The sequence below is a fragment of the Priestia megaterium genome (assembly GCF_009497655.1).
GTDB lineage: Bacteria > Bacillota > Bacilli > Bacillales > Bacillaceae_H > Priestia > Priestia zanthoxyli.
The window spans coordinates 2,201,717-2,259,387 of record NZ_CP023317.1 but is presented as its reverse complement, the minus strand read 5'-3'; the positions used below and the strand labels follow the sequence as shown (position 1 = coordinate 2,259,387).

54 protein-coding genes (2 of these 54 running past the window's edge) are annotated in these 57,671 nt (G+C 38.1%); 13 read left to right on the top strand and 41 right to left on the bottom strand.

Going from position 1 to position 57,671, the window contains the following annotated elements; all coding sequences use genetic code 11:
- Window positions 1-932 carry the 5' portion of a ring-cleaving dioxygenase gene (locus CEQ83_RS11320; protein WP_028413383.1) on the bottom strand. It extends 46 nt beyond the left edge of the window, so only the first 932 of its 978 coding nucleotides appear in the window; its start codon is at window positions 930-932; the stop codon falls past the left edge of the window.
- Between the two features lie 794 nt (window positions 933-1,726).
- Here CEQ83_RS11320 and CEQ83_RS11310 point away from each other — a divergent pair.
- On the top strand, window positions 1,727-2,260 hold the full coding sequence (locus CEQ83_RS11310) for a PIN domain-containing protein (protein ID WP_047750993.1): 534 nt from the start codon (window positions 1,727-1,729) through the stop codon (window positions 2,258-2,260).
- Between the two features lie 368 nt (window positions 2,261-2,628).
- On the opposite strand, the gene CEQ83_RS11300 is transcribed toward CEQ83_RS11310, so the two are convergent.
- From CEQ83_RS11300 to CEQ83_RS11280, 5 genes are all read right to left on the bottom strand, one after another.
- Window positions 2,629-3,522, bottom strand: coding sequence for a helix-turn-helix domain-containing protein (locus tag CEQ83_RS11300; RefSeq protein ID WP_028413387.1), 894 nt, complete (start codon window positions 3,520-3,522; stop codon window positions 2,629-2,631).
- Window positions 3,523-4,125: 603 nt separating this feature from the next.
- Window positions 4,126-4,347, bottom strand: coding sequence for a hypothetical protein (locus CEQ83_RS11295; protein WP_155017244.1), 222 nt, complete (start codon window positions 4,345-4,347; stop codon window positions 4,126-4,128).
- 40 nt (window positions 4,348-4,387) lie between these two features.
- The gene (locus tag CEQ83_RS11290) at window positions 4,388-4,540 is read right to left on the bottom strand and encodes a hypothetical protein (RefSeq protein ID WP_155017243.1); all 153 of its coding nucleotides are present in this window, start codon (window positions 4,538-4,540) and stop codon (window positions 4,388-4,390) included.
- 690 nt (window positions 4,541-5,230) lie between these two features.
- On the bottom strand, window positions 5,231-5,467 hold the full coding sequence (locus CEQ83_RS11285) for a hypothetical protein (protein WP_223546589.1): 237 nt from the start codon (window positions 5,465-5,467) through the stop codon (window positions 5,231-5,233).
- 681 nt (window positions 5,468-6,148) lie between these two features.
- Window positions 6,149-7,081 (bottom strand): alpha/beta hydrolase, encoded by a 933-nt coding sequence (locus CEQ83_RS11280; protein WP_098112591.1) that lies wholly within the window; start codon window positions 7,079-7,081, stop codon window positions 6,149-6,151.
- Between the two features lie 200 nt (window positions 7,082-7,281).
- Between CEQ83_RS11280 and CEQ83_RS11275 the strand changes: the two genes are divergently transcribed.
- Complete coding sequence (locus CEQ83_RS11275) at window positions 7,282-7,557, top strand: hypothetical protein (protein ID WP_034266052.1); 276 nt, start codon at window positions 7,282-7,284, stop codon at window positions 7,555-7,557.
- Window positions 7,558-7,590: 33 nt separating this feature from the next.
- Here the strand turns inward: CEQ83_RS11275 and CEQ83_RS11270 are convergent, their stop codons facing one another.
- From CEQ83_RS11270 to CEQ83_RS11260, 3 genes are all read right to left on the bottom strand, one after another.
- Window positions 7,591-8,439, bottom strand: coding sequence for a YihY/virulence factor BrkB family protein (locus CEQ83_RS11270; RefSeq protein ID WP_028413391.1), 849 nt, complete (start codon window positions 8,437-8,439; stop codon window positions 7,591-7,593).
- Window positions 8,440-8,628: 189 nt separating this feature from the next.
- Window positions 8,629-8,832: an alpha/beta-type small acid-soluble spore protein gene (locus CEQ83_RS11265; protein ID WP_013056997.1), complete on the bottom strand. Its 204-nt coding sequence runs from the start codon at window positions 8,830-8,832 to the stop codon at window positions 8,629-8,631.
- Window positions 8,833-8,959: 127 nt separating this feature from the next.
- Window positions 8,960-9,820, bottom strand: a complete 861-nt coding sequence (locus CEQ83_RS11260; RefSeq protein ID WP_155017242.1) for a dimethylarginine dimethylaminohydrolase family protein — start codon at window positions 9,818-9,820, stop codon at window positions 8,960-8,962.
- Between the two features lie 207 nt (window positions 9,821-10,027).
- Between CEQ83_RS11260 and CEQ83_RS11255 the strand changes: the two genes are divergently transcribed.
- Window positions 10,028-12,199 carry an MMPL family transporter gene (locus CEQ83_RS11255; protein ID WP_155017241.1) on the top strand — a complete coding sequence of 724 codons (2,172 nt, stop codon included), beginning with the start codon at window positions 10,028-10,030 and terminating at the stop codon, window positions 12,197-12,199.
- 45 nt (window positions 12,200-12,244) lie between these two features.
- On the opposite strand, the gene CEQ83_RS11250 is transcribed toward CEQ83_RS11255, so the two are convergent.
- Both CEQ83_RS11250 and CEQ83_RS11245 read right to left on the bottom strand, forming a co-directional pair.
- Entirely contained in the window at window positions 12,245-12,544 is a 300-nt protein-coding gene (locus CEQ83_RS11250; RefSeq protein WP_014460159.1) for a YxcD family protein, read from the bottom strand.
- Window positions 12,532-12,987 carry a hypothetical protein gene (locus tag CEQ83_RS11245; RefSeq protein ID WP_033578944.1) on the bottom strand — a complete coding sequence of 152 codons (456 nt, stop codon included), beginning with the start codon at window positions 12,985-12,987 and terminating at the stop codon, window positions 12,532-12,534. Before CEQ83_RS11245 ends, CEQ83_RS11250 begins: the two co-directional genes overlap by 13 nt.
- A 553-nt stretch (window positions 12,988-13,540) precedes the next feature.
- On the opposite strand from CEQ83_RS11245, the gene CEQ83_RS11240 reads away from it, so the two are divergent.
- On the top strand, window positions 13,541-14,146 hold the full coding sequence (locus CEQ83_RS11240) for an RraA family protein (RefSeq protein ID WP_155017240.1): 606 nt from the start codon (window positions 13,541-13,543) through the stop codon (window positions 14,144-14,146).
- Between the two features lie 22 nt (window positions 14,147-14,168).
- Here CEQ83_RS11240 and CEQ83_RS11235 read toward each other — a convergent pair whose 3' ends face one another.
- From CEQ83_RS11235 to proC, 5 genes are all read right to left on the bottom strand, one after another.
- Complete coding sequence (locus tag CEQ83_RS11235) at window positions 14,169-14,531, bottom strand: VOC family protein (RefSeq protein ID WP_013056991.1); 363 nt, start codon at window positions 14,529-14,531, stop codon at window positions 14,169-14,171.
- Window positions 14,532-14,569: 38 nt separating this feature from the next.
- A complete protein-coding gene (locus tag CEQ83_RS11230; protein WP_013056990.1) occupies window positions 14,570-14,767 on the bottom strand; it encodes a cold-shock protein in 198 nt (65 codons plus the stop codon).
- A gap of 358 nt (window positions 14,768-15,125) precedes the next feature.
- Window positions 15,126-16,388, bottom strand: coding sequence for a glutamate-5-semialdehyde dehydrogenase (locus CEQ83_RS11225; protein WP_028413397.1), 1,263 nt, complete (start codon window positions 16,386-16,388; stop codon window positions 15,126-15,128).
- A gap of 114 nt (window positions 16,389-16,502) precedes the next feature.
- Entirely contained in the window at window positions 16,503-17,609 is a 1,107-nt protein-coding gene (proB, locus tag CEQ83_RS11220) for a glutamate 5-kinase (protein WP_028413398.1), read from the bottom strand.
- An 87-nt stretch (window positions 17,610-17,696) separates the two neighbouring features.
- On the bottom strand, window positions 17,697-18,539 hold the full coding sequence (gene proC, locus CEQ83_RS11215) for a pyrroline-5-carboxylate reductase (protein ID WP_028413399.1): 843 nt from the start codon (window positions 18,537-18,539) through the stop codon (window positions 17,697-17,699).
- Between the two features lie 451 nt (window positions 18,540-18,990).
- On the opposite strand from proC, the gene CEQ83_RS11210 reads away from it, so the two are divergent.
- Window positions 18,991-22,551 (top strand): CheR family methyltransferase, encoded by a 3,561-nt coding sequence (locus CEQ83_RS11210; protein ID WP_155017239.1) that lies wholly within the window; start codon window positions 18,991-18,993, stop codon window positions 22,549-22,551.
- Here CEQ83_RS11210 and CEQ83_RS11205 read toward each other — a convergent pair.
- Genes CEQ83_RS11205 through CEQ83_RS11195 form a run of 3 tightly spaced genes read right to left on the bottom strand, consistent with a single transcriptional unit; the run spans window position 22,548 to window position 26,400 of the window.
- Window positions 22,548-23,168, bottom strand: coding sequence for a hypothetical protein (locus tag CEQ83_RS11205; RefSeq protein ID WP_033578942.1), 621 nt, complete (start codon window positions 23,166-23,168; stop codon window positions 22,548-22,550). The two genes, CEQ83_RS11210 and CEQ83_RS11205, sit on opposite strands and share 4 nt — an antisense overlap.
- Window positions 23,165-23,842, bottom strand: a complete 678-nt coding sequence (locus CEQ83_RS11200; RefSeq protein ID WP_255256867.1) for a cobalamin B12-binding domain-containing protein — start codon at window positions 23,840-23,842, stop codon at window positions 23,165-23,167. The genes CEQ83_RS11205 and CEQ83_RS11200 overlap by 4 nt, the downstream gene beginning before the upstream one ends.
- A 23-nt stretch (window positions 23,843-23,865) precedes the next feature.
- The gene (locus CEQ83_RS11195) at window positions 23,866-26,400 is read right to left on the bottom strand and encodes an AAA domain-containing protein (RefSeq protein WP_155017238.1); all 2,535 of its coding nucleotides are present in this window, start codon (window positions 26,398-26,400) and stop codon (window positions 23,866-23,868) included.
- A gap of 301 nt (window positions 26,401-26,701) precedes the next feature.
- On the opposite strand from CEQ83_RS11195, the gene CEQ83_RS11190 reads away from it, so the two are divergent.
- Window positions 26,702-27,739: a LysM peptidoglycan-binding and 3D domain-containing protein gene (locus tag CEQ83_RS11190; protein WP_028413404.1), complete on the top strand. Its 1,038-nt coding sequence runs from the start codon at window positions 26,702-26,704 to the stop codon at window positions 27,737-27,739.
- 20 nt (window positions 27,740-27,759) lie between these two features.
- Here the strand turns inward: CEQ83_RS11190 and CEQ83_RS11185 are convergent, their stop codons facing one another.
- From CEQ83_RS11185 to CEQ83_RS11170, 4 genes are all read right to left on the bottom strand, one after another.
- Window positions 27,760-28,236, bottom strand: a complete 477-nt coding sequence (locus CEQ83_RS11185) for a GNAT family N-acetyltransferase (protein WP_155017237.1) — start codon at window positions 28,234-28,236, stop codon at window positions 27,760-27,762.
- Window positions 28,237-28,238: 2 nt separating this feature from the next.
- The gene (locus CEQ83_RS11180) at window positions 28,239-28,445 is read right to left on the bottom strand and encodes a zinc ribbon domain-containing protein (protein WP_016764047.1); all 207 of its coding nucleotides are present in this window, start codon (window positions 28,443-28,445) and stop codon (window positions 28,239-28,241) included.
- Between the two features lie 165 nt (window positions 28,446-28,610).
- Window positions 28,611-29,432 (bottom strand): MBL fold metallo-hydrolase, encoded by an 822-nt coding sequence (locus CEQ83_RS11175; protein WP_028413406.1) that lies wholly within the window; start codon window positions 29,430-29,432, stop codon window positions 28,611-28,613.
- A gap of 290 nt (window positions 29,433-29,722) precedes the next feature.
- The gene (locus CEQ83_RS11170) at window positions 29,723-29,932 is read right to left on the bottom strand and encodes a cold-inducible protein YdjO-related protein (RefSeq protein WP_014460174.1); all 210 of its coding nucleotides are present in this window, start codon (window positions 29,930-29,932) and stop codon (window positions 29,723-29,725) included.
- Between the two features lie 144 nt (window positions 29,933-30,076).
- Here CEQ83_RS11170 and CEQ83_RS11165 point away from each other — a divergent pair, with 144 nt between their 5' ends.
- Window positions 30,077-30,526: a MarR family winged helix-turn-helix transcriptional regulator gene (locus CEQ83_RS11165; protein WP_014460175.1), complete on the top strand. Its 450-nt coding sequence runs from the start codon at window positions 30,077-30,079 to the stop codon at window positions 30,524-30,526.
- A gap of 63 nt (window positions 30,527-30,589) precedes the next feature.
- Here the strand turns inward: CEQ83_RS11165 and CEQ83_RS11160 are convergent, their stop codons facing one another.
- Window positions 30,590-31,009, bottom strand: coding sequence for an organic hydroperoxide resistance protein (locus CEQ83_RS11160; protein ID WP_016764045.1), 420 nt, complete (start codon window positions 31,007-31,009; stop codon window positions 30,590-30,592).
- Window positions 31,010-31,165: 156 nt separating this feature from the next.
- On the bottom strand, window positions 31,166-32,374 hold the full coding sequence (locus CEQ83_RS11155) for a DNA polymerase IV (RefSeq protein ID WP_154972908.1): 1,209 nt from the start codon (window positions 32,372-32,374) through the stop codon (window positions 31,166-31,168).
- A gap of 164 nt (window positions 32,375-32,538) precedes the next feature.
- Between CEQ83_RS11155 and CEQ83_RS11150 the strand changes: the two genes are divergently transcribed.
- Window positions 32,539-33,117 (top strand): DedA family protein, encoded by a 579-nt coding sequence (locus CEQ83_RS11150; RefSeq protein WP_028413408.1) that lies wholly within the window; start codon window positions 32,539-32,541, stop codon window positions 33,115-33,117.
- Window positions 33,118-33,165: 48 nt separating this feature from the next.
- On the opposite strand, the gene CEQ83_RS11145 is transcribed toward CEQ83_RS11150, so the two are convergent.
- Genes CEQ83_RS11145 through CEQ83_RS11130 form a run of 4 tightly spaced genes read right to left on the bottom strand, consistent with a single transcriptional unit; the run spans window position 33,166 to window position 36,927 of the window.
- Window positions 33,166-33,645, bottom strand: a complete 480-nt coding sequence (locus tag CEQ83_RS11145) for an RNA polymerase sigma factor (RefSeq protein ID WP_028413409.1) — start codon at window positions 33,643-33,645, stop codon at window positions 33,166-33,168.
- Window positions 33,646-33,661: 16 nt separating this feature from the next.
- A complete protein-coding gene (locus tag CEQ83_RS11140; protein ID WP_154972907.1) occupies window positions 33,662-35,671 on the bottom strand; it encodes a DUF6449 domain-containing protein in 2,010 nt (669 codons plus the stop codon).
- Window positions 35,646-36,545 carry an ABC transporter ATP-binding protein gene (locus CEQ83_RS11135; RefSeq protein ID WP_154972906.1) on the bottom strand — a complete coding sequence of 300 codons (900 nt, stop codon included), beginning with the start codon at window positions 36,543-36,545 and terminating at the stop codon, window positions 35,646-35,648. Before CEQ83_RS11135 ends, CEQ83_RS11140 begins: the two co-directional genes overlap by 26 nt.
- A complete protein-coding gene (locus tag CEQ83_RS11130) occupies window positions 36,538-36,927 on the bottom strand; it encodes a GntR family transcriptional regulator (protein ID WP_013083081.1) in 390 nt (129 codons plus the stop codon). Before CEQ83_RS11130 ends, CEQ83_RS11135 begins: the two co-directional genes overlap by 8 nt.
- A gap of 344 nt (window positions 36,928-37,271) precedes the next feature.
- Between CEQ83_RS11130 and CEQ83_RS11125 the strand changes: the two genes are divergently transcribed.
- Entirely contained in the window at window positions 37,272-38,144 is an 873-nt protein-coding gene (locus CEQ83_RS11125) for a selenium metabolism-associated LysR family transcriptional regulator (protein ID WP_047751008.1), read from the top strand.
- Between the two features lie 35 nt (window positions 38,145-38,179).
- Here the strand turns inward: CEQ83_RS11125 and CEQ83_RS27050 are convergent, their stop codons facing one another.
- The 4 genes from CEQ83_RS27050 to CEQ83_RS11110 form a co-directional block, all read right to left on the bottom strand.
- On the bottom strand, window positions 38,180-38,386 hold the full coding sequence (locus CEQ83_RS27050) for a hypothetical protein (protein WP_194273216.1): 207 nt from the start codon (window positions 38,384-38,386) through the stop codon (window positions 38,180-38,182).
- Between the two features lie 121 nt (window positions 38,387-38,507).
- Window positions 38,508-39,707: an MFS transporter gene (locus CEQ83_RS11120; RefSeq protein ID WP_155017236.1), complete on the bottom strand. Its 1,200-nt coding sequence runs from the start codon at window positions 39,705-39,707 to the stop codon at window positions 38,508-38,510.
- 218 nt (window positions 39,708-39,925) lie between these two features.
- Complete coding sequence (locus tag CEQ83_RS11115) at window positions 39,926-40,303, bottom strand: PH domain-containing protein (protein ID WP_028413413.1); 378 nt, start codon at window positions 40,301-40,303, stop codon at window positions 39,926-39,928.
- Window positions 40,304-40,367: 64 nt separating this feature from the next.
- The gene (locus CEQ83_RS11110) at window positions 40,368-42,515 is read right to left on the bottom strand and encodes a YhgE/Pip domain-containing protein (RefSeq protein WP_155017235.1); all 2,148 of its coding nucleotides are present in this window, start codon (window positions 42,513-42,515) and stop codon (window positions 40,368-40,370) included.
- A gap of 110 nt (window positions 42,516-42,625) precedes the next feature.
- Between CEQ83_RS11110 and CEQ83_RS11105 the strand changes: the two genes are divergently transcribed.
- Window positions 42,626-43,801, top strand: a complete 1,176-nt coding sequence (locus CEQ83_RS11105) for an alanyl-tRNA editing protein (protein WP_028413415.1) — start codon at window positions 42,626-42,628, stop codon at window positions 43,799-43,801.
- A 41-nt stretch (window positions 43,802-43,842) separates the two neighbouring features.
- Here CEQ83_RS11105 and CEQ83_RS11100 read toward each other — a convergent pair whose 3' ends face one another.
- The 8 genes from CEQ83_RS11100 to recQ form a co-directional block, all read right to left on the bottom strand.
- Window positions 43,843-44,763 carry a 1,4-dihydroxy-2-naphthoate polyprenyltransferase gene (locus tag CEQ83_RS11100; protein ID WP_025752322.1) on the bottom strand — a complete coding sequence of 307 codons (921 nt, stop codon included), beginning with the start codon at window positions 44,761-44,763 and terminating at the stop codon, window positions 43,843-43,845.
- A 234-nt stretch (window positions 44,764-44,997) separates the two neighbouring features.
- Window positions 44,998-45,237 carry a hypothetical protein gene (locus CEQ83_RS11095; RefSeq protein WP_098112580.1) on the bottom strand — a complete coding sequence of 80 codons (240 nt, stop codon included), beginning with the start codon at window positions 45,235-45,237 and terminating at the stop codon, window positions 44,998-45,000.
- Between the two features lie 145 nt (window positions 45,238-45,382).
- The gene (locus CEQ83_RS11090; protein WP_028413417.1) at window positions 45,383-47,995 is read right to left on the bottom strand and encodes a helicase-related protein; all 2,613 of its coding nucleotides are present in this window, start codon (window positions 47,993-47,995) and stop codon (window positions 45,383-45,385) included.
- A 210-nt stretch (window positions 47,996-48,205) separates the two neighbouring features.
- Window positions 48,206-49,567, bottom strand: a complete 1,362-nt coding sequence (locus CEQ83_RS11085) for a purine-cytosine permease family protein (protein ID WP_098112578.1) — start codon at window positions 49,565-49,567, stop codon at window positions 48,206-48,208.
- Between the two features lie 20 nt (window positions 49,568-49,587).
- Window positions 49,588-51,036: an aldehyde dehydrogenase family protein gene (locus tag CEQ83_RS11080; protein WP_098112577.1), complete on the bottom strand. Its 1,449-nt coding sequence runs from the start codon at window positions 51,034-51,036 to the stop codon at window positions 49,588-49,590.
- An 82-nt stretch (window positions 51,037-51,118) separates the two neighbouring features.
- The gene (gene speB / locus CEQ83_RS11075; RefSeq protein WP_098112576.1) at window positions 51,119-52,105 is read right to left on the bottom strand and encodes an agmatinase; all 987 of its coding nucleotides are present in this window, start codon (window positions 52,103-52,105) and stop codon (window positions 51,119-51,121) included.
- Window positions 52,106-52,322: 217 nt separating this feature from the next.
- Window positions 52,323-53,699, bottom strand: coding sequence for a sigma-54 interaction domain-containing protein (locus CEQ83_RS11070; RefSeq protein WP_155017234.1), 1,377 nt, complete (start codon window positions 53,697-53,699; stop codon window positions 52,323-52,325).
- 114 nt (window positions 53,700-53,813) lie between these two features.
- The gene (gene recQ / locus CEQ83_RS11065; protein ID WP_028413422.1) at window positions 53,814-55,949 is read right to left on the bottom strand and encodes a DNA helicase RecQ; all 2,136 of its coding nucleotides are present in this window, start codon (window positions 55,947-55,949) and stop codon (window positions 53,814-53,816) included.
- Window positions 55,950-56,219: 270 nt separating this feature from the next.
- On the opposite strand from recQ, the gene CEQ83_RS11060 reads away from it, so the two are divergent.
- The 3 genes from CEQ83_RS11060 to CEQ83_RS11050 form a co-directional block, all read left to right on the top strand.
- A complete protein-coding gene (locus CEQ83_RS11060) occupies window positions 56,220-56,639 on the top strand; it encodes a hypothetical protein (RefSeq protein ID WP_028413423.1) in 420 nt (139 codons plus the stop codon).
- Between the two features lie 335 nt (window positions 56,640-56,974).
- A complete protein-coding gene (locus CEQ83_RS11055; RefSeq protein WP_013056955.1) occupies window positions 56,975-57,301 on the top strand; it encodes a YflT domain-containing protein in 327 nt (108 codons plus the stop codon).
- A 120-nt stretch (window positions 57,302-57,421) separates the two neighbouring features.
- Window positions 57,422-57,671, top strand: the 5' portion of a protein-coding gene (locus CEQ83_RS11050; protein WP_028413424.1) for a hypothetical protein. 8 nt of this gene lie beyond the right edge of the window; only the first 250 of its 258 coding nucleotides appear in the window; its start codon is at window positions 57,422-57,424; its stop codon lies beyond the right edge, outside the window.

Sequence of the window (57,671 nt, the reverse complement as noted above, 5' to 3'; positions counted from 1 at the left end):
CGCACGAGCTTCTCAATTTCTGCACGTTTTGGCTCTAAAAATGGAGGAAGTGATAATTTTTCTCCGAGCGTTTCGTAAGGTTCATCTCCCATAAATCCTGGTCCATCTGTCGCAAATTCAAATAAAATTTGCGGAGCCACTCTTGCATACAACGATTCAAAGAAGTGACGATTCACATAACCAGACGTATGGAAACCGAAGCTTGGCATTCGGTTAATCCATTCTTCAAGAGCCTGTCGATTTTCTACGCGAAAAGCAACGTGATGAACCGTTCCAAAACCTTGCTGAGCCTGCGGAAGTTTTTCGTTGTGTTCGACTACTACTTGCGCACCGTTTCCCCCTTCTCCTACTTCAAATAGATGGAGATTTCCTTCTTGAGCAATCTCTTTAAATAAAAGGACTTTTTCCATCATTTCTTTAAAGTAATTAAACTCGGCGATACGAATAAAGATAGGACCGAGTCCCGTAATAGCGTATTGAAGAGGTACAGGACCTTTTTGCCAAGGAGTGCCTGATTCAACTCCTTGATTTCCTTCATCGGAAATTAACTGATACTGCTGATCATCAAAATCAACAAACGAAAGCGTCTTTTTCCCAAATAGCTCTTGAATCCCCGTATGCTTCACTTCTAAGCGATCAAAGCGCTTTACCCAATAGTCTAAAGCCTCATCATTTGGAACGCGGAAAGATGTTTTTGAAATTTCATTTGTTCCGTGAGAACCTTTTGGAATTCCTGGAAAATCAAAAAAAGTCATGTCCGTTCCGGCACTGCCTTTATCATCTGCGAAAAACAAATGATACGTTTGAATATCATCTTGATTGACCGTTTTTTTTACTAAGCGCATGCCTAACACATAGGTGAAAAATTCATAATTCTTTTCTGCGCTGCTCGTAATAGCCGTTACGTGGTGTATTCCTTTTAAGTGGTTCATTCTACATTCCTCCGGATAAATCGTATAGTTTATCATTCGTTATTTATCTTTAATTTAAATATCTTTAATTAAAGATAATATACCATGATTAATTTTCCTTTGTCAATAAAGTATGGATGATCTCGGAAGGAAATATGTAGGTTTTTACATTTTAGCAAAATCTCATAAATGAGGACGGACCAAATCGGTAATAAAACACCGTATTGTTGCCTAGTTCCTTCTCTAACCTATACTAATTTATTTCTCTTACACGATATCATGTTTTTAAACCTTTGTCCGGTATTGGCTGAGATCATCACCCAACAGGCAAACATCAATTAATTCAATAACTCCCGGCAGCTAACTTTTTTAATCTTTTTATATAAAAGGAATAGTAAGAAAAAACTTCATCACATATACTATATAAATTTATATAAAAGGCAGGGATATCATGAAAGCACAGCGCTTGGTAGATGACAAAAAAGGAACGTACAGCAAGGAAGTTCAGAAGCACTTCAAAATAAAAATAAATGGAAAAATTTACACAAAACCCTCACCGCAACCACCTTCCTCACCCCCTGTGAATAAAAAAAATCTTAAATATAAACCTCAAAATAAAGTTCTACGCACGTATGATAAAAAAGATCAAGTGGTAAACGGCACACAAGAAAGGCTCATAAAATCTGCCAAAACTAGATTAACTAAATACGAAAAGCTTCTATTAAGCAATCAGCTTTCAGAATCCGCGGCTCTTTACTCACCTTTTGGGTTAGAAGAGCTCGTGCGAATGGCTAGTAGAGAGGAGTGAACGATTTGTGTTGGGTGAAAAAGTAATCATTGATACAAACATTTGGGCTTCACATGCGCTTAATTATCCAGAAGTTGTGGAATATATTAATGAACTTATTTCAAATAATACGGAATTTTTAATGCCTACCGTTGTACAAATGGAACTTCTGTCGCATTGGGAAGTAGAAACAAATCCTCAAGTCAAAGCAGTAAAAAATCATTATATTTACGATATGACCGATAAGATTGTAGACGTTACAAGTGAAATTGCACAGCTAGCAGCTCAAATTCGCAGAAAAGCCAAAATAGAATCAAATAAAAAAATTAAAGGCCCGGATGCGATGATTGCCGCATCTGCTTTTATACATAATGCAAAACTAATTTCCAACAATAATAAAGATTTTGCTTGGATTACATTTAATTTCAGCTACCGAGGTCAACCATTATCTTATGTAAATCCTATTAAAGACACGATTGCTTACGCTTCTTTTATTAAAAGCTTCGAACCTCCCAACCTTCCCGGTGCTGATAACTTACAAGAAAACGAGAAGGAAAGTTAATTTGTTTTTGCTTTCAAAATACTCCTTGTCTCCCGCCTTTTTCAAATTAAAAGTTTGATGGGTACATACTCCAATTCTTTCTATATTGAATACAGTAAAAAGCATAAAAACTTAGGCGGTGAAAAGAGTGAATTACCCATATTACCCGGAACAACCTTTAGAAGAGTATCAATATGGCTATGATTATTATTCCAATCCCCAAAAAACTGAAGAAAGATTCCCTTATGGTTATTATCCATATCCTCGCCCACGTCCATTTTATCCTTACCCTTACCCACGTCCTATTTATTACCACCCCCCTTACTTTTACCCTCGTCCTCGTCCGTTTTACCCACACCCAGTGTATTGGAGATAAAAAAGAAGAGCTGTCAGCTCTTCTTTTTTGTTTCTTGATATTTAGACATCTCTTCTTTAATAATGGTCACAAACGCTTCATTTTGCTCAATTTCAAAAACAGTAATAGCTTTTTCTAGGTAAGCTATTCCTTCTTTAAGCTCACCAAGCTGACAGAGTGCTTCTCCAATTTGATAGTGCAGTTCTCCTAATAAATAAAGCGTCTCATGCTGAATACACAGCTCTAGTCCTGCTTGTGCATATTTAACCGACTTTTCATAACGTTCCATTTGCAAAAGCGCATGTGATAATCCATATAAAATTCGAATTTTGACAAGAGGATCTTTTAACTTAGGAAGCAAAGCAATATGCTGCAATCCTTCCATAAACGTACTGAACGCTTTTTTTAAATGACCTTCTTCTTCGTAAATAATGGCAATACTATTTAAAATAGCAATCTCTTTTTCTGAATAAAACTGTTCGCTCGTACGCGTGAACGCAATCGCTTTTTCCAATTTACGAAGCGCTTGCTCAAATTTATTTCCAATATAATAATCACATATGGCTTCGTGCCATAGGAAAAATTGTGCGTGAAAAGGATCTTGAAACATAGGATTATCTTTTTCTTTATCCACCATATGTAACACGGTTGCATAATCGCGTTTTCGTATATAATGCCTAATGGTCGATTTAATTTCTTTTGAATAATCGTTGGGCGTTAGCTCTCCTGCTTCAAAGAAATAATTCATCGGAACCCCTAAGCGTTTCGATAAATGATAGAGAACTTCACTGCTTGCATGAATTTCACCTTGTTCAAATCGATGTAGCTCTTCTTCTGTACAAATTCCTTCTGATAACTCGACAGTTGTCATTTCCGCAATCTTTCGCAGATCTTGAATCAGCTGACCTACTTGTTTTTTATCATTCAAAAAATCACCTTACTTAATGTCAATGAACTCTGTGAAAACAACATTCCATTATGTTTTTATAAGTCTATTGTACCATTTAGGTGGTTTTTTTATCAATAGAAATAAGAAAATAATTCCAAAGGAAATTCTTGAAATTATAATTAAATTATTTCAAACAACCTCCAGCTTCTTCTTTAGTCATATCCCCTCTTTGCACAGCAGTCATAACTTGATCGCAATAGTATGATGTTTGACTATATCCTTCTTCATCAATTTCTTTTTGAATCTGTTCCTTTGAATTAGCATCTTGTTCAGCAATGATTTGAGCTTCATATGCTTCTTGTTCTGCCTGTTCTTTAGCTAATCTTTCTTCTTCTTCCTTATTCAGTTCCTCCTCAATCTCAGCCTCTTCAGCCCATGTTTCAGCTTGATTTGCTTCATAATTATCGATTGTTTCTTGACTAACTGGAGATTCCGCTTCCTTCTTTTGCTCTGCTTGTTCAGCTGCTATACGTTGTTCTTCGGCAATCTTTTGTTGTCTTTGTTGTTCGGCTATTTCTACTTGTCGTTTAGCTTCCGCTTCTTCTTTTACTTTTTGTTCTGCTAATTCCTTAGCCTTTCTTTCTACTTCAACTTTTGTAGCGTAGGCACACGTAAATCTTTCTGTTCATCTTGAATTTGTTGAGATTCAGATTTCTTATTTAATTCTCTTTCATTAGTCTTTTTTTCTGGCTTTACAGCAGTTTCTTCCTTAGAATTCTCAGCGTTCTTCTCTTCCCTTTGGTCACATGCTCCCATAGTGAAACTCAAAGACAACAAAATGCTACCAACTAACAACTTTTTCACAGCATTCTCCCCTTAACTTTTCTTTGTATGGAGTGTTACATTAAACTGATAAATTGATTTGACTAACTAATTTTTCTAAGTCCTTAATTAATTCTTTAGGGGTCCCTATATTGTTCATTACGTCATTACATATCTTTAGAAGCTCAAGTTTAACTTCTATGCTAATTTCCTCAGGTTTTAATTGTTCATTCACAACACACAGCCCCTTAACGAGTAAATAATATCACGAAAAAGGTTATTTTTTTATATATTCAATTATTTCCCTTATCAGTTTTTCGATAATTTTCTTTTTGAATCATTCTCATTCTCTGCATTTTCTTTCCTATAATTAATGTAATCCATCATTATACTTTCTATAGCTTTTAATAATTCTTTTACTTGCTTTTCTGTAAATAAGCATTCTCTAATAGGTTCTCTTATCTTCTTAATGTTCGTGTACTTCTTACCATCTACACCAAAGTGAACCTTATGGTGATGTGCTTTACAATCACTCTATAAGTTTTACTCCAATCCTCTTTAACTTCTATAAGGTGATAGGCTATTTCAATAGGAGTACACCTGCCCTCTTCAAGACAGACTTCATCTAAAGGATTTAATCTCTTCTTCCTATTGCATAATTTAATTCATGGGTTACTAGATTAAAAGGCTTTCCCTTCCTTATCTACTCTCTGTTCCTTGTACTCTTAATGATTATCTTTTTTGCACTTGTCACAATATGTATCATAAGCTAATTGACGACATTCCTCTGTGTTACATATCTTAGATGGCTTCTTAGGCATGTTGTTTAGCCACCTTTTTTACCATTTATTATTTAGCACATATTTTAATTTGCATACTATAGATATAATAAAAAGCCACTCTTCAGAGTGACTTAGCATTAGATTTATTTTTTTACTTCTTCAGGTACATAATCTAAAAGTGTGGATATTATCATATTAAAATGCCATGGAGTAAGGTTATTACCAGCACTTTCTTTTAGCTCAGTTCTTAGTTTTTCGCCCCATACTGGATATTTATTATTACTTTGTGCTTCCTCTAACATATGACCTACTACATTTATTACTTTATAATACTCATTTTCTTTTGCACTGATATAATAATCTTTTTGTTCATAATCCATAACTCCACCTCCTTTTAGTTACTTATTATTTTCTCTTCATTAACCAAATCAAACTTGTTAATTACCTAAAATAAAAAGTCGACCCTATGATTGACTTTCTCGACTGAATTAAATATCATCTCTTTCAGTCGCTTTAAATACTGCTTTAATTTTGTAGGTATCTTTCTTACCTTTTACGGCAGTAACCCTTGTAATCAGTTCAATAATAACCCCTGAAACTGAATGGTATTGCAGGTCCTGAAATAGGCGTCTGCCCCCCACCCAAAAATTTTGGAGCTTTCGCAGGATACCCTAACGGATAACTTCCCCACCAACTGTCAACTTCACCACTAGAATTCAGTACATATCCAGTAGGACGTCCAAAAGAAGGCATGAAATAAGGGTAGAAAGCATAGTTAAAAGGAGTATAAAAATTAGAATAGAACATTTAATCACCTACTTTGTTTCAACTTGTAAAAAACCTTCATTAAGATATGAAATCTTTTCTTTTATTGTGAAGCATCATTTTCAATAACTTCTATAACATTGTCTTTATTTATAACATTGAAATAACTTTAAAAGAGATAATAGGCTATTTTTTTGAAACTCTTTTTAACCTTTTCTCCCTCCAAATACAGAAAAGAACAGCACATCAATGTGCTGTTCTTTTCGAGTTTATATGATTTATGACACTATATATCCTTAAATAGAATCAAATACTTGACGCAGTTGAGCTGCGCTTTTATTGATCGCCTGCTGAGCGAGTGGAACAAATTCATGAAACCCTAAAAACCCGTGAATCATTGTTTCATAATTTTCGTAGGTGACGGGAACACCATGATTTTTTAATGCGTCCGCGTAGTCTTTTCCGCTATCTCTTAGAGGGTCGTACTGTGCTGTAAGAATGGTAGCGCTCGGCAGGCTCGATAAATCTTCTAGTAATACCGGAGCGTTATAGGGATGCTGTTCTTCTTCTTTATTATTTAAGTACTGAAGGCGAAACCAATCCATAAGATCTTTTGAAAGAAGATATCCTTCGGCATTTTCTTTCATAGATGCAGGGTGCTGATTTTTAAATCCTACAGATGGATAAATAAGCAGCTGATGAACAATGGATGGACCTTGTCTTTGTTTTGCTAAAATGCTTGCAACCGCAGCAAGGTTGCCACCGGCACTATCTCCTCCAACGGCAATTTTGTTTGAATCAATATTTAATTGAAACGCGTGAGCTGAAATCCACTCCAAGGCGTCATAGGCATCGTTCACCGCAGCGGGAAATTTACTCTCAGGAGCAAGGCGGTAATCAACAGACACTACAATACAGTTTGTTTCATTTGCATACGACCTGCATATGGAGTCATGAGTATCCAGGCTTCCTAATACCCAGCCTCCTCCGTGATAATAAACAAGAGCGGGAAATGGCCCTGTTCCTTCAGGCTCATACACTCGTATAGTGAGGGTACGTTCATTTAATTGGATTTCTTCATTATATACTTTTTTAACTGCTTCTTTAGAAGGAGTTAAAGACATTTTTTCCATTTCCCTCAGCTGCAGGGGTGTAACGTCCTCTAAAGAAGGACGGGGCATTTCGTTATATTGATTTAGAAATATTTGAATATGCGGATCTAACGGCATTTTTCTTCTCTCTCCTTTCAAGGTAACTCTATATGTAATGATGAATGAAATTTCAGAAAAAATCCAATATATTGTCTTCTCGGCAGGCTTTTGTTTGTTTTAATTAAAAATGGGTATAACAATTAAATAAAGAGGATGATATTCGTATATATTTTATTCTCACCTATATAAATATAAATACGTACAAAGGAGGCACAATGATGATTATTGTTTATATAAGCTTAGCTGTTGTTTTGGCATCACTTGCGTATCTTATTTACGCAGGCGTATCATTTAATAAAAAAATCAAGCCAACTGTGAACTCTGTAAACGCCACTTCTCAACATCTTCAAAACGAAACTGATCATATTAAAGAAAAAACAAACCATTTAAAAGTAACACAAGCAGCGATTAAAACGGATATACAGTACAAAAAAGATTCGGTCAAATATACAGCCAACTCATTTAAACAGCTTGTTAATAGCTTTAAACGTTAAAAAAGGAAACCTTTATAAAGGTTTCCTTTTTTATTACATCGCCTGAGACGTATCTTTAGGAGGTGCAGCCGTTTTGTTTCGGTGATAAATAGCATTAATCTCTCCTCCAATGACGAGAATTAACCCCGTTAAAAATAGCCAAAGCATCAGAACAATTACGCCTCCTAAGCTTCCATAAGTAGCAGAATAATTGCCAAAGTTGCTTACGTAAAATGAGAACCCTAAAGATGTCAGCTGCCATAGCAGCGTAGCAGCGAGTGCTCCGGGCCATACGTGAGCAAAAGGAAATGTTTTATTTGGCGCTAATCTGTATAATACGGATAAAACAAGTACCATAGTGCCGACACCAACAATCCAGCGCAGAATATTTAAAACCACTGTTGTACCTGAAGGAAGAGAAAACCATTCGCTTATCCAATTTAACAAAACCCCTCCGAACACTGGTAAAAGAAGCGATACAACAATTGTTACAATTAATCCAATTGTTAAAAGAATGGACAAGCCTCTTACTTTAATAAACGAGCGCTGTTCTTTCACGTCGTAGGCTTGGTTCATTGCACGAATAAAGGCGTTCATACCGTTTGAAGCGGACCAAATGGTTCCTAAAATCCCTACAGTCAGTAACCCGCCGTTTGGTTGGCTCACAAATTGAGCTACGTTATCTTTAAAGATTGCAGCCGTTTCTCCCGGCATAACGCTTTGAAGAAGATCGATTGCCTCTTCCGGTTTAATCGATAGATACGGAACAATCGATATCAGTAAAATAAGCATAGGGAATAATGATAGCATATAATAATAGGCTTGCTCAGCCGCTAGTCCCGTTGCTTGGTCTTCTTGAATTTCTTTACCAAGACTTTTTCCAAATGATAATAGCTTTTTCATGATAAACCTCTACTTTCTCTTTTTTTGTTCTTTTCCCATTTTATGCACTTTTCAACCTTGAAAGTGGAGAATTTCGAGCAAAATCTCAAATCAAGCGACCATGAGAAAGTAGAATGATGTTTCCTACACAAAAAAAGTTCCGGCTCAAAAGAGCCAGAACTTTTCATCAAAGTGTTTATGTAGAGCAGACTAGCGAATGTGTCCTTGTGCACCGCTTAATTGCTGCTGCGCCATCGCAACAAGATGCTTCGTCATTTCTCCACCAACAGAACCATTTGCGCGAGCCGTTTGTTCCGCGCCAAGCTGAACGTTAAGTCTTCCCGCGATTTCCGTTTTTAACTGATCAAGAAGCTGTTCAGCACCTTGAACTAAAATAGGATTACGATTTGCCATGTTTATCACTCCTTTCCTTCAACAGCTTATATAGGTTAATGTTCCTTTCACTTGAAATTTTATACAATATCCTTCAAAAAAAAGATCCCTGCCTATCGCCGAGATCTTTTTTTCTTTTTAAGCTTTTTTACACTCGTTCAAGAGGCATTGTACAGCAGCGGAAAGAACCGCCGGATTTAATAATTTCAGATATATCAACTTCAATTACTTTATAGCCTCGTTTCCTTAACTCTTCATTCACTTCTGTATTCATTGGAAGACTGATCACCCGTTGATTACCGATGGATAATACATTGGTTCCCATCGTAAACTGCTCTTCTTTTGTTACTTCAATTAAATCATATTTCATGCGAAGTAAATTTAATTCTTTTTCATGTAAAGCGGGTGAAAATACAAGCGCTTCTGTAGATGATAAAATATTTAACACACAATCAAGATGAAGATAAGACCGATCAATAGGAATCGGAACAACCTCATACGCTGGAAGCAGCTCTTGGATATGCTCCACGCCTTCTTTACTTGTACGGTCGCTGAGTGCAATAAAAATAGCTTGTCCATCAATCAGCACATCTCCACCTTCAATGGAGTGGTCCGGTACCTGATGGAAAGGAATACCTTGCTGCTGCAGCCAATCGGCTAGCACTTGTTCTTCTCCGCTTCGAATTTCGCTGCCCATTTTCGTGACAATAACGGTATCTCCGAGCGTATAGCCAATATCCCGTGTAAATACTTGTTCTGGAAATGGCTCTTGTGCAGATAGTGCGATGACTTCAATCCCTTCTTTTTGAAGACATTCGACAAATTGACGGTGCTGCTTTGAAGCTAAGCTCTCATCAATGTTTTCGTCCGCATAATGCTTTTGTGTTTCATTAATAATTTCTTCAATTTTCATATATGTAGGTGGACAAACGACCACACGTTTTAATGTATCATACTCATTTTTACATCCATAACTATTCGTCATTTTAGCTGGCTGTTTCATTTGCATCTTTTTAAATCCCCCTTCGTGCATTTATGTACAGTGTTCCCTAAATCGCCTGAAACATAAACACGATTTTATTGAGGAAACAACCCTGCGCATCTATCTGAAAAGCTTTTTCAGGCAAGAAAAACAAAAAAACACAATACTTCTTCTAATTACAATAACTGTTAGTATAAAATAGTCTAGTAACTGTACAAAAAATTGGAGGTTAATATGAATAAAATAGCGAACGCATTATATGCGGGCAGAAAAATTTTATTACTACTGTGGGTCATCCTAATTGTCGGATTTGGCTTTTATGCGGCTAAGCTTCCTTCTGTGCTTGGAGGAAACGGATTTGAAATGAAAGGAATGTATAAAGATACCGAGCAGCTTTTAGTTAATAAATTTGATGTTAGCGAAGCTCAGATCATCGTTTTGTTTGAAAAAAAAGACGGAGTTTCTGACTCGAAATTCCAGCAAACGATCGCTCAGTATATGCAAAAAGCAAAGGACAAATCAGACGCGTCGAAAGTTGACATGCCAACGGCTTCTAACAAGATGATAAAAGGAAGCACAGCGTATGGAATTATCCACTTTAATCACGATGATGGAACGATGGATAAACGAGTGGAAAAGATCAGAACTCTTTCATCTGAAGAAAAAGAAATGAGTGTAAAATTAACCGGTGGTCCTATTATTGAAAAAGATATGAATACAGCAAGCCAAGCAGATTTAGCAAAAGCAGAAGCAATCGGTATTCCTGTTGCTTTGGTTGTGCTTCTTCTAGCTTTTGGCGGCGTGGTAGCCGCTGCAATTCCTCTTATGATAGGAATTGTAACCGTCGTTACCACCATGGGCGTTGTCTATTTCTTTCATCCGTACACAGAGCTGTCCATCTTCATTTTAAACGTGATTCCAATGATTGGATTAGCTCTTAGTATTGACTTTGCCCTTTTATTTATTAATCGCTTTAAAGAAGAAATTCAAACAAAATCGGTAGAACAAGCAATCAAAATCACCATTCAAACAGCGGGACGCTCAGTCATCTTCTCCGGATTATGCGTATTTATTGGATTAGCGGGAATGCTGTTTATTCAAGTTGATATTTTTCAAAACGTCGCTCTTGGAGGAATGGCTGTTGTTTTTATTGCTGTGTTTTCAGCTCTTACGCTGCTTCCTTCCATACTGGCTATACTAGGTACACGCATCAATCGTTTACGCATCTTAAAAATCAGTGAACAAGGCGGTCAATCTAGGTGGCGTTCATTCGCTACATTTGTCATGAAAAAGCCTGTAGCTATGACGATTGTTTCTCTTATTATTCTGTTAGTAGCACTTATTCCCGTTCGAGACATGCATCTAGAAATACCGTCTTCAGAAGCACTGCCAACAAAATACGAGTCTCGTCAAGCTTTTGACACGTATAACGATACGTTTATAAATAAAAACACGGCAGACGTTTATTTTGTGTTAGAAGCTAAGCAAGATATGCTGAAGGAAAAGCCTTTAACAAATGCCTTTACTTTTATAAAACAATTAAAAGAAGATTCGTTAGTTAAGCAAGTTGATTCTATTTCTACCGCTTTAAACGTAAAATCCAGTGATCAGCTTCAAGCTATGCTGAACAACCCGCAGATAAGCGCGCAGACAAAGCCAGCTGTAGATTCGTTTATTAACGAACATTATATGCTCATAAAAGCTACGCTAGATACAGACCAAAATTCAGATCAAGCAAAAGATTTTGTTCGAAAATGGAAAGAGAAACGTTCACCTTTCACCATTCATATTGGCGGCTATCCAAAATTCGAACAAGAAATATTTGATGAAATTTATGAAAAGGCGCCTTATGGCCTGGCTCTTGTTTTATTTTCAACGTATGTCATTTTAATGATTGCTTTTCGTTCCGTCCTGATTCCTTTAAAAGCTATCATTATGAATATTTTAAGCTTAACAGCTACGTTTGGTTTACTTGTATGGCTGTTTCAAAATGGACATTTAGGTCTTACCCAATCCAATATCGCTTTAGTGCTGCCGGTCTTTGTTTTCGGCCTTGTATTTGGGCTTAGCATGGACTACGAAGTCTTTTTGATTTCACGCATTCACGAAGTGTATCATCAAACGAAGGATAACAATGTAGCAACGGTAGAAGGCCTAGCTTCCACTAGTAAAATCATTACGAGCGCTGCTTTAATCATGATTGTCATTACAGGAGCCTTTGCTTTTACAGACGTAACGCCTGTTAAACAAATGGGTGTAGGAATTGCCTTAGCTATATTTATCGATGCAACGATTGTCAGAATGCTTCTTGTCCCTTCTCTTATGAAATTGCTTGGAGATGCCAACTGGTGGTTTTTCACTAAAAAAAGCGATAAGTCCAGTTCCAACGAACAGGTAAAATCATAATAAAAAAACCCGCTCAAGTGAGCGGGTTTTTCAGTGAAGATTTCTTTATCGACTTAATTTAGCAAAAGCGATAATGCCTTCTTCATCGTCTAATTCCAGTTCTAGTCCTGCTGCGTATGGGTCTACGTTCATTTCCGTATCCAGCCAATAGCGCAGCGCTTCGATAATGTTCAAAGTAATATGAACCTGTTTACGATCATGCACGTATGACTCTGCTGAAAAACCGTAGTCATCATCATACATTAGCTCAATCTCTACTTCTTGAGGCTGAACTTGTTTTTTTTCTGCGATATACAAACACATCGCATTGATAATATCTTGTTCAGAAATTTTTATTGTCTCCAAGATTTCACTTCCTCATTTTTACGCTTGTTGCTACGTACGCTTTGGAATAACTTTACTACAAGAAGAATTAAAGCTACAATCACAAGCATATTTACCATAAAGCCTAAAATTGGGCCTAATGGTCCTAAGCTAGATAATAAGCTTCCAAATAATAAGCCCGCAATTCCTCCCATTAAAAGACCTTTCATTAAGCCGCCGCGCTTTGAACCAGCTGCTGTACTTTTAGATGATGAGTTTTTAGACGTATTGTTTTGCTTAACCGAATTACTGTTATTGTTTTTAAATAAGCTTGATTGGTTATTGCTTCCGCTGTCAAAAGAGCGCTTTCCTGATTTATACCCTTTTGCACTTGCTACGTTTGAACCGTCATGAATAAGTGATCCACCGACTGGTGAAAACACAACCGCTAATGCGATAAATGCGGCCAATAATTTTTTTACCATTGCTTTCCCTCCACTAAATGACTAACGTCACATATGTTTTTTCATATATGATTTCCATATATGTTCCTACGTTTCATCATACCAAAAGGTTTCACTTTTTTATATAAAAATGCATAAAGCTCCATTAAATGTTCACAGGATTAAACATTTAGACGCGTTTCATATGGATATAAGACCCTTTTATGTACACATCAGTGAAATTTATAAAACTAACAAAGACTCTTCATCTTGGTTAACGCTTATTTTACACTTCGCCCAGCATATTACTTTCGCAGAGTTCTGTAGCAAGTCCCCTCTTTTAAAAATACCTTTATACGCTCCCTTCGCTTCTATTGGTGGTAATAAAGGAGATATGAGTTTACATGACGAATACCATACAGGAAACAGCGTCTCAGTATAGTACAATGCATCGAAAAATGGTTCTGAACACCTTTAATATTCCACGTTTGTAGTCGATTCGTAGTCAAATGTTATCTACTCCCCCTTTCATAAATAAGAGCTTTCTCTTATATGAATATGTATAGATAAACTAAAGTTACAAAGGAGAGATATGATGTTGAATGAACAGCTCCCATTATCAACAGCAAATTTATCAGATGCAATGGAAGGTGCCAACCACTTAGACTTTTCTATTAAGCCCTTGCAGCGTCATTACAAACTATTCGGGCCGGCTCTTACCATAGATACGCCCGCTGGCAATAATTACTCAGTGCTTGAAGCGATTCGACTAGCGGAGCCCGGAAGTGTGCTCGTTATTGATGGTAAAAGCTACTGTAACCGTGCCTTAGCAGGAGATTTCGTAGTAGCCATGGCGAAGCTTGTTGGAATAAGCGGTATTGTACTAGATGGGGTTATACGAGATCAAGAAGACATCGAAAAGCTCGATTTCCCCGTATTTTGTAAGGGCTCTACAATCGCAGCAAGCAGCAAAAAAGAAAAAGGAAAGGTAAACGAGATCATTTCCTGCGGGGGCGTAAAAATCCGTCCTGGGGACTTTATTGCAGGTGATGACGGTGGAGTGATTGTCATTCCCAAGGAGCAAGCCGAAGAAGTATTAGCAAAAGCGCGAGAAAAATGGCAAAAAGATAAAGACCGAGAGAACGAAGTATTAATTAGCAAAGAAACGGTATATACCTATTTAGATAAAGCCCTAAAATAAAAGACCTCCGCTTGGAGGTCTTTTATTTGTCATATTGTAAAAATTCTAATCGATTTCCAAACGGGTCATGGACAAAAAAACGCTCTCTCCCTGCAATAGGCTCTTCTTCAGAAAGAACGCAGCCCGAATGTGCCAATTTACGTCTAAGCGTCTTGATATCTTCCACGACAAAAGCTGGATGCGCTTTTTTAGCAGGTATGTAGTCATCTTGAATACTGATATGCACTTCTTGAGTCCCACATTGAAACCATATGCCGCCTCTGTGCCTTAAATTTTCCGGCTTAAGAACAGTTTTCATTCCTAAAAGATTTTCATAAAAATTTCTTGCTTCTTGCTCGCATCCTTCTGGACCAAGAAGCTGAACATGATCAATTCCCAGAAACATCCACAAACCCCTTTCAAAAAACGTCTTCCTAAAAGTTATTAATCAATGACTCTAGGATTGTGAATAACCTGCAGCTCTTTTACAGCTTGCTTCATTTCGCTTTTGCAAATTGGACAAGTTGGCTGATCTCCGCTTTTAAAGTTATCTCGAACCCAACAATTACACGTATCTGATGTACATTCCCAAACTTTTGTTTCTTCAATAACAGCCGGCTCTAAATTTTTACGATTATACATACACATCGTCTCCTTTAAACAGTACTTTTTAAGTGGATAATAAATGAAGATTAACTTAGCGTGTAAATGCGGTAAATGGTGCAAGATAAAGTGATACTATACATCCGTAAATCAATCTTTGAGGAATAATACGGCGTCTTGAAAGACTAAAATAAAAATGAAGTTATAACAAAGCAGATAGCAGTTGCTTTTCTTAAAACAACGGGATAGTCTGAAAAGAACAAAAATGAAGATCACAAAAATTATATATTTTACTATTATAACAGAGTTTATAATTTTTTACAAATCAGCTTCCATTTACTTGTGTTGCTTTTCATAAAAAAAAAGCGAGCACATGATTAGGCTCGCTTTTGATTTCTTATCGAGTTTGTCCGTTTCCACTCATAATATATTTAATTGTCGTAAGTGCAGGAAGTCCCATTGGACCACGTGCATGAAGCTTTTGAGTTGAAATCCCAATTTCAGCTCCAAATCCTAAAGCTCCTCCGTCAGTAAAGCGCGTAGATGCATTATGATACAGTGCGGCTGCATCAACTAATGACATAAAGCGTGAAACGGCTTGTTCATCTTCTGAAATGATGGCTTCGGAGTGTTTTGTTCCATATGTTTCGATATGGTCAATCGCTTCATCCACACTCTCTACTACTTTCATCGCAATTGCTAAGCGTAAATACTCTTCAGCCCAGTCTTTTTCAGCCGCTGGTTTTGCTCCAGGAATTTCACCTACTGTCGCTTTGTCACCATATACTTCAATACTATGATCGTTGAATGCTTGAATCAATTCATCTTTATGAGAATCGAGCCAGTTTTTGTGTACAAGAACCGTTTCTGCTGCGTTACACACCGCTGGTCGATCTGTTTTTGCATTAATTAAAATCGGAATGGCCTTCTTAACGTCAGCTTTTTCATCGATGTAAATATGGCAGTTTCCGACTCCCGTTTCTAACACGGGAACGGTTGCGTTATTGACGACCGCTTGAATCAATGAAGCCCCTCCGCGCGGAATCAGCACGTCAATATGCTCTTTCATTGTAAATAATTCTTGCGTAGCCGCACGATCTGTACTTGAAATAAACTGTACCGCTTCTTTAGGAATTGGCGTTTCATCAAGAGCTTTATGAATAATGTCCACGATAGCTTGGTTAGATGAAATAGCTGAAGATCCGCCTTTTAACACAATAGCATTTCCAGATTTCAACGCTAGCCCTGTTGCATCTACGGTTACGTTTGGACGTGCTTCATAAATCATTCCGATCACGCCAAGAGGCACCCGTACTTGCTTTACATCTAGACCGTTATCCAATGTCCAGCTTGATAAAATATCGCCTGTTGGATCATCTAGCTCAGCAACTTCACGAAGGCCGTTTGCAAATTCTTTTACACGTTCCGCTGAAAGAGCAAGGCGGTCCATAAGCGCTTCGTCAAAACCTTTTTCTTTCCCGTTTTTTAAGTCTACTTCATTTGCTTTTAAAATATACTCCGTGTTGCTTTCAAGTGTAGAAGCAATCGTTAACAGCGCATCGTTCTTTTGCTTTGTTGTTAGTAAACTTAATTGCTTAGCTGCTTTTTTTGCTGAAATAGCTTGTTCTTCTACTGAATACGTTTCATTTGTTTGTAACACCAAATCACTCCTGGATTCGTTTTAGTTTTGTTTGATTTTAAAGTGTGAGGCATAAGAGGTAAATGCAATCATGCAAAGAAAAGGAAGGGCTCCTTTTCTTTACAGCATGTTTGCTTACAAACCGACCGGTACTGGAATTTCTAAGTGACACACTAGACCTTCGCTGTCAACAATCGGTTGATCAATTGGCTCATTCAGTGCAAGTTCATCAGATGAATAATTTGTCACGCCAAGAGCCAGCTCATTGTCATCTTTATCTAGAATACGTACAACTGCTCGTTCACTAAAGTGGCCTTTAATATATTTAACATGCTCGCGAAGTAAAGGCTCTTTATCTTCAATAATTGCACGTTTCGCGGCATCTTCGACTACTATTTCCCCTTCAGGACCAGAGTTAAACGCAATCCACTGCTTTTTCTGATTAAGGTTCGCAGAATCATCTTCAGATTCAAAATACGTTCCTGTTGCATCCCCGTCAACCGCTTGTGTTAAAATGTTTGGCACGCCAGCTCTTCCTAAAAATGCTGGAATTCCTGACGCCATAGCGATTTTGAACGCGTCAATTTTCGAGCGCATACCGCCTGTTCCAACTGAACTTCCTGAATCTCCTGCAGATTCTTCGATGTCTTGCGTGATTTCCCCTACATGAGGAACTAATTTTGCATTTGGATCCTGACGAGGGTCTGCGCTGTATAAGCCATCGATATCCGATAAAATAATAAGCAGGTCGGAATCCACTAGTCCAGCAACTTTAGCTGAAAGTGTATCATTGTCGCCAAATTTTAATCGATTGATGGTTACCGTGTCGTTTTCATTGACAATTGGTACGATGCCACGTTCTAACAGCACATTAATTGTATTTCGTGCATTGTTGTAACGATTTTCGTCTGAAAAATCGTCTCTCGTAATTAAGATTTGAGAAGCAACGTATCCATGTGATAGAAACAGTTCTGAATAAGCCTCCATTAACAGTCCTTGACCAATTGAGGCAGCTGCTTGTTTTTCAGGTAAAGAGCTAGGTCGCTCTAAGCAGCCAAGCTTGCGGTATCCTGCAGCTACAGCTCCTGATGAAACCAATAGCACTTCATGACCACTATCTTTTAAGTCTACGACTTGATCCACAAGGCGCTCGAGCTTCCGTCTGCTGATTTCACCGTGTGAACTTGTTAATGAACTACTTCCAATTTTAATTACAACCCGCTTCTTATTGTCGGGACTCATCAAATCACTCCTAGTGTGTTCTGTATGTTTTCTTGTTTATGATTATTTTTTTGTGGTGAGGAATTCACGAAGAAGATAAGTGACGAATTAATTAGTACTTGCCACTTTTTGTAGTTGAGCACTCATTTCTTTTGAACGCTTTGATGCTCCTTTGACTGCTTGCATCATTGCTTCTCCGCCGCCGTGTTTAGCTAAGGCGTCTAAACCAGCTGCTGTTGTACCGTTTGGAGACGTCACATTTTCACGAAGCTCCGTCGGCGTTTCATCTCTTTCCATCATCATTCTTGCTGCACCGTAAATGGTTTGGGCGCCAATTTCACGTGCTAGCTCAGGATCGAGACCTTCTTCTTTAGCTGCTTTTTCGATATGCTCCATAAGGAAATAAAAATAAGCGGGTCCACTTCCGGCAATTCCTGTGAAAATGTCCATTTGAGGCTCATCAATCACGTACACTTTTCCGATTGCAGAAAGCAGCTCTTTTGCTGTTAGCACAGCATCCATTGCAGCATATTGACCTGGAGATATAGCCGTTGCTGATTGCTGAATCATACTTGATGTATTCGGCATCACTCGAATGACCTGCTGTTCATCATGCAATAACTCTTCCATGTAAGAAGATGAAATCCCTGCAAGAACAGATAGGACAAGCTGGTCTTTGTTGATTTGAGGCTTTAATTCGTTTAATGCCTCTTCAGCGCCTTTTGGCTTCATCGCTAGAATAAAAACGTCAATGTCATCTGTTTTCAGCTCGCTGCGCTTTACTGCTTTGATACCATATCTATTTTCAAGTTCGTGCAGTCGCGCATCATTGCTACGATTTGTTACGATAATATTTTCAGCAGGTAATTTCTTTGCATTGACCATACCAGAAATCATCGCTTCTGCCATTGATCCAGCACCTAAAAAAGCAACTTTTTGTTTTTGATCCATCAAATCTCCCCTGTCATTTGTTCGTATTTTTGTTCTCGTTTCTTTCAACGGTTCCTATAGTAACATGCTGAAAAAGAGTGTCAAGTTGAATTTAACCGTTTTTTTCCTCCTTGAGCGTATAACCTTATGCGTATGTAAGCGCAAACAAAACTTTTTTAAATATTTTTTTCTGCAAAAAAAAACGATTTTTTTTATAAAAATACGTTTATATAAGGAAAATCGGGGCATACTATATAGTTTGGACTTTAAAATTTTTTTACGAAAAATAGAGGAATTTTGAAAACGTTATTTGAACAATATAATAGGTTTGCTAAAATGAACCTATGTACCAGCATCTTGGTTTTTTTTGAAAAATTTACTTTTGATGTAAACCACGCTGTGCTGTCGACATTAAAATAAACAAAACGACATACAATCTAGGAAGTGTCGAAACATTATTGGAGGTTCTATTATGAAGAACAACTCGTTTTCTACAGTTCCATCGTCTTCAGAAGGAATAGAGAAACAGGATTTACACGTTGTGGGAATTGGCGCTTCTGCCGGAGGGTTAGAAGCTATTGAGCAGTTTTTCGCTAATATGCCTTCACCAAATGGAATGGCGTTTATTATTGTACAGCACCTTTCCTCTAAATATAAAAGTTTTATGCCAGAACTTTTAGCAAAAAAAACAGGAATGAATATCAAACTGACACAAGACGGGATGACTTTACAAGAAGACACAATTTATTTAAATCCTCCCCATCATTATGTGACCGTTGTGGATCATACTCTTCGCCTTCGTCCTTATGAAGAAAATGATCAGGTAAAGTATCCGATTGACGCCTTTTTTCATTCTCTGGCCGCTGCAAAAAAACACCGGTGCACAGCCATTATTTTATCGGGAAAAGGAAATGATGGAACAGGAGGAGCAAAAACGATAAGAGAGTATGGCGGAACTGTACTTGTACAAGATGAAAGCACAGCAAAGTACAGAGATATGCCCCTAAGCGCTATTGATGCACACCTTGCTGATTATATTCTTTCTCCTGCTGATATGCCTGACCTTGTGCAAACGCATGTCAGCCAAACTGAATTTACATATAATGAAGAAACGCTGCAATACATTTATTCACTAATAAAGAAGAAAACAGGCATCGACTTCTCTATGTACAAAAAAAACACGGTGCTGCGACGACTTGAAAAAAGAATGGCTTTACTCGATCCGCCCTCTCAAACGATGGAAGAGTACCGGGACTATTTATGTAAGGAAGCCGAAGAAATCGTCGAACTGCAGCGAGACCTGCTGATTGGAGTGACGCAATTTCTTAGAGATAAAGAAGCATTCTCTATTATTGAAGAACAAGTCATCCCTCAATTAGTTGAAAGAAAGATTCATAGCCAAGAAGATGAAATCCGCATCTGGGTAGCAGGTTGTTCTACTGGTCAAGAAGCATATACATTAGCTATTTTGCTTCATGACTATTTATCAACAATCAACCGTTATTTCGATGTCCGAATCTTTGCTACGGACATCGATCGTCATGCAATCAAAAGAGCGAGTCAAGGCATTTATGAAGAAGCGGAAGTTCATTCCTTCTCAGCAGCTCAGATTAATGAATATTTTGAGCAAACAAAACACGGTGGTTATCAAGTTAAAAAAACAATCCGTAAAATGATTGTTTTTGCCCCGCATAATATAGGAAAAGACTCGCCTTTTGTAAACGTTGATTTAATCAGCTGTCGAAATATGATGATTTACTTCCAAGCTGAACTGCAGCAGCGCATTCTGTCTCTTTTTCATTTTTCTTTGACAGAAGAAGGCGTACTTTTTTTAGGCCCTAGTGAAACAACGGGAAATTTGTCTGATTTGTTCCGCCCTATCAACAGTAAGTGGAAAATATTTAAACGTTCGGGGCAGCCCAGCCGACAAATTACAGGAGCTTTTAATCTTTCAAAATCCAGCTTGCATGAAGGTGATTTTTCTAGCGTACCGCTGCCAAGTCAACTTTATAAGCCTCTTCCTTCGCTTAAATTGGATGAGATGTATCAGTCAATGATTGATCATTTTATGAGCCCTTGTCTTGTATTAAATGAATACAACGAAGTGATATTTTGTTCAAAAGAAGCGACTCAGCTTATTAACGTTCCTGTGGGGAAGATTAATTATACCATTTTCAAAATGGTTCCCGTTCACGTCTCTTTAGCCATTGGAGCAGCTATTAAACGCGTAAAAGAGCAAGGTATGAGCGTATGCTGTCAGCACATTGAATTTGTCATAAACAACGTGCAGCGCCGTTTTAATATTACGATATCTGCCCTTCCAACAAATCACTCTCTTTACTTACTTATGTTTGATGAACAGACAGATAGTGCCATTATTGATAAGGAAGAGCCCATGTTTCTTAATCAAACAAGCTCTATTAGTGAGCTTGTAGTAGATTTAGAGCAAGAGCTTCATTACACTCAGCAGCATTTGCAAACGACGATTGAAGAGCTAGAAACAGCAAATGAGGAGCTAAAATCCACGAACGAAGAACTGATTGCTTCCAACGAAGAGCTGCAGTCCACAAATGAGGAATTGCAGTCTGTTAATGAAGAGTTAATTAGTGTTAACAACCAGTACGAGCGAAAGATTGAAGAATTAACGGACTTAAACAACGATATTGATAATTTATTAATCAGTACAACTATTGCTACCATCTTTTTAGACGAGCAGCTGAATATTAAATTATTTACGCCGGAAACGAAAACAGTGATCAACGTTCTTCATCAAGATATCGGAAGACCTTTCTTTCATATTTCGCATAACTTTAGATATGACCATCTAATCGAGGACGCAATGCACGTTTTAAGAACAAATAACACCCTTCAAAAAGAAATTCAAAGCTACGATAACCAATGGTATAGCATGAAAATGATGCCTTATCGTACGAACGAGAATTTAATTAACGGTGTAGTTATCACGTTTATTAATATTACAGAAATTAAACGATCAAATGAAGAATTGGCTATTACATCATTTGCAGTAGCTCACAGTCCTACGGGCATTTTTATTACCGATCATCAAGGTAAAATTAAGTACATTAATCAAAAATTCATGGAGCAAAAGCATGCGCCGCAAGAAGTATTTGGGCTGCACCTCTACGACTTATATACAAAAAAGCTGGGCGTTAAAAGATTCCCTAAAATTTGGAATGAAGTATACAGAGGAGAAAAATGGAACGGAGAAATTTCCTACGTTCAAGAAGACGGAGAAACCGTTTGGGAACAGTTAGCCTTAATGCCTGTTAAAAATGATCAAGATGAAATCATCCATTACATTGGTTTAAGTGAAGACATTTCACAGCGCAAACAGTCGGAAATGATGCTCAAAAATTCAGAGATGCTGTCAGCACTTGGACAGCTGGCTGCCGGCATTGCCCATGAAATACGAAACCCTCTTACATCATTAAAGGGCTTTTTACAGCTTATGATGCAAGAAGAAACGTATAAAAAAGAATATATGGATGTCATGATGTCCGAGTTTAACCGCTTAGAGCTGATTATTAGCGAACTGCTCATTCTAGCCAAACCCGAAGTCGTAAAATATGAAAATAAGCAGATAAATTTAATTCTTCAAGACGTATGTACACTGCTGCATACACAGGCCATTCTTAAAAACATTACTATTTCAACGGATTTTGAAGAAAAATTACCTGTTGTTCATTGTATTGAAAAAGATATGAAACAAGTATTTATCAACATGATGAAAAATTCTATTGAAGCGATGGATGACCCCGGGTCTATTCTAGTGGTATCTAAATTTGATCCAGATACAAATCAAGTAGTCGTCCAAGTGATAGATGAAGGAAAAGGCATGCCGAAAGATCGATTAACACGAATTGGCGAGCCTTTCTATACAACAAAAGAAAAAGGAACAGGATTAGGATTGATGGTGAGTCATAAAATCATTAGTAATCATAAAGGAAGCATTTCGTATGATAGTGAAGAAGGCAAAGGAACAACGGTAGAAATCCGATTGCCGCTTTCTTAATGTACTTTGTTCTTCTGTCTTAAGCAGTCAAGCTCCTGATTAATTAAATCTTGAATGTCAAACAAATGTGTAGAGACCAATTCAATATACTCTCCTTTTCCTGCTTCAATTACGTCGGAGCGGATAATACTTAGGAGGTCTTGAATGGTTAGCACATTTGTTTTCATTTCTCGAAAATGACGCTGAAGATCAACTAGCTGCATTTTTTTCGCCGTTTCTACATCTGTTTCTCTGACCGAAAAACCTTGGTTCACTTGTGGTGAGTCTTGCATAAGTATAGAGCGAAACTGTTGAAGGGTTGATTGAACACTCATCATATGCTCATGAATAGGATAGCAGAAAACAGCATGCAGCGAATGGTACGCTTCAGGCTTAAAATGAAAATCAAAAAGAGCAACCGGGTTGGAAAACGTGCGCATATTTACTTCGATTTGCACTTCTTCCTTTCCCTGGAGTGCTCTTTTTACTTTTTCTTGGCTGTCTTCATCAACTAGATCTAAAAAGTTCTGAACAGGCGGGAAATTTTTCGTGACGCTTGGTGTAAATTCAATTATTTCGTTGTCTTTATTGAGTAAAAACATTGGAACCGGAATGTGTTGAATCGGCAAACTGATCATATTTCTTCCCCCATTACTAACATTTTATCTTGCGTCGAACTTTCTTTATTGTTGATTAGAAGCCAGTCTTTAAAAGCTTGAATATGATTAATGAATATAGTTTTTGAAGATCCTGAAGCCGATAAATCATGCGTGCTGAGAAGCCTGCTGCCCACTAATACAAGAGGACTTTGCGACATGCTTTCAATCTCAGCAATGTATTTTTGTAAATCAGGCAGCAAATGCACTTGTGAGACGGACAAACATACTACATCAGGATCCCATCTTTCAATGCTTTTTAGAGCGAACGGCAGCGGCAAGTTTGCTCCTAAGTTTTTAACTTCCCATCCGTGTTCGCTCATAAGTCCTGCAATCATTTTAATGCCTAAGTAATGCTCTTCTCCTTCAATACAAAAAAGAAGTGCTCGATTACGCTGAAGCAATTGATGCTGTGATAGCTGAAAGCGAGTTAACACATAGTCACAGGTTGCAGTAGCCAAATGCTCGTCCGCGACTGAAATTTTATTTTCTTGCCACCTTTTCCCTATCTCATACATCGCTTCTGTCAAAAACGTATATACGTCAGTTGAAGAATGGCCTTCTTCTATATATATAGCAATGAGCAGCCAGCTTTTTTGAACGTCTCCTTCTAGCAAACAATCAGCTAAAGCCGCTACACTACGAGAGTAAACGATAAGATCACGCCCTTTTCCTAAAGTTACAATAGATCTCTAGGCAAAACTTCTTTTTTGCACGATGGACAACATGCGTAGACGCCTTTATTTTCATCATACTCTACGTTCATCGGCTGCTTGCATGCTCTACATACAGCATGTACGTAGTTTAAATATTTTTCCACTAATAAACGTGTTGCCCCACTTGTTTTCCCGCAATAATAGCAAATAAACCTTACTTTTCCTTTTTTTGTTATCTCTACTTCTCGCATATGCTGACAGGATTCACAGCGATCCCAGCTACGAAGGTAATTACTCAAAGAATATTGTGGTTTATTTGTTTCTATATACATTTTTGTTTCTTGATTTCTTGTTTTATCTTCTGTAAAATCAATTGACCGAATAAGCTGTTTAGCGCCTAGCTTTGACTCAATTCTAGCTGCCATAAACGCTTCATTTTTTCCGCCGTAAGGCATATTGATCCATATAGTGGATTCATCGATGATAAGCAGTGACATCGGAACAGCAGATGAAATGACATGAGCACCGTCAATTCGAACTTCTTTTGGTTCACGAGTAAGAACGGTCACTTCACCTTTAAATGAATGTAACATCTCCCGTATTTCTTGAGGAACAAGCGAAGCATAAGGAATACACAATAAAATCTGCTGCCGAGCTTGATATAAATCTTTTTTTAACTGACTGCTGTTCGATGGATGGTACCAAATCAATTTCCGATGCTGAATGACTTCTTTTAAAAATTGCTGAGGTTGGTATACTTTTTGATTTTCGTTAAAGTGGTTGACCAACTTCCAGAACGCTCGCTCCTTTGGTACACGTTGCTGGACAAACGACTCGTCTGAAAGCATCATAAATTTTCCTTTTGAACGCGTCACCGCTACATTTACCAATCGGTCGCTATTTTCATTTGTTAAAAGTAAACCTGGTTTTGACTGCGGCTTTGTATCGACCGTATCAAAAATCATGATATCTCGTTCCGCGCCTTGAAATTTGTGTACGGTTGCTGCGATTATATCGCTGGCTGGTTCAATATCTTGAAGAAATGCATTAATCAATTTAGCTTGAGACTTATAAGGAGTCACATAGCCAATAGTAGCCGAAGAAGCTTTGCGTGCCCGCAGTATCAAACTTACCGCCAAAACAGCTGTTATCACATTATAGCGTGAACCGGAAGCGACATCTCGCATAGCGGAAGAATGCAACTGACCAATGTTAAGCATAAGCGCTGCTTCATGAGCAAACGGCCGGCTGCTTGCTACTACTTCTCGACTTGTTGTGACAGATGGATGATCCCCCACTCGATTGCTGTAAATATAGCGATTTGTAAAAGCTGAGATATCTTTATGCATTCTTCTTTGCTTTTTCAACATAAAAAGATGCGGATGGATCTCACCGCTTTCTACTTGCTCTACAAGACCCGTCTGCTCAAATAAATCTCGCTGCAGCCACTTCTTCACTTCAGCATGAGAAGATTGAGATACCGGGGGAAGCTGTTTAAAATCGCCGCATACGACAATTTTTTTCCCTAACGTAGCTGCAAAAGCAATTTGCGGTGCATATGCCATGCTTATTTCGTCTACCACAACCATATCAAATTCACTTTGATAAAGTAATCGGTCAATAGCCGCTTTTGATAAAGTAGTGCCTACAATATACGCTTGATCAAAAACATTTTTCTCCGCTTCAATCCACTTGTTACGAAGGGCGTTTAGCTTTTTATTAACTTGCTGAAGCTGGTGAGCTCTATTGGGATACCTGCTTAAGTAAACTCGTTCTTCTTGCAAATCACGCATCTCCTGAGCTAAATCCGGATCATCTTCTCCAATGACTTCTTCTACTTTTATATTTTCTAAGCCGCTGCTTTTTGTTGCTCCGTATCGAATGAGTTTTCCTTTTTTCCAAGCTTCTTTCTTTTTTAACTGACGTGCAGTTTCTTGCAGCAAACCGTCCACCGCTGCATTACTGTGAGATAATAAAAGGATCCGCTTTGATTTCCGGTAATAGCTTGCCGCGATTTTGGACAGCGTATATGTTTTCCCTGTTCCAGGAGGCCCCCAAATATAAGTAGTACGGTTATAACGCGCTCGCAGCAACACTTCATGAAGAGCGTTCTTAGACGTATACTCTTTATGACGAACAGGACTATCGCCTCTCATAAGACGTTTGATTCTTACTATTTTTTGCTTGTAGTCTTTTGCTTCCGTCAGTCTATCAATGAGCGCCTGCAATAATTCCCATGGTTCGTTATATATATCGAGTTCGTCTACTTCTTGTCCAATAAACGCATCTATTTTAAGGTACAAATCAAATCCTTCCGTTCCGATAACTTCTCCTTTACTTTCTTTATGCTGGTGGACAAGGCGTACCTGAGCTCCATCAAAAAGGTATAAATCGGCTGTGCGTTCAAAGCGGTAAAGATACGCATCTCCCTGCTGCCCTAAGTACTCTCCTTTTCCTACCGTATGCTTTTCTCCGCCGTGTTTCTTCATATAATTAATCTCAATTGAAAGTGCGCGCACCCATGCTTTTAAATATGAAGAGATAGAGCGTTTTTCCATAGATGTCTAACTCCCTTTTTATCCGTTCATTTCTAACTTGTCTATTCTATCATGTCATTTGAATATAGCATAGCTTCTTTCCTCTTCATTTTTATAAAAGGAGAACACCTTTTTTACTAGTCTATCTCTCCAGACAAATTAAGACTTTTTTCATCATAATCGTAAAAAAACTGCGTTTTTTCTATATTTTTAGACGTATTGTTACAAACTTGTAATATAAAACCTACCATTTTGTCATGAGTTTGTTACATATTGCTGATAGAATAAGAGACAACTATTGGAAATAAAGGAGAATTATTAGATGAAAAAACACATTTTTACATTAGGGGCCACAGCTTTAGTATCAATTGGAATTGCAGACGCAGCATCGGCTGACACAGACACGCATAAAGTAAAAGCTGGAGAAACGTTATTCAGCATCTCACAGCAGCATAATGTAACAGTTGAGGACTTAAAAAAGTGGAATGGTCTTTCTTCCACACTAATTTATGCAAACCAAACATTACAAATTGGATCTACATCTACTGACTCTTCATCTAGTTCAACTCCAACTACAACATCTTCAAATCATACATATACAGTAAAATCAGGTGACACGCTTTATCGTATCGCTAAAGACAACGGTACTTCTGTACAGCAGCTAAAAGAGTGGAATAACTTATCTAGTCATTTAATTTATGTGAATCAAGTATTAAAAATAAACGGAACAGGAACAGTTTCATCATCACCTTCAGCACCTGTACAAGAAAAAACAAACGAAACGCAAGCATCCCCGGCTCCTAGCAACAGTAAAAGTTATAAAGTTCAGCCTGGAGATACAATGTGGAGCGTAGCACAGCGACACGGCATTTCAATTTCTCAATTAAAACAGTGGAATAACTTATCGTCTAATACGATTTACATTAATCAAGTGCTACAAGTAGGCGGACAAGCTGCAGCTCAGGCGAAACCATCAACGCCATCACCTGCTGCTCCTTCAACACCGTCAACTTCAGCACCGTCGACTTCAACGCCGGCACCTGCTCCAGCGCAAGAAAGTAAGTCGGTTTCGAAAGAGATTACGGTTGAGGCAACAGCTTATACTGCTTACTGTGCGGGCTGCAGCGGAATCACTGCTACAGGCATCGACCTAAGGTCAAATCCTAATCGAAAAGTAATTGCAGTTGATCCTCGCGTGATTCCATTAGGTTCTCGCGTATACGTAGAAGGTTACGGAGAAGCAATTGCTGGAGATACTGGCGGTGCCATTAAAGGTACTCGCGTTGATTTATTTATGGCATCTCAAAGCTCAGCTTTAAATTGGGGACGCAAAACGGTAAAACTTCAAATTTTAGATTAATCATTAAAAGCAGAAGCGTGTTAGTCGCTTCTGCTTTTTAATTTCTTTTCAAACATAATCATATCGATAGCTTGCAGGCCATTCTCGTAAATCGGTGGAACGTACTGCAAAAAGAAATTCTTTTTGACACCGCTTTGATAAAAGCCTGCCTTTTTATAAAATGCTATGTTTTCAAGACTGGAGTCCGCTGTTCCTACAATCATTTTAGAATATTGGTTACGTTCATACAGTACTTCTAACTTTTTAATGACTTTGCTGCCGATTCCTTTTCCTCTGTATGCTTCTTTTAAACCGATATTCTTTACTTCTACTGCCGATTCCCCTTCATCGGTGAGGCACTGCACAACTCCTATCTCCTTCTTTTCATACACAATGGTAAATAAGGAACCTTCATTTATATACGACTTCACTACTTTTTCGTCTTCATCCCCTATTAATAGCAGGTTTAAATAGGAAGCGTGCCGGTCTTTATCAATTTCAATAAGGTTGATACTCATCTTTATCCTCCAAAAAATAAGTCAATAATATTGCTGCCTCTTGAAGATGATTTATTATATAGCTCTGAATACCCGCAGCTCGTGCAATATACCACAGTAAATTGATTGTGCTGAACGTCTAAGTATCTAGACAGCCCCGTTCCCGTTGTAGCAATTTCTTTTGTTTTTGCTTCTGTATGTCCGCATTTTACACAACCGTTTTTCCCCATTGCCATACTCCTTTACAAATAAAATAACTTCTTATTTATATAAACGGATATAAAAGGAAAAAGTTTCATTAAATTGATAAATAAAGGAAAGTAAGAAACCGCATATCCAACAGAAGATGCGGTTTCTTACTTTTAATATCAACGGGATGACTGTACACTCGATTTCTATAACAGCAATTCTCTTTTCATAATTTCAACGTTTTTCTGATGACATTGTGCCGTGAAATCAGATGGGAATGCCAATTTGTCGTTTAGCTTATCAAGCGCTTCTTTACTGTCTTCTTTCACTGCAGCTTGCAGTTCATCTAAATAAGAGCTGGCCATCTCCACTCGTCTTTGAATTTCAGCTCGATGATGTGTCGTTTTTCCGTGTCCGGGAACTAGCGTTAGATTTTGGTGCTTAGCTAAAATGTGTCGCGCAGTAGCAAGAGTGTCGCGGTAATCGTTTACACTTTCATATATGTACGGATATTCAAAGTCCGATAAATAATCCCCTGCGATCCATATTGAATTATCGACAATCATAAATAGTCCATCGTTTGTATGACCTTTTGCAAAATAACAGGTAATAGATGTTTCACCTAAGGTAATGTGCTGTTCATTTTCGGTTACCACAATATCCAGCTCCGGGAATATAATATCATGAGATCTTTTTATATAATAGTCATGATCAAACTGCTTAATCATTTGAACTTTTTCTTCTTTGTCCGGATGATTTTTTAAAAATTTGCTGCCGATAAAGGTGGCATTTAATTCTAAGAAAGCGCCATACCCAATGACATGATCAAAATCTCCGTGAGTAAAAAATACATACAGCTTGCGATGATTTAAAATCTCTTGAACATGCTGTTTAATTTCATTAATTTCGTGAGGAAGCCATGTTGGATCAACAACAATCACACAGTCTTTTGTTTCAATCACTGCAGATGTTGTTTGAAATAGCGCGCTTTCAAAAACCGTCATTTGCTCCGTTTTGTATTGAATCATAGAGAACAGCTCCTTATTTTTTCTATCACCCTTATTATAGCGGAAATAGAAAGATAAGGGCGCGTATGACGATTTATAAAACGAAACTATGCAAGATGTGATAAAATGCGGAACCAGCCAAACAATGAAATCCAAATAGGAATACTAAATAAGGTTCCCCAAAATAAACCTTTCAAAAAGTTCCCTTGATTCATTCTGATATTCCTCACCTTCATCGTATGTTGGTTCTTAGTCTAGCTCAGCTTAATGAAATTTTAGTGAAAAATAAAAAAGAAGCAGCTGCTTCTTTTTTATTTATTATAAAATTGGTGATCGTACTTAATTTTCGGCAGCTCGCGTACTTCCTGCGACATTCCTGTTCCGCACATCGGACAGTTATAATCAACCGTAACAAAATCTTCTCTCATCCACCCATTACATGATTCAGATTGACACGCATATACAGTCGTATCCATCATTTGATCTACTTCTTCTTCTACGGCTTTTTTTGCAAAATACATGTGCACAGCTCCCTTTTTTTCTTAGTATATGTAAAATTCCCATTTTTTATTTACAGCTTGATCACTTTTTCATCCAGCGTTATTGGACACCCCTATTTAATTGTGTATAATTAAATAAAAAGCAATAGACTGGAGGCAACATGAATGGAACAACTTTATAAGCAGCTGCAGCTAGAAAATCAGCTTTGTTTCTCAATTTACGCCACGTCTCGAGAAATTACAAAGGTGTACAAGCCGCTGCTCGATAAATTAGGAGTAACCTATCCGCAGTATTTAGCTCTTCTTGTTTTATGGGAACATGAAACACTCAGCGTGAAAAAAATGGGCGAACTTCTGTATTTAGATTCAGGCACCCTTACTCCTATGCTAAAAAGAATGCAGGATCAAGAATTAGTGATTCGTGAACGTTCTCATGAAGATGAACGCGTTGTTTTTATTAGTTTAACCGAAAAAGGAAAAAAATTACGTGATAAAGCTTGTCATATTCCAGAAGAAGTTTTTAGCATGACAAATAAGTCACAGGGAGAATTAGAAAAGCTGAAAGAAACGCTGCAGGAGTTACTGCAATCACTGCATACGTACAATCAAAAATAGACCATATAAAATTGCATATAAAAAAAACGCCTGGATTTCAGAAAAATCCAAGCGTTTTTTTATTTACTCAACCGTTGTATTTAACGTTACGTTAACATTTCCGCGCGTTGCTTTAGAATACGGGCAGAATTGATGTGCATCTTCTACTAGCTTCTCAGCTACTTCTTGTGAAACGCCTTTAATATGAGCGTTTAACACCACGCCAATTTTGAAGCCATCATCAGTGTGGTCTTTTAGTAGACTTACCTCTGCAGTAATAGACGAATCAATGTCTTTTTTTTGTTTCTTAGCGATTAAATTTAAAGCGCCGTCAAAACAAGCAGAATATCCTGCTGCAAACAGCTGCTCGGGATTTGTTCCTTCTTTTTTGTTATTTGGAGAAGGATTTACAAGGGTTAAATCAATAATACCATCATCTGATTTAACTCGACCATCTCGGCCTCCAACCGCTGTTGCTTTAGATGTAAATAGTGCGTCTGACATAAGATCACCTCATAGATTATTTTATGTAATTTCATTGCAGACAATTAAAAAAGTCGCAATCAAATTCATTTTGTAATCACTTTGATTACCGTGATAGTAATGTACTTCCCCTTCTATAATGAGTGTAAACCTATTATTTTATACAAAAAAAGAGAGTTACCTCTCTTCTTTTCCTCTTTGTTTTTTTAAACCGCTTTGAATAATGTTATCTCCATATTTTTCACGCAAACTTTCGACCGCTTTGTATAAAGGCTCTTTTTTTGCTTGTTCTCCGTATGTAAACAAATCCAACTGTTCTTCTTCTTGGAGCTGGTGACTCACTTGAAGAGCAGCTACGCCCAATAAACGAATCGGTTCTCCGTTCCAATGCTTTTGAAATAATACCGCACTGTAATGAAAAAGATCGTTTGGCTCGCTAATTGCTTTAGAAATAGTTTGGCTTCGAGTAATGGTTTTAAAATCACTATATCGTATCGTTAACTGAATCGTTTTGCTTACAACTTTTTTCGCTTTCATACGAGAACTCACTGAGTGCGATAGTTTATTTAAAATAGGCAGAACTTCATGTTCATCTACTGCATTTTGAGATAGCGTCGTAGAGTTTCCAATTGATTTAAACTGTGATTGGCGATCAGGGTTCACCTGTCGATCATCTTGGCCCCACGCTCGGTCTCTCATAACTTCTCCTTTTACTCCGAGAGTTTGTTTAAGAAGACCGGGAGCGGCATTTGCTAGATCACCGATCGTCACCACCTTAATCGCATTTAGCTTTTCAGCTGTCTTCTTACCGATTCCGTGCATTTCCTCTACGGCTTTTGGCCAAAGAACTGTCTTGACATCTCTTTTTCGAAGAACGGTAATTCCTAAAGGTTTTTGCATATCACTTGCAGTTTTGGCTAAAAATTTATTCGGTGCGATTCCAATTGACACAGGAATTTGCAGCGTCTGTATTAAATGCTGCTGAATGGACTTTGCTATGTCAAGAGGAGAGCCTAATTCAGCACAGTTTGTAATATCCAAATAGCCTTCATCAATTGAAGCGGGCTCTAAAAGAGGTGAAATGGTTACTAAATAATCAAACATGTTTTTGGACACTTGGCGATATAATGGAAAATTAGGCTTTATAACAACCAGCTCGGGGCATTTTCTTTTCGCTTCCCAAAGAGGCATAGGCGCATACACTCCGCGTTTACGAGCAATATAGTTACAGGTTACAACAATTCCTCTTCGTTCTTTTGGATTGCCAGCAATAGCAAGAGGCTTATCTTTGAGCGTATGATCATGTGCGGTTTCAACAGATGCATAAAAAGCATTAGCATCAATATGAAGAATAACTTTGCCGTTTTTAGGGTACATCATTTTCATACTATCACCTCTTTCTGTATAATTAATCCCCGAAAGAAGAACGTACATTCTTATTTATTATAACTCTTTTTTCCTAAGTTGTGCGTACCTATACTTTATTTTTATTTTGAGCGAACACTGTGTGTCACTCTCTCGTATTCTAATGAAGAAAGGAGGAAGAAAACGTGATTGATCAGCTTATCGGAGCCATTAACCAATTAGGCTACGGATATTTCTTTTTTATCATTTTAGTCGGAGCCAACCTTACTCCTATTCCTGACCCAGTATATATTATGCTTGCAGGCAGCCAGGCTACGTCTCCATCCGTTCAGTATATTCCAGCTTTTATACTTACCTACAGCGGCATGATGCTTAGCTTATACCTCAAGTTTTTGATAGCCAGTCTTTTTTCAGCTCAGGCGCTTGCGCTATTAAAACGCCCGCGATGGGAAAAGAATGTCATGAAAGTTGAGCGAACAATTCAAGAATATGGATCTCACGCCATCATCGCAAGCTACTTTTTACCAGGAATGCGACATGTGATGCCTTTTTTTCTCGGGGCAAGCGGAATGAATCATCGTCATTACATTAAAGTCTCATTTTCTTTTGGTTTCATTTGGACGCTGGCTTTATTTATTTTCGGTTCCTTTTTTAATACGACATCTTCTTATACTGATGTGATTGAGATCACTTTAGCTTTTTGTGCGATCAGTTTGATTATCTATGCCGTCCAAAGAAGAAAAATACGAAAAAAACAGCAGTAGTTTGTGTAAAAAAGTTCTTTTTCACAAACTGCTGCTGTTTCATTTATATTAAATGACTTCATTATATCCCTTCACAAAGTATTTGCGCGCGCGGTAAAGAGCTGATTTTAACGTAGTCATCTGCATATTTAATAACTCGGCAATTTCTTCATATTTAAATCCTAATCCATATTTTAACAGAAGCAAATTGCGATACTTAGGATTCAATTGATTTAAAATCGCCTGACATTCAGCCGCTTCTTCATTTCTGAGGACCTGCTGAATAGGCGTATACATAACGGGTTCTTCTTTGTAAGAAGACGTATAGCGGTCTTTCACTATTTTACGCCTTCCTAAGTCACAGCGTTTATTTAATGCGACGCGAAACATCCAAGCTTTTATTTTTTCAGGATCGACCATTTCTTGTTTTTCTAAATATTTTAATGCTACTTCTTGCGTAATATCTTCGGCGTCTTGTCTATTCACACCATTTTTTAATAAATAAGCCAGCACCTGATTTAAATAATCTTGTAATTCCTCGCCGCACATAATAAGTTCTCCCTTGTTATTTTAGTTTTTCTTTTAGTTCTGCTGGCAATTCATTTTCATTCAACATATAAATCTGAGGAGTATCTACTTGGTCTTTGTAATAAAAAGCAACAAGATAATCTCCCGTGTCTCGTAAGTTCGCATGTTGAAGAAGTGTTTCTACCTGCTGATTGTTTTTTACTTTAATTGCTTTCTCATCCTTCATTAGAGATGTAAACTCTTCTTGAAGACGATAATCGTTTTTAAGATGAGAAGAATTTTTAAACACTTCGGTTTTTTCTACGTCCTTTGGCATGAGACGAGCACGTTCATATAAACCCTCTTTTTTCAGCCATGCTTCTACTTCGCTATAAGACTTATCCCAAGATGCAGTTTGTACGTACTGTCCTTTTCCATCCATAAACTCAATTGAAGCCCAGCTTTCTTTTGTGCTGTACATTTCATCAAACGTTTCGTTCATCATCGACTGTTTGACTACGTGTATAAGTTCTTGTACTTTATCTGGATTTGTAATGTTGATTGAATTTGACTTTCCTTGAACAGAAAAACTCACGCTTTTAATTTTATCCGTGTTTTTTGTTCGTAAAAGCGGATGGAAATTTTCTTTGTATTCTTTTGTTTCTGCAATTTCTTTGTAAAAAGCTTTATAGTCTGAAAATGGAATAAAGTATTCTCGGACCATTTGTTTTCCATTTTTTAATTTATAAGCAAATACAGCCATTTTACCGTTTCTGCTTTCTATTTCACTTTGTTTATCAGGATCCAGCTTCTTATCTTTAGATGCTGTAATTTGTTTTTGCAGCTGACGAACACTCTGAATCGTTTCTTTACTTGTATAGTAATATGGAGCTTCATAATAGCCATTCATTCCATTTGCATAGTTTTCAGGTTTATCAGTCAATGGATATATATCTTCATCGAAATATACACTTTCAATCTCTGAAGCTGCCGGTACTTTAGTAGAGTAGCCAAATACATCTAAATGAATGATAAAGCCAACGATAGCTGCGGCTATAACAAAGCCTAGATACCCTTTCCATTTCGTAAAGATCCGCCACGTTTTATTTAAGATAATTTGAGCAACTATATAACCTATTAATGAACCAATAATATAGCCTACGACCATCCATGAAAATTCACCTTTCATGCTAATAAAGTAAAATCCGCCTAACATGAGTGAACAAGCGGTTACTCCGTATACGAATACCGGTTTTAACCAGCTAACTGAAATGGTTTGCGTAGCAGCTTCTACTTTTCTTTTTTTGTAGGTGATTAAAGCAATGATGTAAAATAAGACAATGAGTCCAATATAAACAAATGCACTAGTAGAAAAGCTTTTATGAGCTACCATTTGCGCTACGTGTGAAAACGGAACAAGGCTGTCAACATTTTTGTTCACGTAATAGTCATACGCATAGCCGTACCAGTAAAACTTTACATTGGATATAGCTAAATAAGAGATTCCGCCGGGTAGAAGAAATAGAACATATAAAAAGATTCCTTGGAGGACAGACATTCCGGTGAACATTCCCGCTAAAACAGTTCCAGTCAGCACAAATAAATTAATTAAAATACTGTAACCGACCCAGCTTAGAACATCTCCTGTTGTATAAACATCCTCAACGGTTAAAACTCCTTTAACGGCAAAAGTAACGACTCCCGTAATTAAAATAGGAACAACTAAAACCAACGCGCCCAGAAGCATATTTTGATGAAACAGTGTAGAACGCTTAATTGGTAAACTATGAATATAGTCAGCCGCAATCTTCGTTTGGATATATCTAAATAGGAAAATACCAAGTAACACTGGTACAACAAACATAAACACAAATTCCAGCCCATCCAATACGTTAAATAGCGTATCTGGTTTTTCTATATAAGGCTCTACCTTTCCTGTGAAAGTAAAAATCAGTTGTAAAGGTAAAGCGAACAGCAGTACTAGCAAGTATACAAGCCCAATCCATCCCACGTTTCTCATAGATTGAATCCACATGCCGCGGTTAAACGATGATGTTTTCGATTGCATAACCCACATCCCCCATTTCATAAATAAAGATTTCTTCCAGCGTAAGTGGCAAGATGTCAAAAATTAAAGGCTTATACGATCGGACTTTGTTTACTAAGTGATTTTCTTTTCCTCGAACAATACAAAGCAAGACGCTTCCTCGTTTTTCTTGATATAAAATGTCTAGCGTGTCATAAAGCGCTAGCGGCACATCTCCTTCGAATGCAACTTGAATTTTGTGCACATCAGACTTTAAATCATCCAGCTCTTTTTCAATTAATAATTGACCGTGATGCAAGATGCCTACATGATCACACAGATCTTCCACTTCTCGCAGGTTATGTGACGAAATTAAAATCGTCATTTCCCGTTCTGCCACGTCTTGAACAAGAAGGTTTTTGATTTTTTGACGCATTACCGCATCTAAACCGTCGAGCGGCTCATCTAAGATAAGTACATCAGGCATAGCAGACAGCGCTAACCAAAATCCTACTTGACGCTGCATTCCCTTGGACATTCTATGTACCTTTTTATGTAATTGAATTGGGAAAGCTTCTTTTAATTTTTGGAACCGTTCTTCGTTCCAAGTCGGATAGACGCTTCTATAAAAAGACGCTAATTGCTTAATCGTTGTTTGAGGGAAAAAATAAAGAGAATCTGGCATAAAAATAATACGTTCTTTTAAACCAACGTTTTCGAATACTTCCTCGCCGTCTATGGCAATCTTTCCGTGGTCCTGGTTGTAAATACCTGCAATGATTTTTAATAGCGTTGTTTTCCCTGCCCCGTTGGAGCCAAGCAGTCCGTAAATAGATCCTTTTTTTATAGAAAGCGTGACGTCTCTTAGAGCTTCCATTTCTTCAAACTCTTTTTTTATCGCCTTCAGTTCAATCACTATCGCTTCCTCCTTTTACTGCTTTTTCAGCCTGTGAAATAAGTGATAGAATTTCATCTTTGTCCATTCCTAAATACATAGCTTCTGCCAACAGCTTTACTAATTCTTCTTTCATCTTTTTCACCTTCTCGTTATTTAGTGTATCAACTTGAGGCGTTACAAAACTTCCTTTGCCTGGAACTGAATAAATATAGTTTTGATGTTCTAGTTCACGATACGCTTTTTGAATTGTATTTGGATTAATCGTTAATTCTTTTGCTAACAGCCGAACAGATGGAAGCTTTTGATCGGCCTTAAAGACTTCATGAATAATAAGCTCTTTCAATTTATCTACTAATTGCTCGTATATCGGCTTACGACTACGAATATCTAAATCGAACATAGTCTGCCTCCCTTCATCTACCCAAAATCATGATGTGTGTACTAGGTGTATTAACTGTATTACTTATCGCATTACAGTTAATATTATAGTATGTTTTCTGGAAAAAACAAGTACTTTTTTTACTTTTGTTACAAATAGATGACAAAAAAGTGTTTAATAGCTTTATAGATGAAACAAAAATAACTGTAAACAAATTGCGCAGGCTGCCTTCGTTGCAAGCCAACATACTCCTTTAAGTCAGCACCTTGTTTTACTTTTCTTAACCAAGTGCCTCTAGTTATTACCATAATAATGTTTTATAATGTTTATAATTAATTTTTTTAATATAAAAGGAGCCATACTCTATGTACTATGATGCGTTAAAGACGTTTGTTTCTGTTGTAGAAGAGCAAAGCTTTACAAAAGCTGCGGAAAAATTAATGATTTCACAGCCAAGCGTAAGCGTACACATCAAAAATCTCGAAAAAGAATTTCAAACTTCCCTGTTCCTGCGTTCACCTAAAATGTTAAAAATCACACCCAGCGGCGAAATTTTATACGATCGTGCTAAACAAATGATTCAAATATATGAGCATACGAAACGAGATATTTACGAACACCATCACCGTGTCAAAGGAATGCTAACGATTGGCGCCAGCTTTACAATTGGCGAATATATTCTTCCTTCCTTTTTAGCAAAGCTTCGTGAACAATATCCTGATATTGATGTAGAAGTGACTATCGGTAATACAAAAGAAATTGCTCAGCTTGTTCGTCATTTCAAAGTGGATGTAGGGCTTATTGAAGGTCACACGGAAGAGTCCGATTTACATATTCAGTCCTTTATGGACGATGAACTTGCCATCGTTGCGTCAGTGGATCACCCTTTGGCTCAGCTTAAAAGAGTAGAAATTGATGATTTACAAAACCAGCGGTGGGTAGCGCGTGAAAAAGGCTCTGGAACAAGAGAATATTTAGATCACGTTCTAATGTCCAACGGTTTAAAAATGAAAAGCATGCTAACAATCAGCAGCAATCAAGGAATTAAAGAAGCGATTGTTCACGATTTAGGAATGTCTGTACTCTCGCTTTGTGCTATTAAAGAAGATGTAGAACAAAAGCACCTATCGATTCTCAACGTTAACACCGCTCCTTTTAAGCGCCGTTTCTCTTATATCTATCCTGCTAACAGCGCTCATAAAAAAGTAGCGGAGCTTTTTATCCAGCTTTTAAACTAGGGAATGAAATTAAGACATAACTAAATTACTTCAATCTAAAGACTAAAGTAGCTAGTATAAATTACTTGCGACACCGCAGTTGATTTCCGTGCAAGACTTCGCTTTCCGCGGGCGTCCGTTAAGCCTCCTCGTCGCTTCCGCTCCTGCGGGGTCTCACCTGTTCCGCTTTCCCCCAGGAGTCTCCGTCTTGCCCTCCAATCAGCTGCTAAAAGGAACGAAACAGATGAAACTATGTTCACCATAACAAAAAAAAACGAACCACTAATCAAACATGTTGATCAATGGTTCGTTTTTCACTTGGGCTAAAATCCTTTTGTACCGGCCTCTTTTTTTAAATCAATAGCTATATGTCTTTACATTTTCTTAGTGAACATGCGTCTGCTGAGCCGGCATTTTTGACAAACGAACAGCTAAGAAAAAGGCTGTTGTAAGAAACACACCAATTAGAGCAATCACACCTTTCCAGCCGTACGCGCTCCAGCATAAGCCGGCCGCAGTCCCTCCAATGCTCGATCCTGCATAGTAAAAAAATAAATATAAAGACGAAGCCTGCGCTTTGTCATGCGTTGCTCTTCTTCCTACCCAGCTGCTTGCGATGGAGTGACTTCCGAAAAAGCCAAACGTCAGTAGCAAAAGCCCGGTAATTTTTATCCATAAAACGGGATGCAGCGTAACGATTGAACCTATAAGCGTAACAGCAATCGTACATAACAGCACCTTTTTCCGACCGTATCGATCCGCCAGCGTCCCCATCCAGACTGAGCTGAATACTCCTACAAAGAAAATGACAAAAATAAAACTTACAAGCGTATGATCCCAAGAATACGGAGGAGCAGATAAAGCGTATCCGATATAATTGTATAATGCTACGTTACTTCCAAGCAGTGCAAAACCAATAGCAAAAAGACAAAGCAGCCCTTTATCTTGAAGATGACTGCGAAGAGAGCCGGTGAGCTGACGAAGTTCAAATGACCGAGAAGTAAAGTTCTGTGAATCAGGCAAGTTCATAAAAAAAACAAATGTGGCCAATAAGCTGATTACGCTTACAACATCAAGAGCTACAGACCAGTTAAAATACTCCGTGAGCACTCCTGTCATAAGTCTTCCCGCTACGCCTCCAAAGGCGTTTCCGCTTATATAAATCCCCATCGCTTTTCCTAAACTCCCGGGTTCAATTTCTTCTCCTAAGTAAGCCATGGCCACAGAAGGCAGCCCTGCTAACACGATTCCTTGAATAACGCGAAAAATTAACAGCGTTTCAAAGGTAGAGCTAAATGCTGTCATGATACATAGCAATGACGCAAAAATTAACGATAGGCCCATCAGTTTCTTTCGTCCCCACACTTCCGACAAAGAACCTAAAAAAAGCATACTAACCGCAAGCGTGATGGTCGTTAACGAAAGAGATAAACTCGCAAAAGCCGGAGATATTCCAAATTCTTTAGAAAACTCGGGTAAAATGGCCTGTGTACAATATAAAATCGAAAATGTGTTGAAGCCTGCTGCAAAAAGCGCAACATTTGTTTTGCGAAAAGCCGATGTTCCAATTACGGTATAACTCACAGTTGGTCACTTCCTTTTTTCTCTAAAAAAAGCATATCACGGTTTTTTTATTCTGTATAATTCATTATGTAAATCGTTTTCATGCATTTCAGTAATGAGTAAAATGGCAATAGGAATGGACAAAAGCCTGAGTATTTTCAAACGACTGTATGCAAGACTGTTATGCTTTCTTGCTTTACACACAAAAAAATCGAGCCAATTTTTCATGGCTCAACTTTTTAATTCAATACATAAGATGCTAATACTTTTTGCACGTCGTAAATGCTTTTATCTTTACGAAATTCTTTTGAGATGGGCGCACTAGAACCAGATACCCAAATATTTAATTCGGCATCTAAATCGAACGTTCCAGCCGTTTCTACGCTAAAATGTGTAATCGTTTTATAAGGAATGGAATGATAATCTGTTTTCTTTCCCGTCACTCCTTGCTTATCAACGATAATTAAGCGTTTCGTCGTAAACACCATTAAATCGCGAATGACTTTATACGCTTGTTCCACTCGCTCGTTGGCAATTAAAATGTTTTGTAAATCTTTTTCAGTTCCTCTTATATCTGCTTCTGATGCATTTCCTAATAGTCCATCTAATATACCCATGCTTATCACTCCTTTCTATCTACACTACCGCATTTTGTTCTGTCTGGAAACCCAAAACGTTTTTTTAATGAATTAATTTACTTTCACGCGCTTTTTTTGTTAATTTTGCACTCGTTTTACTAAGAGGCTTGTGAAGAAAAATGCCAACGAGCAGCACGCCAAGCCAAATGCAAAGTAGAACCGTAACGTCTTTTCTTACAATATCCGCTAACATGCCTCCTACAACTTCTCTCATCATGCTTATTGCGTAGGTAAATGGCAAAAACGGATTGAGTGCTTGAAAAAAAGCAGGCACGACTTGAATCGGAAATGTACCGCCTGCAGCAGAAAGCTGAAGTACAAGCAAAACAATCGCCATCGCTTTTCCTGCATTGCCAAATATCGCTACAAGTGTATAGACAATAGTCATAAACACGAAGCTGCACAGCAAGCCTAAAAAGATAAAAGGCACTTTATCTACGACGTACGTTTTGATTAAAAATAAATCGCCTAGCGTCACAATAAAAGCTTGCACAAGAGCAATAGACAAAAACGTTAAAAGTCTTCCAAGATAGACTTCATAGCTTTTGAACCGCTCTTCATCCGCTACTTCTACGCTTAAAATTGAAACTAACAGCAAAGCTCCGACCCACAAGCAAAGCGTTGTATAAAACGGCGACATAGCCGAGCCGTAGTTCGGAATAGGATAAAGTCTTTCTTCTTTTAAAAGAACCGGCTTAGCAAAAAAATCACTTTCTTTTTGTACATCGTTTTTTAACAAATTAATAATATCTTCGATGTTTTCTTTTCGCTGAAATTCGCGTATTTTATCCGCTATATTGTGCACGTTTTGTTCAATTCGCGGAAAGTCTTTTGTTATTTTCGCAAGCTCCTGCTGTCCGAGCAAAATGCCACTCGCTGTTTTAGACAGCACGTTCGAAACATCCGGCATGCTTTTATTGGCTTCATCAAGCAGTGCGTTTGCGCTTGCTGTTTTATCTTTCGCTTCTTTGATAGCTTGTTCAATAGCCGGCACAATCGTAGAAGAATACGAATTCGTTAACGTATTTAATTTAGAAACAGCTTGGTCGGTGCGAGAGCTGAATTTCTCAAGCACACTTGGATCTGGTGCACCTCCATTTTTTGTTTGCTGCTGCAAGTCGTTTACATCCGACAGCTGCTGCTGTAAAAGCGTATGTACACTTTTTATTTGATTAATAACCGGTGAAAGAACGTTCCCTTGAGACACCGCATTTACATCCGTAAGAAGCGTAAGGATCTCTCCTGTGTCAGCAACTTGTTTTGTTAACTGCACTTTTAGCTGTTCCGCTGCTGCGCTGACTTCAGCCGGCGCTATATCTTTTTCCATCAGCTGATTCTTCAATTCTTGAACTCTGAGAGCTCGTTGTTGAACACGGTGCAGCGTTTCGCTGATCGTTGGCTCAGCGTTTTTTAACACTTCATCGCTTTTAGTTAAAAAAGTGTTTAGCTGCTGAGTCATCTGTGCGCCGTCAGCTGTTAATCTCTCTACTTCAGGAAGAGCGGCCTGAGCTTTCGATACAATAGCTCCAGCTTTTTGAGTGGTGTCATTCGCTTCATTAATCACTTTTTTGATTTCAGGAAGACGATTTTCAAGTTCAAAAATTCGTTGTTCAACTTGTTGAATGGTCGGTAAATCCCGCTGCAGGGTAATACCTAGTTCGTTAAAAACAGAAAAAATGGCTCCATTCGCTGTTTTGACGAATTTTTCACTAATCTGTTGTGTTAAGCTGCTGGCTCCTTTACTTGTAATTTTAGGCGCCACGGCGTTTATTTTTTCGTTTACTTTGTAAATAATGACCGGCTTTTCCAAACGATCTTGAAGAACGGTACCAAGCTTTTGTGAAAAATCTTTTGGAATAACAATACTTGCATAATAGTCTCCGTGCTTTACTCCGTGATCAGCTTTTTCTTTTGAAACAAACGTCCATCCAAGCGTTTTATTTTTCTTTAATGTTGCAATAATATCTTTTCCCACGTTTACGTGCTGCCCTCTTATCGTAGAACCTTCGTCTTCGCTCGTTACTGCAATGGCAATACCTTCAGTCCGCCCGTATGGATCCCAAGATGCTTTTATATTAAACCATGCGTAAAAAGACGGCAGAATCATAAGCGTCAGCACAATGATAATCATCGCCCAATTGGTGAAAATTCTTTTTAAATCGCGCGTATAAATATAAACAGTATTTTTCATATGTCCCACCCAGTTTTATTATTACAAGTTAGCTTATCCATGTTCGAAGAAACATATTTCTGATACTATAGAAAAAGTTAGATATGGTTTTAGTAGAAAGGATGATGAACATGACAGAAAGACTTTATTATAGCAATCCCTACACAAAAACGTGGGAAACAGAAGTGACAGAGACGCGCGCTCTTTCAAATGGCTACGCTTTAACATTAAAACAAACTGCTTTTTATCCAGAAGGCGGCGGACAGCCTTCTGATTACGGTACTATTGCCGGAATTGAGGTAAAAGATGTGTACGAAGAAAATGGAGAAGTCTATCACCTCGTTGATACGCTACCTGTACAAACGAACGTCACGTGTGAAATTGACTGGAATCGCCGCTTTGATCATATGCAGCAGCATAGCGGACAGCACTTACTTTCAGCTCTATTAATTGATACATATGATATTCATACCGTTAGCTTTCATTTAGGAAGCGAAGCTGTCTCTATTGATTTAAATGTGCCTCAGTTATCTCATGAGCAGCTATTACACATTGAAAAAGTTGTAAACGACGCTATTTACAGCAACCGCCCCATTAAAACGTACGAAGTGAAAAAGGAAGACTTACATACTCTTGCGCTTCGCAAAGTGCCCGAGCTAGAAGACGAAGTGGTACGCATCGTAGAAATTGAAGGCATTGATGTTTCTGCCTGCTGCGGTACTCATGTGAACCAAATTGGAGAGCTGGGTCTCATTAAACTTACAAAAACAGAAAAGCAGCGCGGCAATACACGCCTCTTTTTCAAATGCGGTATGCGTGCATTAGCTGATTATCAGCAGTCTCAAGAAATCGTAGCAGAACTTAGCAACAAATTCAGCACAAGCCGTGAATTAGTTGTAGAACGAATTAAAAAATTGGAGACTGAACAAAAAGAGCTGCAAAAACAACTAGAAGAATTAAAAAATGAAAATGCAGCTTTTTTAGCAAATGAATTAGAAGCAAAAAAAGAGGGATCATTTCTGTACCATCACTTTGAAAACCGTACATTAAAAGATGTGCAAGCTTTGACAAAGCAGCTGCTTCAAACGCCTGATACGACGCTTCTTTTTGCTTTTTCAAGTGATCAAAAAGTCTTACTGGCTCACAGCGGCAGTGAGGTAAAATGCGGAGAGCTTTATAAAGAGCTGCTTCCGCTTTACGATGGAAAAGGCGGCGGCGGACCAAAACAAGCTCAAGCCAGCTTTTCATCTTCTGAAAATATGAACGCATTTCTTAGCGCGGTAAAAGAAAAAATAACTGGAGCATAACAAAAAGCCTGTCTTTAAAAAGACAGGCTTTTTCAACACAATCAGCTTACTAAATAGCCAATTAATAACCCAATTGATAAAGTAAATCCAAAAAACGTATTTGTTTGAGCAGTTGCTTTCATTGCAATAAGCTCTCCGCGTACAAATGCTTGTACGGCTTGAATTGGCTTAGGTGCACTAAGAAACACTAAGAAAATCCAAGGACTAATATCGAAAAATACAACTAATGCAACGGTCCAAATATACGCAATGCCGAACAAAGCAGCTAAAAATCTGATCGCATTTTTAGAACCTAATAAAATAGCTAGCGTACGTCGTCCCCCTTTTGTATCTTCTTCTATATCACGAATGTTGTTAGACAAATTAATCGCGCCTACTAAAATCGCAATAGGGAGTGATACAAAGATGCTTTCAGACGTTACGGTATTCGTTTGAATAAAAAATGAAATCAACACGAACATCGCGCCCATGCACAGACCTGAAAATAACTCTCCAAACGGCGTATACGCAATCGGAAGCGGTCCGCCTGTATACAAATAACCAATCGCCATACCGACTAATCCAACTAAAGCAAGCCACCAGCTGCTGTTTGCACATATATATACGCCTAAAATAAGAGCAATTCCATAAGAAATCAGTGCTAAATTTAATACCGTTTTCGGCTTCATTCCGTGTCTGACGATGGCTCCTCCAATTCCTACGGAGTCTTCTGTGTCTAACCCGCGTTTAAAATCATAGTACTCGTTAAATAAGTTCGTCGCAATTTGAATCCACAAACATGAAAAAAGCATCGCTAGGAACATCCAAACGTTCACATGGCCATAAAACATAGCTAGAACTGTTCCAATCAAAACGGGTACAAACGATGCCGTTAACGTATGAGGACGGGTTAATTGCCACAAAATTTTCCCTTTACTGTACTGCTCGACTGCAGCTTTGTTTTCTTTGTTATGACTTGTCATCATCCTCTTCCCTTCTATTACGAACCGTATCTCTATTTAAAAGTGCTGCTTTTAACATAATGAATGATAGCAAACTTACTCTAAGACAATACACGTCCGCCCAACAAAAAAATCACGGAATCCTTTAAAATATAAGTTCCATCTTATATCATAATAATTTATTGCTCTTTTTACAAGATGACCGCTTATACATTTCCGGCTTTTTTCTACAAAAATCTGCTTTGACACGGAAATTCATAGGAAAAAGATTAAAAGCCTGTATGAAAAATGAGATTGAGACATAACTACATCAATGCCATCTAAAGAAGCACAAATGGGATACACGAGCGGAACAGCTTGTGACCCCGCAGCTGATTTCCGTGCAAGACGTCGCTTTCCGCGGGCGGCCGCTGAGCCTCCTCGTCGCTTACGATCCTGGGGGGGCTCACCTGTTCCGCTTCTCCCGCAGGAGTCTTTGCCTTGCCCTCCAATCAACTGCTAGAAGGAACGAAACACATGAAAGCTACCTTCACAATAAAAAAAGCCGAACGAATTGGATTCTCAATCGAGAATCGAACTCGTTCGGATCTTCCTTTAACTAACATACGTTCATACAAGCCTCTTTTTTTATCACTACATCTTAGTAATTAAAATCGTCGTCCCCGTGTCTTCTGCGAAATCTTTTATGAAAACACGAATCGCATATCGCATGATCATGATTCCAAGGAAGGTCTTTAGAACACGCACTGCACGTTCTTTTAAATTTTTTCATATCTTTTCTTAATACGTCATGTATTTTGTTTGTAAGCTCTTCTCGGACACGCTCCCAGTAAATAGCTTCGGGTCTTCTATCCATTCGATATAGAAATAAAAGATGCAGGCCAATCGCTTTATAAGACAGCTCTAATTTTTCGAGTGAACCTTCTATTATCCTTGGTTCAGGTAATTCTTCTCTGTTAACAATTGCATTCATGCTAGCCACCCACTGCTTTTTCAAAGAGCTTTCTTTTGCTGAAAACGGCAGCTGCAAGTAACCATATAAATCAACAATGGGCATTTTCGCTTCAATCAGCGTGTCTTTCACTTCCTCATAAAGCTCACGTTCTTGTGCCAGGTTTGATTTTTGTGTACCTTTTGGATTTTTAAATTTAGCCCACATGTCAAAAAACGTTCCGAGGTCATGATGATATTCTTTAAATCTTCTTAGCATATCTGAAGTAGGCGCAATTGAAAATTTGCTGATTTGCTCGTCTGTTGAAAATAACAGTTCTCTCATTTGCTTTGCATCTTTAGCGAATGCAACTTCTCCCACATTATAGAGACCCTTTCTTCCAGCACGACCTGCAATTTGCTTTAACTCTTGAGAAGTCAACAACCTCCGTTTTTGCCCATCAAATTTCATGTTTTCTAAAAGCACAATTCGTCTAATTGGAAGGTTTAACCCCATTCCAATTGCATCTGTAGACACAATGACAGTTGTTTCTCTATTAATGAACTGCTCAATTTGTTTTCTTCTTGTTTCAGGCGGCATACTTCCATAAATCACGCTCACTTTGTGACCATCTTTTTCTAGCTTAGCTGCTGTCTGGAGCACCTTTTTACGCGAGAAAACAATTAAAGCATCTGCGGGTTTCACTTGTTCAATTTTGAAATTTCGAAGATCTACTTTTAAAGGTATATCTCTTTCGTACTCATAAATTTCTGAGATCACACCGTCTAACATCTCTTCTAACATACTTCGAATGCTTAAACTTCCGATCACATGAACTTGTTTGGCATTAGCTCGGGTTATGGCTTTATACCATGAAAACCCCCGATCTCGGTCTTGAATCATCTGTGCTTCATCAATTACGGTTACATCGCCATGTTCTAATTCACTAAACATTTCTACCGTACCGGCCATGTGCTGAGCGTCTTCAACAATCTTTTCTTCTTCACCTGTTTTTAACGAACAAGCAACTCCGTCTTTATTCAGCTTTTCAAAAACTTCTAAAGCTAACAGGCGAAGCGGCGCTAAGTAGCTACCCGAAGCAGCTTTCTTTAATGACTTTAATGCTGTATACGTTTTTCCTGTGTTTGTATCACCGAGATGAAGAATGTATTCCGTTTCTTTTCTTGGGTCCATTTCGTATTCTGCACCAAAAATATAATTTAACTGTCGCTGTTCTTCTTCAATCAGCTTGTTCTTTTCTTCACGTTCACGTTCTTGTTGTAATCGTCTTTCTTCCAGCTGCTGTGCATATCGCTTTTTATGCTCTTCGATCGTTAAGTTGTGATCTGAAACTTCTAGTACATCGGAAAGCTTTTCTTCTACAAGCATTCTTTTATATTCATAGACCAAATCCGATAAATCACTTCTGAGTGCTTTTATAATATCCATTCGTGTTACCGAATCATTTGTATAAGATTTATACTTTTCTTTAAATGAAGCAGGAAGGTCATCCATAATCATAGTTGGAATGATTTCATAAATTTTATCGGTGATAAATACCTCGTATACATCTTCATACGTTTCAAACAAGATAATCGTTGAATATCTGTCTAATTCTGAGCTTACGTTCCCGGTGATCTCTTGAAAAAAGTCATGAACCGTTTCATAATCATGACGTGTTAAATCGCCGTTTTCTATTAATTCATCTTCAAGCTCAGTATGCGGCGCATAGTTTTCAATATACTTTGAATTTGTTTCAATGTCTTTTGATAGCTGATGTGAAAGCTGTTCTCTTATATGTAGGTAATACAGCTCTTTGTTTACTTCCAAAATAGGAGCTGCTTCTAAATTTAACTGTAATTGATATCTGGCTTTTCGATCATTAATACTTTGCTGTCTTTCTTTCTCTTTTCTTTCTTCTTCTTTTTTGGCAAATTCAACTCTTGCTTCTCCGTATAGAGATAGCCACTCTGCTTTATTGCCCTTTCCGTACTGCTTTTCTAACCAAGAAAAAGCATCAAATTCTATACCTTTTCTCGTTTCTTTAGCAAATAACTTATCGATAGCTTGAGGTTTATATCCTTTTATCTCAAAGCCTCTTTCTGTTAAATACGATCTTCTGTTTTTCTTAGATACAGAAGAAACAACTATTTTTCTCCACGCAGTCCCCCAGGCTTTTTTAATAAAAGAGTGCCTGTCTGTTAAATACGTCTCTAAATCCGGACATTCGTCTTGTTCACCTAATACGCTTTTTATATCCTGTAGCAATGTATGCTTAGTTTTTTCAATGGCCCTGCTTTGAATAGCCTCTAATTCGAGCATAAAATTCTCCTTTGGAAAGTTTTCCTACATTTATTATAGGAAAGACCCCTTATAGAATCAAATACATTGTTATTACTTTATTTGAGGCTGGATTAAGAACTTCTCTTCCCCATGCTTTTGCTTATTTCTCACCTATTTTCAAGACAAAAAGCTCCTTTAAACAGGAGCTTTCGATACATTTTAGATAATTCAGTCTTTTTTGAATATCTATCAAGCATTTTTGTCGATTCCCTTTGAGTAAGTGATGGAGAGCTGTGAAAGCTTGGTTAACGATACGTGTAAAACACCTGTAAATAAAAAAGCTAAGATTGTTGCGCCTGTGGCTAGGGGGTGAACGTACGTAAAGTAGTAGGCAAATACAGCCCCCACTATGTATGATAGATACACATGAAGGTTAAATCCTTTTGTATACCAATATATTTTATTTTCCTTATCTAAAATAGCTGAAATGTCATAGTGTTTTCGGCGAATGATATAGTAATCAACAAGAACAATCGCAATAATAGGAATAAATAAGACGCCGATCATAAGCAAAAAGCTTTGAAAATTTGTCATTAACCACTCTTTTAATAAAGAACCTAGGACTGTGACAACTCCCATCGTTAGTGCCGGTATCCAAAAGCGCTGCTTTGGGAAAATAGACAAATAAGACATTGTTGCGCTATACAGTACCATTACGTTGGTTGACAACACCGATAAAAAAATGACGATGGCTGCTACTAATCCCAACAGCGGACTATATGCGCCAATTAAATTTACTGGGTCATACGTTTGCGTCATATTTCCGAGAATTGAAAAGCTGGAAACCGTTGCGCCTAATCCCATTGCAATCAAAGTCGCAACGTTATAGCCTAAATACGTTCCCGCAATTCCCGTTTTTTCAGATTTACAGTTTCGGTTATAATCGCAAACAATAGGAATCCACGTAAAAGCTGTAGCTACTACAATATCAAAAGCTAACATTCCTGTAATACCGGGATTTTCACTTGCTTTCATTTGAATTAATTTTGCTGCATCAAATTCGATAAACAAATAGCTAAACACAACGGTTGCTAAAATGATCATAAGCGTAGCTACTAATTTTTCCGTTGCTTCAATACCTTTGTGTCCGTATATAGAAATAGCTACTACTAGTACTTGAGTAAGAATTGTAAATAGATTGATATTGCTGTAACCGGTCAAAAAGGTGACGGCATGATTTAAACTTAGCCCTGCCATGTAGGCTTGAATCCATGCCCATCCTATTAATGTAATAAGATTAACAGCAGCAGGAAGCATAGCTCCTCTTTGCCCAAAAGCAGGTCTCATCAAAACCATGGTTGGAAGACCGGTTCGAGTTCCGATATTCCCCATCAGCACGAGCGGCATAGCACCAACTAAAGAGCCAAGCACAATCACAAATAATGCCTTTAAAAAGGTCATATCGGGTACAAACAGCATTCCGGTAAAAACGGTCGTTACTACCACATTGGCTCCTATCCACATGGAAAATGTAGAGAAGAAGCCCATACTTCTTTTATTCATTGCAATCGGCTGCACATCATCATGGGCGAGACCACTTTTTGTTGTCATCCCTTTTCCACCTTTCACTTTTATTGATACCAATTGGCTCGAGCTAGCTTGGAATTTGTATTCACATGTTTTATTTCAGTAAAAGCAGCTAATCCTGATGGGCCTAACTCCCGGCCAATGCCGCTTTCTTTAAAACCGCCCCACGCCGTTTCAATATGAGGCGTATGGTAGCCGTTGATCCAAATCGTTCCCGCTTGAAGCTGTTCAGCAACTCGCTCTGCTTTCATTAAATCATTCGTTAAAACCCCTGCAGCTAAACCAAATCTCGTGCCGTTGGCAAGTGCTATGGCTTCTTCTTCACTTGAAAAAGATTGAACGGTAATGACGGGACCAAATATTTCTTCTTTGACGACTTTCATATGCTGCTCCACGTCAACGAGCACCGCTGGCGTTATATAGTTTCCACCTTCGCAGTCAATTAACGTTCCTCCTGTTAATAAATTCGCACCTTCTTCTTGACCTAGCTTAATAAAACTCTGTATTTTATTCAGATGCTCCTTGCTAATAACCGGACCCATCTCCGTTTCTTCTCTTAAGGGGTTACCAATTTTTATAGCAGCAACAGCCTCCGTAAGAGCAGAAAGAAACGGCTTATAAATAGACTCATGTACGAGTATACGCGATGAAGCTACACACACTTGTCCTTGGTTAAAAAATGAGCCAAACATTGTCCAGTCTACTGCAACATCAATTTCGCTATCTTCAAAAATAAGAAGCGGAGATTTCCCTCCCAGTTCAAGCGAAACTCTTTTCATCTCTTTTGCGCACTGCTGATAAATACGTTTGCCTGTTTCTGATCCTCCTGTAAAAGAGACTTTGGCTACGTCTTTGTGTTCAACAAGGGCACTTCCCACTTCACCGTCTCCTGTAAGTAAATTAAACACGCCTTCTGGTATACCAGCTTTTTTACATAGTGAAGCTAACTTTAAAAAAGAAAGCGGCGTTAATTCTGACGGCTTAAACACCACCGTATTTCCAGCTGCTAATGCAGGAGCCAGCTTCCACATGCCAAGCAGCAAAGGGAAATTCCAAGGAACGATTAGCGCACATACGCCAATAGGTTCTTGAATGATTTTACTGTTTGTGTCGTCGAACATGTTCTTTGTCCACGGCTGATTTTCTTCTATTAAATTTGCGTAATATCTTAAACAATTAATTGTATCTTCGATATCTAACTGCGCTTCTTTTATCGGTTTGCCAGTATTTAATGTTTCTGTTTCAGCGAATATACTCGCTTCTTTTTCTAATAAGTCTGCTAGTTTCGTAAGCACCGCTACACGCAGTGATTTATTTTTCTTCCATTCACTTTGTTCAAAAGCCTGCTTTGCTTTACCTACCGCTTCCTCTACTTGTTGAAGCGACGAGTCAAACACTTCCGCTATAATCTTATTGGTCGCTGGGTTGATTATTTCTCTTTTACATGGTTTTGCTTGTTTCTTATCTATTTTTACATTTACTTGCCCTTTCATAGTCAAACACCCCTCATAGAGAACTCTTATATAAAAATGGGAAGATAATAGTACCTTCCCACTTTTACCGTCTTGCTTATATTCAGTCGCGTGCTTTTACTAACAGCGTTTCTTCTTCTTCTTTTGCTTTTTTTCTTAACGCAATAAGGGTGATAAATTCATAGACAATATTAGCGGCCGCCGCTGCTGTAATTTGGCCATGATCATAAGCTGGCAGTACTTCTACTAAATCAAAACCGACAAAATCAATATTTGTTAAGCCTCGAACGAATTGAAGCGCATCGTCAATACTTGCACCTGAGACTTCAGGCGTTCCTGTTCCCGGCGCGTAAACTGGATCTAAAAAATCAATGTCAAACGATAAAAATACGGGTCCTTCCCCTACACGCTCATGAATAATGTCTAGCATTCTTTCAACGCTAAGCTTTTTATATTCATTTGTCGTATACAAAGCTAAACCTAGATTTTTTGCGTCTTCTAAATCTTCAATGCCGTACAGACCGCCTCGCATACCAATTTGAATCGAACGCGATACGTCGATTAACCCTTCTTCAATTGCTCGTCTAAATACCGTACCGTGATTGTATTTTTGTTCAAAATAACTATCCCACGTATCCGAATGAGCATCAAACTGTATAAGCGCTACCGGTCCGTGTTTTTTTGCAATCGCACGAAGTTCACCAAGGGTCATCGAATGATCACCGCCTAGTGAAATAGGAATAATTCCTTCATTCACAACCGGCGTTAACCCTTCTTCAATTTTTTTATACGTTTCTAAAATATATCCGGGAACAACTGACAAATCACCGTAGTCCACGCCTGAAATGTAGTCAAAAATATTAATCTTTTGTTCTGGGTTATACGGGCGGAGCAAAATGGAGAAATCTCGAATGGCTTCCGGTCCAAAACGTGCTCCTGTTCGAAAAGATTGACCTGAATCAAATGGAATACCTGTGACAATAAAATCCATTTCTGAATTTACTTGTTCTACATACGGAAGTCTCATAAATGTACGTGGTCCGCAAAAACGCGGAGATTCAAATGAATTTTTCGGCTGATATTTTGGCATAATTTATTCCTCCTAGTGGGTTTCATTCATTAGCGCCGCATCATTATTTTAAATACTGACGCTTTTTATTTAGATACTTTTTATTAATGCAAAATGCATGCCAATTTTTATTATCTTATTCCGCGCAATTATGGACGATTTTTAATTCATAATAGAATCAAAACAAAAAAACTGATTCAGTATTGAATCAGCTAATTCATTTTGAATTAAAATCTCATTATTTTATATTGTACTTTCGTAAACGTCTTACGACCGTAGGCTGGCTGATTCCTAATATATTTGCCATTTCATACGTTGTTTGACACTGACGATAAGCGCGAATCAGCCAGTTTTTCTCCACTTCTGCAAGTGCTTGCTGAAGCGTCATTCCCTGAGAGGTTAACGTGTCAAGAGACTCCCATTCTTCTTTTTCACTGCTGCTATTTTCTGAATAAAACGGGAGGTCTTGAGACGAGATGCTGTTTTCATCCGTTGTTAACACAAGGCGTTCAATTGTATTTTCAAGTTCGCGCACATTTCCAGGCCACTGATGTTCAAGAAGCAGATTTAATGCTTCTGCGTGAAAAAATTTCTTCATGCTATATTTTTCATTTTGCTTATGTAACACGTGATAAAGCAGTGCCGCAATGTCTTCTTTTCGCTCTCGAAGCGGAGGAATGGTAATCGGAATAACGTGTAAACGATAAAATAAATCTTCGCGAAACGTTCCTTTTTTGACCATTTCTTCAAGCCGCTGATTTGTGGCTACAATCAGCCTAAAGTTTGCGTGTTTGGCTCGTTCACTTCCAATTTTGGTGACTGTTTTTTCTTGCAGCACTTTTAACAGCTTTACTTGCATATCAAGGGGAAGCTCTCCTATTTCATCTAAAAAAAGCGTACCGTTATGAGCTAATTCAAACTTTCCTATTTTCCCTTTTGTACTGGCACCTGTAAAAGAGCCTGCTTCGTATCCAAACATTTCAGATTCGAACAAACTAGCTGGAATGGCTCCGCAGTTAATTTCAATAAACGGCTCTTCTTTTCGTTCACTTCCACAGTGTAAAGCACGAGCAAAAGCCGTTTTACCAACACCCGATTCACCTAGCAGCACAACCGTTGCATCGCTGTCTGCCACGCGATTAATAATCGACCATACCTTTTTCATCGATTCACTTCGTATGACCATATCATTCGACTGCTGTTCCCGGAGTTCTTCCACTTCGAGCTGATATGTTTTCATTTTCACTTCGAGCTGCTGATAATCTTCTTTTAAGCGCTGAAGCTCTGTTAAATCATGCGAAAAGCTGATGACTCTTTTCATACACTGATGTTCATCATACACGGGAATACCGGTTGCCATTACAACTTTACCCGTTTCTGTTTGTTGCATCAGCTGTACTTCTTTCTTTTTCTTTAACACTTCAATCGTAACGGAAGGTGAAAAGATCCCGCGTTTTTGCAGTTCGTAGACGGTTTGACCGACCAACTCTGACACATCGTATCCATATATATCACGGCAGTTTTGACTTGCTCGTAAAACAAGTCCTTTTTCATCAGTGATCACGATATTGTCGTGAGAAGCATGCAAAATCGCTTCAAGCTCTCGTTCAATCATTCCCCTTCACTCCTCCTTTTTATGTAATCTGATTTTTCTAACATTTATATCTATTATTTTATCAGTAAACTCGCTTATTCAACACAAAAAGCTCCTTTAATAGGAGCTTTTTGTTTACGATAGCTGCTTCATTTTTTGTTTAAACAGTGCTACTTTTATCATAAAATAAGTGATGTTTTCAGGTAATTCTTCTTTGATTGGCTTTAACTTTTCATCGCCTACTGACGAAGCAGCTTGTAAAATTTGCTGTTCGTCTTCATCCGAAAGAAAAGGCGTCCAGTCGATTTCTTTTTCTTCTTCCGCGCATTTAAACAAATGGTTTTCAATGGTAATGCGGCTCAACTCACGTTCTTCAGCAATTTCGTCTAAAGATTTTCCTTGCTGAAATAGCTCATACGTCATTAAGTGAGAGCCTTCTTTTGATGAAGCTCTTGCTTTTTTTGGAGCAGGCGCTGAAACTTCTCGCTTTCGGTCTGGATGTTCTTCACAAAACTGTTTGATTTCAGTCGTGAATCGTTCTCCGTATCGCTCTTGTTTTTGTTCTCCAACTCCTTTTACAGTGGCGAACTGTTCAAGAGTTACCGGAAGTTTTGTACACATATCATGAAGAGTGTCGTCTGAGAAAATAACAAAAGGAGGCACGCCCGCTTCATCTGCTAGCTGCTTTCGAACGGAGCGCAAATGAGCAAACAGTTCGTCATCTTGGACAATTTGCTTCACTTCCATTTGTTCTTTCCTCATCACTTTTTCCGTACCAAGAAGCACCCCTTTTCCTTTGGACGCTACGGATAAAGTAGGAAATGACCCTTGTCCTACTAAAATAAACTGCTCTGAAATCAAATACTCGATAAAATCGCTCACTTCTTTAGCCGACCGGTCGCTCATGACGCCGTACGTTTTCAGTTTATCAAAACCAAAATCAACTACTTTTTTATTTCGAGAACCCGTTAACACTTGAGCAATCATCATTTTACCGAAACGTTCGCCCATACGAATCATACAAGATAACACTTTTTGCGTATCGACCGTTACGTCTATTTCCACGCGATCATCCGTACAGTTGCTACAGCGGCCGCACTCATGTGCTTCACTTTCTCCAAAATAATGAAGAATATACGCTTGCAAACAGCCTTCTGTATGACAGTAGTTCACCATATTTTGCAGCTTTTCAAGATCTTGAATCTGCTTTTTAGGATTCGACGTTGACTGTTCAATCAAAAAGCGCTGCACGCGAATATCTTGAGGTGAATAAAGTACGATACACTCACTTGGAAGTCCGTCACGACCAGCACGTCCTGCCTCTTGATAATAGCTTTCCATATTTTTTGGAAGCTGATAGTGAAGAACAAAGCGAATATTCGATTTATCGATTCCCATTCCGAAGGCAGACGTGGCTATCATTACCTGAACATCATCTTGAAGAAAGCGGTTCTGCTCTTCATCACGGCTGCTTGCGTTCATACCAGCATGGTATTTTGATACGTTAACTCCTGATTTTTGCAATCTAGCGTGAAGCTCTTCAACATCTTTACGCGTAGCGGCATAAATGATGCCTGCTTCTTGGTCATTTTTACGGATATACTGATCGATATAACTGATTCGATCCTGACCTTTCACAACAGCGAACGATAAATTTTCACGTTCAAACCCAGTCATCACCGTGTACTCTTCGTTAATATGAAGAGCTCTGCAAATATCTTCACGCACTTGAGGCGTCGCAGTAGCCGTTAGCCCCATCACAATCGGCGCATTAGACAGCTTGCTGATGAGTTCATTGATACGCAAATAACTTGGTCTGAAATCATGCCCCCACTGTGAAATACAGTGCGCTTCATCTACCGCTACAAGCGGGATAGGAAGCATTTGAAGCTGTTCTAAAAACTGCGGAGACTCCAGTCGTTCCGGCGCTACATAAAGTAACTTATATTCACCAAGCGCTACTTCTTCTAAGCGCTGCTGTACCTCCGTGTGAGTCAGCGAGCTGTTAATATACGTGGCCGGAATACCAGCTGCATTCAGCGTGTCCACTTGGTCTTTCATCAAGGAAATCAACGGAGAAATCACCAGTGTTGTACCTTCTAATAATAATGAAGGAATTTGATAACAAAGTGATTTCCCTCCTCCTGTTGGCATAATACAAGCGGTATTGTGCCCTTCTAAAACATAACGAATCGACTCTTCCTGTCCTTTTCGAAACGAATCATAACCAAAATAGGACTGTAAATGTGTTAAAGCTTGTTCAAACTGCAAAATAGCGTCCTCCTTTAAAATAAGTAGAAATAGTAGTTGAGGGATTCATTAGAAGGAATTGAGACGTAGGATTTTATTTTATCAAATCTTAGAGGAAGTTGCACAGAATTCGTTGATTTAAGGATATAGCAAAAATGATAAGCGAAAAGCCATCAACTTATAACTCTCTTTCCTATCACAAACAATCTTTTTATGTATGTCAGGACTCCTTTCCTAAAAATCTTTCCCCATTCCATTCTTTTTTCCTGTATACTTAAGAATAGGAAAGAGGTGCTTATCACGAGACATCCTGTAGAAACGATTTATTATTTAGAAAATCCACAGCGTAATATCTCAACATATGCTTCCACAACTCAGTTAACGGTTGAGTCTGTTGTGAAAGATGTGTTTGGTGTTGCTTGCGTAGCAGATATTCAAATTATGCTTCAATATAATAAAGAATTCCGCAAAAGTATTAGTCAATTACACAATGCGATGGACGATGATCTTACGTTAGAAATGGTTTTTCGAGTTGCTTCAAAAGAAGATTTGCTTCGATTTAAAAAACGTTTACTTGAAAGTAGTTTAGATGACGCAGAAACGTCAATAGACTGTCCATTCAGCGCAACCATTCAATTACAAGATGGTCGATATACATGGAACGAGTCTACTTCTGTTTATGAAAAACAAAAAGAACGTCTTTCATCTTAAATTTCTCTATTTTTATGTATGCAAAAAGCCTGGATCTTAGCTGTTTAAGATCTAGGCTTTTTGCAGTTTGTACTGTACCTTAAAAGGTCAAAAAAAGATGCAGGAAAAAGGCTGGCTAAAGCCTTCTTCTGCTTATTGTCCGCCAGATTCTCCTCAAAGATAACCGCGCTGTTTCCTCTTCTCCTATGTTAGACTTTTTAACTCAATTTTATGAAATAGGTTTTATCTCTTCCAATAACGTGTATACACAAAGCAAGAGGATAAGTTACTTAAACTTCTCTTCATTACTAAACATATTCTAGAAAGTTGTCTATCATACAAGGAGGTTTTTTGAAATGGTAAATGTAAAAGTAGTTGAAAATGGCGTACAGGCAAAAGATACAATCGAACAATTTTTGCGTGAAGGATTTACAAAAGACGAAGTTTATTTACTTGCACACCATCAAGATCGCTCCGAGGATTTAACAGCTGCAACAAATACAAACAATATCGGCCTTTCTGAACAAGGTGTTTTTGATGCGATTGCGAATGTATTTCGTTCTCGAGGAGACGAGCTTCGTGCCAAAATGCGTTCATTAGGCCTATCACAGCCGGAAGCTGAACGCTATGAAGAAGAATTAGATCACGGCAAAGTAATCGTGGTTGCATCAAAAGTTGCTTAATCTAAAAGCCCTACAGCAGGGCTTTTTTATTTTTGTCTTCTGCCCTTTTTCCCCTTTCATTAAAGAAGTCATCCCTACATATTATTATGAAGATAAGAGTTACTGTGAGGAGTGATATATTTGATTATAGGAATTGAGTACACAAAGCGTGTGAAAAATGGATTAGTCGTTAAAAATATTCCTTACAAGATACACGATAAACCTTGTGATGAAGGCTGCTGTAAAAATGATAAAACGATAGGCGTCAGAGACAAATTAAGGGTTAATTGGCTGTTAAACGTTTTTATGCCCAGTAAAAATATAACGGTATTTGATTATAAATATTGGTCAGAAGAGCTAACTTCTTTATGGAGAGAGTATCGGAGAAAAA

What these genes read in the sequence shown, in the direction of transcription:
- CEQ83_RS11285 (WP_223546589.1), bottom strand. Translation starts at nt 5,467, where the DNA reads ATGGATTATGAACAAAAAGATTATTATATCAGTGCAAAAGAAAATGAG.
- CEQ83_RS11280 (WP_098112591.1), bottom strand. Translation starts at nt 7,081, where the DNA reads ATGCCGTTAGATCCGCATATTCAAATATTTCTAAATCAATATAACGAA.
- CEQ83_RS11275 (WP_034266052.1), top strand. Translation starts at nt 7,282, where the DNA reads ATGATTATTGTTTATATAAGCTTAGCTGTTGTTTTGGCATCACTTGCG.
- CEQ83_RS11270 (WP_028413391.1), bottom strand. Translation starts at nt 8,439, where the DNA reads ATGAAAAAGCTATTATCATTTGGAAAAAGTCTTGGTAAAGAAATTCAA.
- CEQ83_RS11265 (WP_013056997.1), bottom strand. Translation starts at nt 8,832, where the DNA reads ATGGCAAATCGTAATCCTATTTTAGTTCAAGGTGCTGAACAGCTTCTT.
- CEQ83_RS11260 (WP_155017242.1), bottom strand. Translation starts at nt 9,820, where the DNA reads ATGCAAATGAAACAGCCAGCTAAAATGACGAATAGTTATGGATGTAAA.
- CEQ83_RS11255 (WP_155017241.1), top strand. Translation starts at nt 10,028, where the DNA reads ATGAATAAAATAGCGAACGCATTATATGCGGGCAGAAAAATTTTATTA.
- CEQ83_RS11245 (WP_033578944.1), bottom strand. Translation starts at nt 12,987, where the DNA reads ATGGTAAAAAAATTATTGGCCGCATTTATCGCATTAGCGGTTGTGTTT.
- CEQ83_RS11240 (WP_155017240.1), top strand. Translation starts at nt 13,541, where the DNA reads ATGTTGAATGAACAGCTCCCATTATCAACAGCAAATTTATCAGATGCA.
- CEQ83_RS11235 (WP_013056991.1), bottom strand. Translation starts at nt 14,531, where the DNA reads ATGTTTCTGGGAATTGATCATGTTCAGCTTCTTGGTCCAGAAGGATGC.
- CEQ83_RS11230 (WP_013056990.1), bottom strand. Translation starts at nt 14,767, where the DNA reads ATGTATAATCGTAAAAATTTAGAGCCGGCTGTTATTGAAGAAACAAAA.
- proB (WP_028413398.1), bottom strand. Translation starts at nt 17,609, where the DNA reads ATGAGTCCCGACAATAAGAAGCGGGTTGTAATTAAAATTGGAAGTAGT.
- proC (WP_028413399.1), bottom strand. Translation starts at nt 18,539, where the DNA reads ATGGATCAAAAACAAAAAGTTGCTTTTTTAGGTGCTGGATCAATGGCA.
- CEQ83_RS11210 (WP_155017239.1), top strand. Translation starts at nt 18,991, where the DNA reads ATGAAGAACAACTCGTTTTCTACAGTTCCATCGTCTTCAGAAGGAATA.
- CEQ83_RS11205 (WP_033578942.1), bottom strand. Translation starts at nt 23,168, where the DNA reads ATGATCAGTTTGCCGATTCAACACATTCCGGTTCCAATGTTTTTACTC.
- CEQ83_RS11195 (WP_155017238.1), bottom strand. Translation starts at nt 26,400, where the DNA reads ATGGAAAAACGCTCTATCTCTTCATATTTAAAAGCATGGGTGCGCGCA.
- CEQ83_RS11190 (WP_028413404.1), top strand. Translation starts at nt 26,702, where the DNA reads ATGAAAAAACACATTTTTACATTAGGGGCCACAGCTTTAGTATCAATT.
- CEQ83_RS11185 (WP_155017237.1), bottom strand. Translation starts at nt 28,236, where the DNA reads ATGAGTATCAACCTTATTGAAATTGATAAAGACCGGCACGCTTCCTAT.
- CEQ83_RS11180 (WP_016764047.1), bottom strand. Translation starts at nt 28,445, where the DNA reads ATGGGGAAAAACGGTTGTGTAAAATGCGGACATACAGAAGCAAAAACA.
- CEQ83_RS11175 (WP_028413406.1), bottom strand. Translation starts at nt 29,432, where the DNA reads ATGATTCAATACAAAACGGAGCAAATGACGGTTTTTGAAAGCGCGCTA.
- CEQ83_RS11170 (WP_014460174.1), bottom strand. Translation starts at nt 29,932, where the DNA reads ATGTATTTTGCAAAAAAAGCCGTAGAAGAAGAAGTAGATCAAATGATG.
- CEQ83_RS11165 (WP_014460175.1), top strand. Translation starts at nt 30,077, where the DNA reads ATGGAACAACTTTATAAGCAGCTGCAGCTAGAAAATCAGCTTTGTTTC.
- CEQ83_RS11160 (WP_016764045.1), bottom strand. Translation starts at nt 31,009, where the DNA reads ATGTCAGACGCACTATTTACATCTAAAGCAACAGCGGTTGGAGGCCGA.
- CEQ83_RS11155 (WP_154972908.1), bottom strand. Translation starts at nt 32,374, where the DNA reads ATGAAAATGATGTACCCTAAAAACGGCAAAGTTATTCTTCATATTGAT.
- CEQ83_RS11145 (WP_028413409.1), bottom strand. Translation starts at nt 33,645, where the DNA reads ATGTGCGGCGAGGAATTACAAGATTATTTAAATCAGGTGCTGGCTTAT.
- CEQ83_RS11140 (WP_154972907.1), bottom strand. Translation starts at nt 35,671, where the DNA reads ATGCAATCGAAAACATCATCGTTTAACCGCGGCATGTGGATTCAATCT.
- CEQ83_RS11130 (WP_013083081.1), bottom strand. Translation starts at nt 36,927, where the DNA reads ATGTTCGATTTAGATATTCGTAGTCGTAAGCCGATATACGAGCAATTA.
- CEQ83_RS11125 (WP_047751008.1), top strand. Translation starts at nt 37,272, where the DNA reads ATGTACTATGATGCGTTAAAGACGTTTGTTTCTGTTGTAGAAGAGCAA.
- CEQ83_RS27050 (WP_194273216.1), bottom strand. Translation starts at nt 38,386, where the DNA reads ATGGTGAACATAGTTTCATCTGTTTCGTTCCTTTTAGCAGCTGATTGG.
- CEQ83_RS11115 (WP_028413413.1), bottom strand. Translation starts at nt 40,303, where the DNA reads ATGGGTATATTAGATGGACTATTAGGAAATGCATCAGAAGCAGATATA.
- CEQ83_RS11110 (WP_155017235.1), bottom strand. Translation starts at nt 42,515, where the DNA reads ATGAAAAATACTGTTTATATTTATACGCGCGATTTAAAAAGAATTTTC.
- CEQ83_RS11105 (WP_028413415.1), top strand. Translation starts at nt 42,626, where the DNA reads ATGACAGAAAGACTTTATTATAGCAATCCCTACACAAAAACGTGGGAA.
- CEQ83_RS11100 (WP_025752322.1), bottom strand. Translation starts at nt 44,763, where the DNA reads ATGACAAGTCATAACAAAGAAAACAAAGCTGCAGTCGAGCAGTACAGT.
- CEQ83_RS11090 (WP_028413417.1), bottom strand. Translation starts at nt 47,995, where the DNA reads ATGCTCGAATTAGAGGCTATTCAAAGCAGGGCCATTGAAAAAACTAAG.
- CEQ83_RS11085 (WP_098112578.1), bottom strand. Translation starts at nt 49,567, where the DNA reads ATGACAACAAAAAGTGGTCTCGCCCATGATGATGTGCAGCCGATTGCA.
- CEQ83_RS11080 (WP_098112577.1), bottom strand. Translation starts at nt 51,036, where the DNA reads ATGAAAGGGCAAGTAAATGTAAAAATAGATAAGAAACAAGCAAAACCA.
- speB (WP_098112576.1), bottom strand. Translation starts at nt 52,105, where the DNA reads ATGCCAAAATATCAGCCGAAAAATTCATTTGAATCTCCGCGTTTTTGC.
- CEQ83_RS11070 (WP_155017234.1), bottom strand. Translation starts at nt 53,699, where the DNA reads ATGATTGAACGAGAGCTTGAAGCGATTTTGCATGCTTCTCACGACAAT.
- CEQ83_RS11055 (WP_013056955.1), top strand. Translation starts at nt 56,975, where the DNA reads ATGGTAAATGTAAAAGTAGTTGAAAATGGCGTACAGGCAAAAGATACA.